Source organism: Pontibacter mangrovi (assembly GCF_006385705.1).
Lineage (GTDB): Bacteria > Bacteroidota > Bacteroidia > Cytophagales > Hymenobacteraceae > Pontibacter > Pontibacter mangrovi.
The window spans coordinates 115,344-156,288 of the sequence record NZ_VFRQ01000009.1 but is presented as its reverse complement, the minus strand read 5'-3'; the positions used below and the strand labels follow the sequence as shown (position 1 = coordinate 156,288).

Here is a 40,945-nt window from a genome sequence, read left to right as displayed (position 1 = left end):
GACGCTTTCACCAGCAGATGAACGTGGTCGGGCATCACTTCCATTTTCTCGATACGCAAACCCAACTCGCCGGCTTTCTCCATCAGCAGTTCTTTCAGACGAACCTCTATATGACCTGACAGCACCTTTCGTCTGAACTTGGGGCACCATATCAGATGGTAGCCGATGTTGTGGACGGAGGTGGAAGATGTTTTCCAGCGTTTCGGCTTGACTTCCTTCATCGCACAAATATACGAGAAAAGTTATAAGAATGCCAACTGTATACTGTTGTTTCTTTTTTACCACATCGAGTGGTTCAAAACAAAGTCAAATTCATCCCACGGCTAAAGCCCCAAGGTACTGTTCAGGTTTTCAAGATGAAGAGAAAGGGAAGGGCTTCCTTGGGAGCGACATCTTCAAAGTGTCTAGTGCTAGGGCTTTCTCCTTCCCTTCTCTTAGCTTACGGAAAATAGCTTGGTCAAATTGTACTGGCGGCTATGTTCCCAAAGATAGGAGTGATAGGGCTTTCTTTGACGTTTTGCGTAAAGTATAGAAATGAAGGGAGAGAAGAAGCTGCAGCGGTGCCTTCTGCTTTAAAAGCTTCAGGCTGATTCTGGTGCCACCCGGCTCATACCTGCTTTCTGAAAACAAGCCGGCCCTTTTCCGGAGCGTCGGCAGTTACGGTGCGGCACTCAATCCATACCTGGCCGTTACTGTAGTAGTTGAGTATAAAAAAGCCGCGCTCCTCTAACGTAAAGGTGGCCTTGCCGCCCTTTTTCACGAAAGCCAGTTTGCTGCCCGAGCCGCTTACCAGGTAGTGGTTGCCCTGCACCTCAAAGTGCTGCAGGTTATGGTCGTGGCCGCCCACGTAGATCAGGTTATTGTAGCGGTGCAGGATGCGGAGCAGGCGCTTGCGCATCTTTTTATACTTGCGGTGCGACATGTCCTCGTAGGCACCAAAAAGCTTGCGGTAAAACGGGTACAGCGACCCAAAGACCGGCAGGGGTACCAGGAAACGCCTGTGCAGGGCCGTCAGCGGGAAAAGGTGCTGCTTGATGGTAAACTTGCCGCCGTGCATGGCATTGCTGTAGAGGGGGTGGTGGCCTGCAATAAGAATGCGCTGGTGCGTGTTACGCTTGAGCAGCTTGTTCAGGCGCACAAAAAACTCCTCAATGTTGCCGTAGGGGCACCCGTACTGGCTGCCAATGGGTTTAAAGCCGCGCTGCACAAACCACTGCGTGTTGATCACGACCAAAAGCAGCCCTTCTGTCAGTTGCAAGGAGTAGGGGCCCGGGCAGCCTTTCGGGGGCAGGTAGCAGTCGGGTTGGGGCAGGTGCTCCTGCACATAGCATTCCTGCCGCTGCATTTGCTTGTAGCCGCCCTCGCGCCCTTTCAGCCAGTCGTGGTTGCCGCTCAGGAAAATGCCTTTGCCCGGATAGCTTTTTATAGAGTGCAGCAGCGTGTTGAGGCGGATTTCGGCGGCATCCCGGTGGCGGTTGCCCGGTTCGGGCAGCCCGATAGGGTAGAGGTTGTCGCCCAGGAAAATCATGCAGCCCTTGTCCTGCACCTCTTCCTGCCACTGGCTCACCAGCTTTAACACCGGGTCGCTACCGTCTGTGGCTACGGCGCCCACATCGCCCAGCAGGGCCACCGAGTGCAGCAGCTGAGCCTCAGTAGCCGGGCTGTGCCGCTGCCACCCCACATCCGATAACCTGTAAAAAGGCTTGCGACGGTACCTGCGCTCCTGCCAGTAGCTAAAGACCAGGAACGATAAAATCAGCACCGGAACAATGATCAGAAAGTATAGCAGCATAACGTATAAACAGCCCGGAGCCTAAAAGTTTGGGGGAGTCAGGTTTTTAAAGTGGCCGTTCAGCCTCACGCGCTCCTTCAGCCGCTCTGTCTCCTGCAGCACGGGCATTACCTGCTGCAGGTGCTGCAGAATGGCCTCCTGGCGCTCCTGCTCGCTTAGTAGCTGGAGCAGCGTGTACTCCTGCTCGGTGTTCAGGCCAAGTTGATGCCCGATCGTGTAGCTGTTAAAGTCCTCGGGCAGTTCCTCATACAAATTGCCCAGGCCAAGCGTCTCGTAGAGTTTCTCCAGCTTCTCCCGTATCTTCATTTTGGTGATGATGTCCTCGTCAAACTTGTTCTCCACAAACTCCACCTCGCCGCCGGCGTAGAGCCTGCCGGGCGCCATTTTGTCGAACTTGAGGATCTTGAAGATGCGCAGCCCCTTGGTGCGGATGTCCATTTCGCCGTTGTCATACTTCTTCTCGATGCGCAGGATCTCCATCTCCGTGCCGAACAGGCCCACCCCGTTTTTGATAAAGGTCGGGATTCCGAAGGTTTTGCCTTCTTCCACACATTCCAGCACCAGCTGCTTGTAGCGTGGCTCAAATACGTGCAGGTTTAGTTTCTCCTCCGGAAAAACTACAATGCTCAGCGGGAAAAGCGGCAGGTACTTGCTCATAGGATCAGCTAAATGGGTGATGGCTGCCACACGGGCGGCAGCAAACTGCTCCCATTACCTACGCTTTTGCTTAGCGCAGCGTTTTGTGCGGGCAAGGCAGCGTTAGGAAAATATCCTAAACTGCTTACCTTTGCGGCCTGATGAGAAAGGGCGTAAATGGCTAAGAAACAACTGGGGCTGCGGCAGCTGAAGCTGCTTTTCGTGAAGCTGGCGCTCAGCCTTTTTCTGATGAGCATCGTATGGGTGCTGCTGTACCGCTGGGTGGCACCGCCTGCTACGCTGCACATGCTCAAGCGTCGCGCCGAGGCGGGCGCCGCAGCGAAAGAACATCCCGAAATAAAGTATGATTTTGTGCCGCTGGAGGAAATGTCGCCGCAACTGCCGCTGGCGGTGGTGGCCTCAGAAGACCAGAAATTTCTGCAGCACCACGGCTTCGACTTCGATGCCATATCAGACGCCTTTGCGCGTAACCAAGAGGGTGGGAAGATCCGGGGCGGGAGCACCATCAGCCAGCAGGTGGCTAAAAACGTATTTCTGTGGCACGGGCGCAGCTACCTGCGCAAAGCGGTAGAGGCCTACTTTACAGTGCTGATCGAAGTGCTGTGGGGCAAGCAGCGCATTCTGGAAGTATACCTGAACATTGCCGAAATGGGGGATGGCGTGTTCGGCGTGGAGGCGGCCTCGCAGGCATACTTTAACAAACCGGCCAAAGACGTAGGCCGCATGCAGGCCGCGCTTTTGGCGGCAGTGCTGCCTAACCCCATCAAATACTCGGCCCGCCGGCCATCGGGTTATATCTTTACGCGCAGGGTACGCATAGCGCGGGCGATGGGCAGGTTGGGCGGCACTAATTATATCAAAGAAATTTTACCTCCGGAAGATGAAAAATAAGCTATACCTCCTGTTGGCCTTGTGCCTGTTTGGTTTTGCCGGCTGCCGAAGCGCCAAAAGCCCATCTGGTGCGGCCAGTGACCGGGCAGCGGTGAGCCAGGTGCTGGCAGATCAGGCTGCCTGCTGGAGCCGCGGCGACCTGGAGTGCTACATGCAGGGTTACTGGCAGTCCGACTCGCTGTTATTTGTGGGCTCCCGTGGCCTGACCTATGGTTGGCAGCAGACATTGGCAAACTATAAAAAAGGTTACCCGGATGCCTCGGCTATGGGCAAACTTAATTTTAAGCTGAAAGAGCTGCGGCAGCTGTCCCCGGAAACGATGCTGGTGGTGGGCAAGTGGCACCTGGCCCGTGAGGCTGCCAAAGGCGACCTGGAGGGCTACTTCTCTGTTATCTTCCGGAAATTTCCGGAGGGATGGAAGATCATTGCCGACCACTCCAGCTAAAGTGTTGGTTATAAGCTGATTTTACCCTTTTTAGTAAAACCACCCCAAGGCGATTGCGTATAATAAAGTACATACTACATACTGGTTTTTAACGGACAGGCGACATGCCTGACTCAAGCTTGCTGAAGCTTGCCGGACTTTTGTCCGCATGTTTGTTTAAAACAGGGAAGCCTGCTATAGTTTCGTCTATAGCAGGCTTTCTTTTTGGTATTCCTACCGGGCTATTAAACCTTCGGGCCAATCCACATTCTAATCAACCGGAAGCGGGTAAGCCCTTTTTGTACTAACTGTCGAAGGGTTTGCAGCAACATCGCTATACTTATACGTCTGAATTTTTTAGCGCCTACTTTTGTTGGTGTAACATCAAGGAGGGTAAAATATAGCTATTTTCCATTTTTTAGCAGTATTTTAGAGCCGGGACTGTTACTTCGGTACCACCTCCATTTTAATCTATACTTTACAACCTTTTAACAAATTGATGAAAAGCATGTCGAATTGGAAGAATCACCTCCGACTATTACTTTTCGGGGCTGCTGTGCTGTATGGCGCAGACGCTTCCGCGCAGCAGCAGGCTGACACCAAAACGCCCTTTATTGACAAAGCCAACATGGACCTTTCGGTAAAGCCAGGCGATGACTTTTATACTTATGCCAGTGGCGTATGGGTGAAAAACAACCCGGTGCCGGCCAAAGAAACCCGTTGGGGCAGCTTTAACCTGCTGCGCGAGTTCAACATCCAGGCCGTGAAGGATATCCTCAACGAGGCAGCTGCCGATAAGAACGCCGCGACAGGCTCTGTAACAAAGCGCGTAGGCGACTTCTACGCCGCCGCCATGGACAGCGCCGCCATTGATAAACTGGGCTACAAGCCGATCAAGAAAGACCTGAAAAGAGCCGGCAAAGTGAAAAACGTGCAGGGCGTTCTCAATGAGGTGGCTTACCAGCGTACTTCCGGCGTGGGCTCTCCTATGTTCGGCTTCTATGTAGGGCAGGACCGCAAGAACGTGGATGTTATGATCCCGCAGTTTAGCCAGGGCGGCACCACGCTGCCAGACCGCGACTACTACCTGAAGGACGACGCCCGCAGCCAGAAAATTCAGGAGGCCTACAAAACCTACATCACCCAGCTGTTTAGCCTGACCGGTTCTTCTGAGAAGGAGGCAAAGCAAAACGCCGAGACTATCTTTAACCTAGAGAAAAAGCTGGCTGCAGCGCAGATGGCGCGTGTGGAAATGCGCGACCCGTATAAAACATACAACAAGTTTGCCGTTGCCGACTTCAGCAAGACCACCCCGAACGTGGACTGGCAGCCGCTGATGGCCAACATGAAAGTAACCGGAGAAGATACCGTGCTGGTGAACAACCCGAAGTTCTTTACCGAACTGAACGGCCTGCTTACCTCCACGCCCATAGAAGACTGGCAAACCTACCTGCAGTGGAACGTGCTGAAATCTGCGGCGCCATACCTGAGCAAGCCGTTTGTGGATGCTAACTTTGCTTACTCGCAGGCATTGACGGGCCAGAAAGTGCAGACGCCGCGCTGGCAAACCATGTCTCAGATGACAGACCGGACCATTGGCGAGCTGCTGGGCCAACTGTATGTGCAGAAGCACTTCAAGCCGGAGGCAAAAGCCAGAATGAACGAGCTGATCGGTAACCTGATCAAAGCCTACGAGATCCGCATCAACAACTTGGACTGGATGAGTGCCGAGACCAAGGAGAAAGCGCTGGCCAAGCTGCATGCTTTCCGTCCGAAGGTAGGCTACCCGGATAAGTGGAAAGATTACGAAGGTCTGGAAATCAGCCGCAAATCATTCTTCCAGAACGTGCGCAACGCGGGCGTTTGGGGCTACAACGACATGGTCAGTCAGCTGGGCAAGCCGGTGGACAGAACCAAGTGGGGCATGACACCTCCGACGGTGAATGCCTATTATAGCCCGGTGATGAACGAGATCGTTTTTCCGGCAGGTATCCTGCAGTTCCCGTTCTTCGACCCGAACGCGGATGACGCGGTGAACTACGGCGGTATCGGTGCTGTGATCGGCCATGAGATCTCGCACGGGTTTGACGACTCCGGTAGCCAGTACGACAAAGACGGTACGCTGCGCAACTGGTGGACAGAGCAGGACCGCATCCGGTTTGAGGAGAAAGCCAAAACGCTGCAGGAGCAGTACGACGCCTATACCGTGCTGGACACAGTGCATGTGAACGGCAAGCTGACGCTGGGCGAGAACATCGGTGACCTGGGTGGCCTGAACGCCGCTTACGAAGCCTTTAAAATGACCGAGCAGGGCCAGTCAGATGAGAAGATCGATGGCTTTACGCCGGATCAGCGCTTCTTCCTGTCGTGGGCGCAAGTATGGCGTGGCAACATTCTGCCAGAGGCCGCTGCCCAGCAGATTGTGACCGACCCGCACTCACCTGGCCAGTACAGGACCGTTGGCCCGGTAGTGAACATGGATGCCTGGTACGAGGCCTTTAACGTGCAGCCTGGCGATAAGCTGTACAAATCGCCTGAGGAAAGAATCAGACTCTGGTAACCCGGACCTGACGCAAGTATAAAGTATGAAAAGCCGCTCTGGAAGTATAACCGGAGCGGCTTTTTCGGTTTTTGTAAGAAGTTTATGCTTTGGAGCGGCCATCATCAGATGCCGCAAGTTTAGCAACAGCGTATATATGGCAAAGCATGAAGCCTGCTTGCAATTGGCTTTCTGGGTGAGCAGAAAAAAATCGGTAGGTAAAATAGCCCTCTCGGGAGGGGAAGGGGTGGGTTTGTACTTTGTAGGGACAGGTTGAGACTTGGCCGCGCGAGGGCAGCAGCTATGAAACTTATACATGAGTAACAGCAATGAACAAACTCCCCTTAGACAAGGCTACGATCAGGAGACAAAGTACACATTCAGCTAACCTACTGCGAGTTTTCAACTCGTGGTTTCCCACGGGCCAAGCTTTCAGCTTGCGTGGATTGTACGGTTTATACTTTCACTAATAGCCATAAATTACGCTCCGCTAATCTTGCGGCAGGAAGGGGCTTGCCAAAGTATAAAATACAGCCTCAGCCATTGCTTCTCCAGCAAATCACCCGCTGCGTTGGCACCAAAGTATGAAAAGCCGTATTTTTACAAAAAAATTGAAGATATGAGTCAAGCAAACTGGATTACAGTTAAAGAATACGAAGATATCACCTATAAAAAGTCGGGTGGGGTGGCCCGTATTGCCTTCAACAGGCCGAATGTGCGCAACGCCTTCCGCCCGAAAACCGTGGCAGAGCTTTTCGAGGCTTTCCTGGACGCCCGCGAGGATACCGACATCGGCGTCGTGTTGCTTTCCGCCGAAGGCCCTTCTACCAAAGACGGGGTGTACTCATTCTGCAGCGGCGGGGATCAGAACGCGCGCGGTTTCCAAGGGTATGTGGATGAGAGTGGAATGCCGCGCCTGAACATCCTGGAGGTGCAGCGCCTGATCCGCTTTATGCCGAAAGTGGTGATGGCCGTGGTGCCGGGCTGGGCAGTTGGTGGCGGTCACTCGCTGCACGTCGTTTGCGACCTGACGCTGGCCAGCAAAGAGCACGCGATCTTTAAGCAGACAGATGCCGACGTAACCAGTTTCGACGGGGGCTATGGCTCTGCTTACCTGGCGAAGATGGTAGGGCAGAAGCGTGCCCGCGAGATCTTCTTCCTGGGCAGAAACTACTCTGCACAGGAGGCTTATGACATGGGTATGGTAAACGCCGTGGTGCCGCACGAGGAATTGGAAGCCACTGCTTTCCAGTGGGCGCAGGAGATACTGGCCAAATCGCCAACCTCCATCAAGATGCTGAAATTTGCCTTTAACCTGACCGATGACGGCATGGTGGGGCAGCAGGTGTTTGCCGGTGAGGCCACCCGCCTGGCGTACATGACCGAAGAAGCGAAAGAAGGCAGAAACGCATTCCTGGAGAAGCGCAAACCTGATTTCTCCAACATCAAATGGATTCCGTAACAGGGAGTACAAGTAAAAAACTAAAACAGGCGAGCCAACCAGCTCGCCTGTTTTAGTTTACGTTCATCTTCACAAGTTCAATAGCATATTTTTCTCATCCTGAAAGGATCTTGTGGGCGAACTCAATAAAGTCTGGTCATGCACCACTACAGCTTTTACCGGGATTCTTTCAGAATGACAGAATAATATTACTCGGCAATTCCTGATTATTTTCTTCCTAAAACCTAGCCAGGTCGATGTCATCTGTCGGGGTCATCGGCACGCGCTTGCCCATCTTTTTCTGGATCACCTTAAAGTGATGCTCTTCGTCTGGAGAGATAAGGGAGAGCGCTTCGCCGGAGGTTTCGGCACGACCCGTGCGGCCTATGCGGTGCACGTAGTCTTTGGGGGAGCGGGGCAGTTCATAATTGATCACGTGGGGCAGGAATTTGATGTCGATGCCGCGTGCGGCCAGGTCGGTGGCGACCAGTACGCGCACGTTGCCAGCCTTAAACCGGCGCAGCGCCTCGGTGCGGGCGCCCTGGCTCTTGTCCCCGTGAAAGGCGGCCGCCTCTATGCCGTTCTTTACAAGCTTACCCACCACGTTATTAGCCGTCCGGATAGACGAGGCAAACACCAGCACCTGTTGCATGTCATGCTGCTTGATAAGGTAGCGCAGCAAGGGCCCTTTGCGCTCGGCGGCCACCTGGTAGGCCATCTGGTTGATCAGCTCCGGTACAACGGCTTCTTCCTCAATTTTGATCTTTATCGGGTTGTGCAGCATATCAGCCACCAGAAAAGCCACTTCCTCATGCAGGGTAGCGGAAAAGAGCACGTTCTGACGCCTGGCTGGCAGCAGCGCAAAGATCTTCTCCATCTCTTCCTTAAAGCCAAGGTGCAGCATTTTATCTGCCTCATCCAGCACCAGCACTTCCACCTCCGATAGCTGTAGGGCTTTGCGGTCCACCAGGTCCAGCAGGCGGCCAGGGGTGGCAATCAGTACGTCGGTGCCGTGCAGCTTCATCATCTGCGGGTTAACCGATACACCTCCAAACACCGCCATCGACTTTACCTGGCGCGGCAGGTCGGCAGCAAAGGATTGCAGCACTTGGGCTACCTGCATGGCCAGTTCGCGTGTCGGCACCAGTACCAGTATAGGCACTGCCCTGTTTTGAGTGGGAGCCTTGCGCTGCAGTACCTCCAGGATGGGCAGCACGTAGCTGGCCGTTTTGCCGGAGCCGGTTTGCGCCAAACCAAGTATGTCTTTTCCCTGCAGCATGGCAGGAATGGCTTGCTGTTGAATGGGATAGGGCGAAGTATAGTGCTGCGTCTCTACTGCGCGTACCAGGGGAGCCGACAAGCCAAGGGAGGAAAAAGACATGAGGTTGCTGTTTATAGTGTCTAAAAGGCCTGCAAAGATAAGGCTTATACTTTAGAACGACCGATACCTATACTTTATACTTTGTTCAGGATGCCCTTCTAGTTGGTGTGCAGGTATAAACCCAGCCCTTAGAGCTACGCTCGCTACCTTCTAACTCCCGTTCTCGGTAGTCCAGAGGAGGGGAATTCTCATATTTGTAACATGATTTCCCTCTCCGATGGGGTAGGGTGTTCATCGCAACTTGTAATTCATACTTTTTGATAGGTAATTCATGCCTACAGCGCCTCCAAGGGCGGCACCGTTAATTCCTCCACGGGCCACTTGGCCAGCCGGGCGCCTGCCTGGTAGGCGCTTTCCAGGAAGTTGAGCAGGGCCTGCCGCGGGTTGCTCAGTTGGCGCAGTTCCTCGTAGTTAAGCACAGCCATGGGGCTTCCGTTGCTGTCTACCCAGCTGGCCTGCGCCGGCTGCAGCGGCTCTTTGTCCAGTCCCTCCGGTGAGGGGAAAGTATACGAGTAAAAAGCCGGAAACCGCACCTGGTCGTCGCCGGGCCAAAAACCGAAGCTAACTACTTCATGCGAGTAGGCATCTTTTTCCACCTGGCTGGCGTCGGGGTTTACGGGCACCCGCTTGCCGGAAAAGCGCGTTACCGTCAGGTCGAGGTGGTGCCAGTAGAGCTGCACCGGGCAGGTTTTGCCGTAGAAGCGGCCGCTGAACTCTTTTAAGACCTGGTCTACGGTAACCAGCACGCGCCAGTAGCGGTGCACCTGCTCGGGGTGATAGGTGGCATGGGTATGGTCCTGCGCAAACGGGATGGTGCTTTTATTGTCGTAGGGTGTGGCCTGAAGCGTCACGTGAATGCCGAGCACCTCCAGCGCCTTCATCACCTGTTCATAGAACGCAGCCACGCTCAGGCCATCCTGCAAGGGGATGCTTTCTGTAGCGCCGGTGCTGGTGCAAATGGTTAGCTGGTGGTCAATGAAATCGAACGCACACTCAAACGTATAAAACTTATAGGGGATGGGGCCTGTAGCCAAACCGCGGCTGCTTACGTACAGCGTCACGTTCCACCAGTGGTTGCGGCGCGGCATCAGCTTGAGCCGGATTTTGCCGATGACCTGCAAGTATAAATGAAGCGTATCTTTGGTGCTCTCCCACTCCTCCAGGGGCAGTGGCGGAAACTCATCCAGAACAGGTGGTATGGCGGTAGCTGATGACATGGCAGTTTTGGTTGATGCTACTGCTTGTACGCGGCTATTTGCCCAGGGGTGCGGCCGGAAACCCGGTACGAAAGAAATTTTCAGCAATATGAGGCATAAGCTATACTTTATCCTTATATTTTGGGTTTAGGAAATACAGCGGGGCCAGGCACCGAAAACAAGGGGGCGGGCGCCTAAAAATATAGAAGACATGCTTATCAGTAAGGTTTCTGACCAGATAAAGAAAAGTAAGTACATTAGCCGCGACCTGAGCTGGCTGCGCTTTAACTACCGCGTGCTGGACCAGGCCCGCGATGCCGGCAAAAGCCTTTTCGACAGGCTGAAGTTTCTGGCCATTACCTCGTCTAACCTCGACGAGTTTTTTATGATCCGGGTGGGTAGCTTGTACAATTACCTCGACTACGGAAAAGAGCGTACCGACTACTCCGGCCTGCGCGAGCTGCCCTTCCGAAAGAAGCTGCTCGATTACGCCCACCGCTTTGTAAACGACCAGTACCTGACCTTCAACAACGAGCTGAAGCCGCTATTCGCCAAGAACGGCTTTGACATACTGAAGGTAAACGAACTGACGGAGATCGAGCAGAAAAAAGTAGACTCCTACTTTAAGAACACGCTGTACCCGCTGCTCACGCCCATGGTTTTTGATAACTACCACGGCTTTCCGCTGCTCATGAACCAGCTGCTAACCTTTGGCGTGGTAACCCGGGTAACCGACGAGGGCAAGCCGCAGGACAGGGTAACTTTTGTGCAGATACCGCAGAACCTGGCCCGTTTTTACGAGATCAACCGCAAAGACAAGATCATTTTTGTGGCTATTGAGGAGATTGTGCGCTGGAAGATCAAGAAGCTGTTCCGCAACGTGGAGATCGTTTCTGTAAACCTGTTCCGGATTACCCGCAACGGCGACTTCACCCTGGAAGAGTCGGATGACCTGGAGGCGGACTTTGTGCAGGAGATCAAAGCTAAGCTGAAAACGCGCAAAAAAGGCCGCGTGGTGCGCCTGGAGGTAGAGCGGAATCCCTCGCAGTTTATGATGAAGATCCTGAAGGAGCGCTGGGTGATCGACAATGCCAACGTGTTTACCATCAACAGCCAGCTGGATTTGCGCGGCCTGTGGCAGATCGTGAACCACCGCCAGTTTAAGGACCGCGGCTTTAGGCAACCAGCCTCGGTGCTTCCGGTTAGCCTGCCTAGCGATGGCGTGGACATGTTTGAGTACCTGAAAGAGCACGATGTGCTGCTGCACCACCCTTACAACAGCATGGAGCCGGTGGTAAACCTGCTGGAGCGCGCCGCCGAGGACCCCTCGGTGCTGGGGATAAAGCAGACGATTTACCGCCTGGCAGACCAAAGCCGTGTCACGGCAGCCCTCCTGAAAGCGGCTGAGAACGGGAAGCACGTATCGGTGCTGTTCGAGGTGAAGGCGCGCTTTGATGAGGAGCGCAACATCAAAGAGGGAGAGCGTCTGGAGAAAGCCGGGTGTTTTGTGATCTACGGCATCAGCAAGTATAAAACGCACACCAAAATGATGATGATCATCCGCAAGGAAGGGGAGAAGGTGACGCGCTACGTGCACATTGGCAGCGGCAACTACAACGAGCAGACGGCCCGCCTGTACTCCGACGTGAGCCTGCTGACGACAAATGAGATCTATGCCCACGACGTGTCGGAGTTCTTTAACGTTATCACCGGCCACTCCCGGCCTAACGAGTATAAATACCTGATCACGTCTCCAAAGGGCATGCGCAGCCACCTGATCGAGCTGATCCGGCACGAGGCCCGCAACGCCAAAAAAGGGTTGAAAAGCGGCATCGTGATCAAAATAAACTCGCTGGAGGACAAAGAGGTGATTGATGAACTGTACAAGGCTTCCAGGGCGGGTGCGCCGGTAAAGCTCATTGTGCGGGGCATCTGCTGCCTGCGCCCGGGCCGCGAAGACCTGAGTGAGAACATCACCGTGAAAAGCATCGTGGGGGAGTACCTGGAGCACTCGCGCCTGTACTACTTCCACAACAACGGCGACCCGAAAGTGTACAGCGGCAGCGCCGATATGATGGTGCGCAGCTTCGACCGCCGTATCGAGGCGCTCTTCCTCATCACTAACGCAGAGCTGAAGCGGGAGGCCATCAACATCCTGTACTATAACCTGCTGGATAACCAGAACTCTTATAGTATGCGGGAGGACGGCACGTACGTAAGGCGCCGCGCCGGTGCCAACGAGGAACTGGTGGACATCCACAAGCTCTTTTTCAACAAGGCCTACGCTACCGAAGAACTGGACCTGGTGTAAGTATGGGTTGTCCGGTATCCGTTGCGGGTTTGTAGCAAGTATGATGTTTTAAAACATGTACTACCTGCACAAACAACGAATACCGGACAATTACTATTAGCTGATCTTGGTAATTACAAACCGCTCGGGGTGGTAGCGCTCGTAGAGGGAGTGCAGCATACCGTCTTTGAGGCCCACGGCTGGCACGATCATACTTTCCAGCTTAGCCCATTTCATGGCCGAAAGGTATATTTCGGAGGCAGGCACAATCACATCGGCGCGGTCCGGGTTTAAGAGGAGGTCTGTGATGCGCTGCTCCATACTTAGGCTGGCAATGTAGCTGGCCACTTCCTCGATCTGCTTCCGGAAAATAGGCTTGCCAGAAGATTTACCGGCAATTTCATAGATCTTGTTGATGTTGCCGCCCGTGCCGATGGCGCGCGAAAGGTGATACTTCTTCGCGTTGGTCTCGATCCAGGTGCGCATGCTGTTCCACATTTCCTCAGAGTCGCGGCCATGCATGTGGCGGATAGAGCCCTGCTCAAACGACTGCGACGCCATTTTCTCCCGGTTCACATAGATGTTGAACTCGGTGCTGCCGCCGCCCACGTCGATGTGCAGGTAGTTGCGCTCATCCAGGAAATTATAGATAACCTTGTTGATCAGGTCAGCTTCGGTCTCCCCGTCGATAACCTGTATCTCCATGCCCACTTCTTCGCGCACCCGCTCAATTATCTCCGGGGCATTTAGCGAGCTGCGCATGGCCGAGGTGGCGCAGATCATATAGTGGTCTACGTCGTGCACATCCAGCAGCAGCTGCAGGGCTTTCAGTAGCTTTACAAACTTCTCAATTTTCAGGTCGCTGATGTAGCCGGTATTAAACACATCCTCGCCAAAACGGATGGCGTAGCGGATGTATTCTACTTTTTTAAAGAAAACTCTCCCGTGCTGATTCAGTACGCTGGAGATCTGGCATCTCACCGCATTAGACCCTATATCTATGGCAGCTAACTTCAAAGGCAAATGGTTTTTGGTTGTGTATCCCTGTAAATATAAGCAATATCGGCCACTGTGGCTGTAACCTTGGGCAGAAAGAACACGCTTTTCCCAGGCAATTAAGGGCAAACCAAGGATGAAGGTGCCTTTTTACCAGCTAACTTGGTGTTCACGAAACGCACAGGCAGCCAGCGCTGCCAGAGGCAAGCACGGCTGGCCGCAAAGCTTCAGGGCAGGCGGCGAGCATCGTGCAACAGGTGGGTGGGAAGAACTGTAAGCACCGTTGTTTTTAAACCGTAGTGGCGCATGGCCGTAAAATCTGTAAGTATAATATTCTGAAGAGATGAGAAAGCCAAGATGGAGATATATGCGGCGGAAGCTGAAGCGAAACCTGTTGCCCCTGTTTGCGCCGCTTGTGCTCGCACCGGTGGCCACGCCTGTGCAAACAGGAAATGCCACGCCGGGTACCAAACCAGAAATGCTGAAGCGCCGCATGGCCAACGTGAAACTGATGCGTTTTAACCAGGTTGCCTACAACCTCTACAGCCACATGCAACTGCAGGAAACGGGGCTGCGCTTTGAAGTGTTTAACAAAGCCTTAACGGGCTACTACAACATGCGCCACAACAACGAAGTGTCAGGCAAGCCCTACATCACTATTGTGGATTTTACGAAGTCCTCTAACGAGAAGCGGCTTTGGGTAGTGGATGTGGAGAAGAAGGTGCTTTTGTTTAATACGTATGTGTCGCATGGCCGAAACTCGGGCAATGAGTTTGCCGAGAGCTTCTCGAACGATAGCGGCTCGTACATGAGCAGCATTGGCTTTTACGTCACATCCGACACCTATTACGGCAAGCACGGCCTCTCGCTTCGCCTGGATGGGCTGGACGAGGGCTTTAACACCAATGCCCGCGACCGCTGCATTGTGGTTCACGGCGCTGACTATGCCACGGAGGATTTTATTGATCAGGCAGGCCGCCTGGGCCGCAGCCTGGGATGCCCGGCCATACCCATGGAGGAGCACGAAGACGTGATCAATGCAGTAAAGGGAGGCACGACCATGTACGTGCACGCGGCAAACGACAAGTATACCTCGCAGTACCTGGACCACGTAACAGCCATGAAAGAACTCGTGAGCGAGCACAAAGCAGACCTGCCCTCACCGGAGCAGGCTTAAGCTACCCGCCACTTGATGCTGCAGCCTATGCCGGGGCGCTGTTGCGCCGGCACTGGCCTGCCAGCCAAGAGGGCATCCAAGGCATGGCGTAGGTCCTCCCCGGTGACAGCGATGTCATTCTTTGGTCTGGAACTGTCGAACTGGCCATGGTAACAGAGGCGGAGGCCACCGTCATACACAAAAAACTCGGGGGTACACGCAGCCTGATAGGTGCGGGCTACCTGCTGTGTCTGGTCGTAGAGGTAAGGGAACGGGAACTGCATTTGTTTGGCAAGTTCCTTCATGTGGTCCGGCCCGTCCTGTGGGTACTGGCTGGCGTCGTTGGCGTTGATGGCGATAAAACTTACCCCTCGTGCCTGGTAGGTTCGGGCTATTTCTACAAGGGCTGGCAGAATGTGTTCCACATAGGGGCAGTGGTTGCAGATAAACATGATCACGGTGGCCTTAGGGGAGGCGGCCTCTTCCAGCGACACCAGGTTGCCGGTTATCATATCTAAAAGGGCAAAGTTCTGGGCCTTTGCCCCCAAGGTAAGCTGCCTGCTTTGCTGTGCCATCGTTTTGTTCGGTTGAGGTTTGGGTGAAACATGCTGCGATGCCTCTAAGATAAACCTTTGACTCTAAATAACAAACAAAACGCAACGTAAGCATCAGCTGATAGGCAAGCCTATGCGCTTAGGCGGCAGGACACTTGTGAACCAACTTCTCCCGGTAATATTTTGCGAGACAAATGCCAGCAGCCTTCACCCTTTTTACAATATCCATCCATACTATAGGTTGCCTGCAAACTACAAGTATAGCCTGGCCTAACACCAGCTTATTCTGCTTCAGGCTCCTGATACCTGCCGTAGCGAATGGCCATTTCTTTTAGCTCCTGGATGTGCTCTTTTGTAAACTGGTGCGGCAGCAGGCGGTACTCCCAGTTCCCGGAGCTGGTGGAGGGCTTGTTCATGATGTGGCGCTGCCCCAGCCCAAGTATATCCTGCATGGGCAACACCGCCAGTTGCGCCACCGAGCTGTAAGCCAGCCAGTCCAGGATGCGGTGCACGTTGTTCTGGTGTATATGATGGGTGCTGTAGGCGCGCAGCCGGTGCCTGTCGGCTTTGGAGGCATCGTGCTTGTACCAGCCGCGCACGGTATTGTTATCGTGGGTGCCGGTATACACAATGCTGTTCTGGATGTGGTTGTGCGGGGCGTACAGGCTCTGCGGCAGGTCCTCGCCAAAGGCGAACAGCAGCACGCGCATGCCCGGCAGCTTAAACCTCTCCATCAGGGTGCGCACCGGCTGGTCAATCTCGCCCAAGTCCTCAGCCACAATCGGCAGCTCCTGAAACTCCTGCTGCACAAGCTTTAAAAGAGCCGCTCCAGGCGATTTTACCCATTTGCCGTTGATGGCGGTCTTTTCGCCGGCGGGCACTTCCCAATAAGCCGAGAAAGCCCGGAAGTGGTCCAGGCGCAGCAGGCTGAATAGCTGCAGGTTGTGCTCAACGCGGTGCAGCCACCAATCAAAGTCCCGCTCTTTTAGCACCTTCCAATCAAATACCGGCGTACCCCAGAGCTGCCCTGTTTCGCTAAAGTAATCCGGCGGCACACCCGATACGGCGGTCGGTTTTCCCTCGCTATCGAGCTTAAAGATGTCAGGGTGGCTCCAAACGTCGGCGCTGTCGTGGCTCACGTAAAAGGGCATGTCCCCGAAAAAGAGGATGCCTCTGCTGTGGCAATAGTCCTTTAGCCGCTGCCACTGGCGGTAAAACAGGAACTGCAGGAACATCTCATACTCCACCTGCTCACTCAGCTCCTCTGCCAGTTGCCCCACCGCCTGCTTGTCGCGCCACTTTAGCTCTTGTGGCCACTCAGTCCAGCTTTTATGGTTGAAGTGCTGGTTGAAGGCCACAAAGTGGGCATAGTCCTGCAGCCACAGCTTGTGCTCTTTCTGAAACCGGGCAAAGTCTTTCCAGAGCACATCGGGCAGCTCCTCGCTAAAGTTTTTGTAGGCCTTGCGCAGCAGCTTGTGCTTATACCGAGTTACCTGCCGAAAGTCCACCCGCTCCTCGTCGAACTTCTCGTTGTGCTGCAGGTCCTTGCTGTGCAACAGGCCATCGCGCACCAGTTCCTCCGGGCTGATGAGCAGCGGGTTGCCGGCAAAGGCCGAGTGGCTGCTGTAGGGCGAGTTTCCGTAGCTGGTCTCGGTAGGGTTGAGCGGAAGGATTTGCCAGTACCGCTGCCCCGCCTGCTGCAGCTGGTCTGCAAAAGTATACGCCTCCGGCCCCAGATCTCCGATGCCGAAGCGGGAGGGAAGGGAGGTGATGTGGAGCAGAATGCCCGCGCTGCGTTCAGGTACGATCATAGTAGAAATTAAGAGTTTAGGAGTTCAGGAGTTAGAGAGTTGTAGTAGTTAGAAAATTAAAAAGTTAGAAGGTTATAAAGTTGTAGAAGCGCCAAACGTTGCGCCTTCGTCTGAAGCAATCACCTAAAAGCCATTAATAAATAACTAACAACCTATAACGATCAACGAATAACGATCAACTAACTGCCGGCAGTTAACAATGCTGCCGGAAACGTTGCAAACACTTCTGCTACGGGCAGGGCCGGTGCTGCGTTTAACGTGCCTTCACCTAATACCTGCTGCCATTGCTGCGGCGCGTTTTCAGGCAAAAGTATACGGGTATCCTGCCATACCGCGCGGCCCAGCGGCTGGTCGTGGCTGCCGGCCAACTCTGCCACCAGCAGCGGCACGGCCACCAGCGCCCATTGCCCCTGGTGGTGGCGTGCAAAAGCCAGCACGTGCGCCTGCTTTGGTCCCTGCACCTGCAACGGCACATACTCTCCTTTATCGAAAAGCGTTTGCAGGGCGCGGCGGGTGCTGAGGGCTTTGTGCAGCAAGTATAGCTTTACCTTCCCGTTCTCGGGATGGTGCAAGAGGGCCTCATGCAGCTTGTTTGTACTTTGCTCCCCGGCCTGCTGTAGCTCCTGCAGATACCGGCGGCGCAGCTCATAGTCTACGGGGCGGCGGTTGTCGGGGTCCACCAGGCTCAGGTCCCACAGCTCAGTGCCCTGGTAAATGTCCGGCACGCCGGGGCAGGTAACTTTAAGCAGCGTTTGGCCAAGCGAGTAAAGGCAGCCATAGTGTGCCACTTTCAGAAAGAAGGGCTGGAAGGTATGCATGAAATCCTCGTCCTGCACCAGCAGCTGCTGCACCAGGGCCTTCATCGCCTGCTCATATTGCTCGTTCGGTGCCGACCAGTCAGACTTGTTTTTGGCCTCGCGCAGAGCTTTCTCCAGGTATTCCTGCACCCGCGCCACCAGCGTGTCGTCCACTTCCCCGCCCATCGGCATCACCCCCAGCAGCGTCTGTAGCAGAAAGTATACATCGTTCTCCGTAGGCTCGGAAGTATACTTCTTGCTGATCTTTATCCATTGTTTGGCTTTCTGCTCCCATTCCTCAGCCAGTTCTGTCAGTACGTTCAGCCGCAGGCGGGCATCTTCGCCGCGCTTGGTATCGTGGGTGGCGGTGGCGTTCATGGAGTGCGGGTAGGTGCGCTGGCGGTGCAGCATGCGCTCATGAAAGCTCTCGGGCGACAGATGGAAGATGGCGGGGCTGTTGCCTACTTCGTTCAGCGAAATTAAGCGGTTATAGTTATAAAAGGTGGTATCCTCCACACCCTTGGCTGCCAACGGACCGGTAAACTGCTGGCTGCGCATCATAAAGTATCCTTTATGGTGCCGCGTTTCCTCGGTATCGGCAGGGGTAAGGGTGAAGAGCGTACGCAGGTGCTGCAGCTGGCTTGCCAGTTCGGGGGCTTGCCTGTGCGCCTCCTCAAAAGCCTCTTCCACAATTTCCATATCCTCTTTCGAGACAGGCAAAGCGTTGCTGTAGATGCGGTACACCGGCCAGGCAGCCAGCATTGTGGCCAGCGCCTTCCGCCACTGCTCCTCCTGTTCCAGGGGCAGCAGGTGCCGCTCCTGTAGCAGGCGCAGCAAATTCTCCAGCTCCCCCTGCATGTAATTGGTCAGGATAAAGGTTTTTTTATCGAACACCAGCTGCTCATAGTCCGAGGCGGCATCGGGCACCAGCTGGCTGTAGGTTTGGGTGATGTTGTCGCGGGCCTTGGCGGACGTATACAGGTTGCTCACCCAGGCCAGAAAATCGTAGCCGCTGTTGCCTTGTAGGGGCCAGGTGGCAGGCAGCTGCTCTTCGCCCTCCAGGATTTTCTCCACCACCACATACTGCTCCGGGCCCGCCAGCTGGCGCAGGCGCCTGAGGTACGTGGCCGGGTCATAAAGGCCGTCCACGTGGTCTACGCGCAGGCCCTGCACCAGCCCCTTGTCGCAGAGCTGCTTTATAAACTGATGGTACTGCTCAAACACCTCAGGGTGCTCCATGCGCAGGCAGATCAGGTCATTTACCGTAAAGAAGCGGCGGTAATTGATCTGCCGCTCCGTCTCCTGCCAGTGGCAAAGTATAAAATGCTGTTGCTGCAGCAGCTTCTGCAGTTTTTTCTCTTTGCTGTTTATACGTTGCAGCACCTGCTCCAGCGCCTGCCGCAGCGCCTCCTGCTGGTATAGCTTTTTCTTAAAGTTGCCCCAGGCGGCCGGGTTTATGCTTTCCTCAGCCTCTAAAAGCGCCAGCTCCTTCAGGCTCTGCTCGGCCTGCGGCGTTACCGCCGGGTTGCCCGATGCCTGCAGCGCCTCCTGCAGCAGAAACCGGTAGCTGGCCACGCTTAGCGGCAGCCGGTTATCGTAGTAGTTCAGGCTGATGCCCCCCTCGCTCAGTTGCAGGGCCAGTTGATTCTGCGCCAGCACTTTTTCCAGCGGATCTCCTAAAAAAGGCACCATCACCTGCCCGTTAAAGTCGGGGTGGTGAAAGTCGATGTCGAAGAAGGTATAAAAGTGCGACTGCGGCCCCTTTTCCAGCACATCCATCAGCCATACATTGTCCTGGTGAAATGCCATGTGGTTGGGCACGATGTCCTGCAGCCAGCCCATGTGCCGCTTTTTGAGCTCCTGCGCCACCTCCTGCAGCTCCTTCTGCGTCCCTACCTCAGGGTTTATGTCGTAGGGGGCGGTCACGTCGTAGCCGTGCTCGCTGCCGGGGCGGGCACAAAAAAAGGGAGCCGAGTAAACCGTGCTGATCCCCAGCTCGTGCAGGTACGGAATAAGTTCTTTAATGTCGCTCAGCCTGAATTTGGGTGAGGTCTGCACCCGGTAGGTGGCCGATGGAATATAGGTCATGTTTATAGTTTGAGGTTGAGGTTTTCGTAAAGCGTCTCAAATTTCTTGCACCAGGCTGCTGCTGCAGGGTTGCCTTGCTCGCTTTGCGCTTTTTGTTCTTTGTACGTGTTCTGCTGCATCCTAAAAGCGATGTTCTGGGCCTGCCAATAGTCTGTCTGTAGTTTGGAGCCCTGCATTACCTGCAGCAAGGAAATGAGTAAGTCAATGGTTTTAATGTCTTGTGGATTATCCTGGATCTTTTTCATCAGGATGTCCACGCGCTGGGTCAGGGCAAACTCCAGGTTGTCGTAGTTGAGCGTCACGCTCATGCGCTGCACCTCCTGCAGCAGGCGCTTGATTTCGTCCGGCGAAGGCTCCTCCGACTCAAATTCGCGCAAGAGATGGGTGTTCACGATATATTCTACAGTAGTTTGCAGGGGGCGCGGCATCTGCATGCCGATCGTCTGGATGGCCGAGATCAGGGCGTAGTTGTTGTCGTACAGCTGCTGGAAATCGTTCTCCAGGCTCTCCATGGTTTGGGACAGCACCTGGTCCAGTATTTTTTTCTGATCATCCTTAAACAGGTGCCAGAAAGAGTAGTTGTGGGAGCTGAAGTGCTTGTCGAGCAGCATGATGCCCTCGCTTACATAGCCCCGCTCGAAGGCGGTTTTCAGTTCCAGCCCCAGGCGCTCATACTCCTCGTCGCTCATAAACTCGCGCACGCCTCCAAAAAGCTGGTGGTCACCCAGGTGCAGCACGCTGTAGGTGACAGTAACCTGTTCCCAGGTAATCTTGCTTTTGATGACGGCCCGCCCGATGGCCAGCTTCTGCTTGCCTGCCTGCATGTAGTCGTTCGCCTCTGACGTGGCCGTGTAGCTGTAAAGGTCCATGACTTCGGAAAACTCCTGGAACAGCGAGGCTACCGCGTAATGGGCGCCCACGCGCAGCAGGTCGATCATGGTGGGTTTTACGGTGCGGATATAGGCCTGGGCGGCGTCACCGCGTTTCTTGTAGTTGCTCTTGGCCTGGCTCAGCCGCTGCAGCAGCTCGGGCTCCAGGTCAGCACTGCCCAGGTCGTGGGCCAGTTGCATGGCGCGCGCAGCGTACAGGATGTCCTGCAGTGTCTCGATGCCGGTCACCTCGTCAAAAAACCAGCCGCAGCTGGTGTAGAGCAGCAAGGTATGATACTGCATCTCCATCAGCTTCAGGAAGCGCACCTGCTCCTCTTTGGTCAGCTCCCGCGGTACATGGCTTTTGATAAAGTTGGTCACGTTTTCCTCGGAGCGGTCCATGATGACCTGGATGTAATCGTTGCGGGCAGCCCAGGGGTCTGCAGCGCCCAGCTTTTTCATCTCCTGCTCATAGAGCGGAATCAGCTGGTCGCGCAGCCAGTCAAACGTTTCGCGGATTGGCTTGCGCCACTCCTGGTTCCAGGAGGGGTGACCGCCGGTGTTGCAGCCGCAGTTGCTGCGCCAGCGCTCCACGCCGTGGGCGCAGCTCCACGAGCTGGGCTCTATGATCTGCGCCTCATACTTTGGCGGATACTTCTCCAGGAACTCCCCATACACCGTGATCTGGGCCAGCTGCTCTTCCTCAATATGATGGATGGCATAAGATAGGGCCATTTCGCCGAAACGGTGATGGTGGCCATAGGTCTCGCCATCGGTGGCAATGTGCATGAGCTGCGGCTCCTTGGTCGAGTCAAACGTGCCGCTGAGCCGATGGGCAAAATCCTCGCCCCGCTCCAGCAAGCCCTCAAAAGCAATGCCCTGCGACACCGGGCCATCATAGAAAAAGAGCACGATCTGCTTGCCTGAAGGCAGCTGGCACACGTATGGCCGGCGCGGATTTATGCTGCCGCCCTCTGCCTCTGTCCATTGCTTGTCGCCGATCTTACGAAAGGCTTTGGCCTGAAAAGGCGAGAGGATGGTGAACTTGATGCCATGCGCAGCCAGCACCTCCAGCGTAGGCACGTCGGCGGCGGTTTCGGCCAGCCACATGCCCTCCGGCTCGCGGCTAAAGCGCTTTTTAAAATCGTACATGCCCCAGATCACCTGCGTGTGCTTGTCGCGCTCGTTGGCCAGCGGCATGATGATGTGGTTGTATACCTGCGCCAGGGCGGAGCCGTGGCCGGAGAAGCGCTCTATACTTTGCTTGTCGGCATCCAGTATGGCCTGGTAGGTGGCAGGGTCTTTTTTCTGCATCCACTCCAGCAGGGTGGGACCAAAGTTAAAGCTGATGTAGCTGTAGTTGTTGATGATGTCGACGATGTTGCCGTTGCCGTTGAGGATGCGCGAGGCAGAGTTACGGGCATAGCACTCATCCGAGATGCGCTCGTTCCAGTCGTGGTAGGGCGCTGCGGACTCTTGCAGCTCCACCTCGTTCAGCCAGGGGTTCTCGCGGGGGGGCTGGTAAAAGTGGCCGTGTATGCAAATGTACTTGTTCATCGGCTAAGCTGTTGTTGAAGTATAAGTACTGATTTGGGAGGCAGCGTCAGATGGGCTTTCTGCTCCAGCGTGTCCGGCTGGGTTTCGCCAGGCCCGCCCCATGCCGTTGCCCCGGACTGCAGAAGCACCCGCCAGCTGCCGGCTGTCTCCTGGGTGCGCAGCAGCTGTGCGTCCTGCTGGGTATCGCTCAGGTTAAAAAGGCAGTACAGGTGCGGCTCTTTGGTCTGGTGCACCAGGTGCAGCACCCTGTCGTGAGCCTCCATACGGGCGTGTACGGTGGCTTTGTTCGGTTTAGAGAGGGCCGGGGCGCTTTTGCGCAGCTGTATCAATTGCTTGTAGTACGCACGGAGCTGGTTTTGCCGCGCGTTGGAAGTATAGCTGCGACTGAGCTTGGAGCGGTTAAAGGTCTTCTCGCTCTGCGGGTCGGGTGCCTCGCCTTGCCAGGCAAAAGCCTTAAACTCTTCGCGGCGGCCTTTGCGCACCGCTTCAATCAATTCCTCGTCGCCGTGGCTCACAAAGTATAAAAACGGGTTCTGCTCCCCGTACTCCTCCCCCATAAACAGCATGGGCAGGTACGGCGAAAGTATAACTAGGCCGGCCACCACTTTCAGGGTTTCAAAGTCCACCAGGTCCGAGAGGCGCTCGCCCAGCATGCGGTTGCCCACCTGGTCGTGGTTTTGGGAGCAGACCACGAACTGCTCGGCGCGGTTGTTTTCGGTGCTGCTGCCAAAAGTGCGGTGGCGGTGCTCAGAGTACAGGCCGTCGTAGACAAATGCCTGCGTCATGACCTTGGCCAGCTGCTCGGGTTTGCCGAAGCCCTTGTAGTAGCCGTCCTGCTCACCGGTCACCATGGCGTGGATCACGTGGTGGAAATCATCGCTCCACTGGGCATCCAGGCCGTAGCCGCCGCGCTCCATTGGGTTTATCAGCCTCACATCGTTCAAATCGCTCTCGGCAATCAGTATAAAATCGCGGCCCACCTGTTCTTCCAGTTCCTGCACGTGCTCCTGCAGCTCCTGCAAAAAATGCTTCGCGCCCATGTCGTAAATGGCATGCACGGCATCCAGCCGCAGGGCATCGATGTGGCAGTCGCGCAGCCACATCAGCGCGTTCTGGATAAAATAATTGCGCACCGCATCCGAGTGGTTGTCGTCAAAGTTCAGGGCCGAGCCCCAGGGCGTTTTATACTTGTCGGTGAAGTAGGGGCCGAAGTCGTGGAGGTAGTTGCCCTCCGGGCCCATGTGGTTGTACACGACGTCCAGCACCACGGCCAGCCCCTGCTCGTGGCAGGCGTTCACCAGTTTCTTCAGCCCTTCAGGTCCGCCGTAGGAGTTCTGCACGGCAAAGGGCAGTACCCCGTCGTAGCCCCAGTTGCGGCTGCCGGGGAACTGCGCCACCGGCATGAGCTCAATAGCAGTGATGCCCAGCTCCTTCAGCTCCGGCAGGCGCTCGATGATACTTTCAAAAGTACCCTCCGGGGTAAAGGTGCCCACGTGCAGCTCGTAAATAATGTACTGGTGCAGCGGCAGGTTTTTCCATTTCTTATCCGTCCAGGCATAGGAAGTATGGTCTACCACGGCAGAGGCCTCGTGCACAGTGGTGGGCTGGTAAAAAGAGGCAGGGTCGGGGCGCTCGGTCTCCCCATCCAACAGGATGGTATAGCGGGTGCCGGGGTTGGCAAACTCGCTCAGGGCGGTCCAGTAGCCCATGGCTTCGCGCTGCAACGGCACTTCTATTGGCTCGGGCTTGTGCAGCAGTACGTCCACCTTCTTGGCAAAAGGTGCCCAAACAGTAAAAACAGTCCCTTTTTTTTCAGGGGAATAATGTGCTCCTATCTCTCTAAGTATGGCCATATAAACGGGAATTTCCTCAGCACGTATTAACTGACTTTAATGGCTTTAGGTTGTACGTTTTTGGCTTGCAGCGCTGTGTTTGTGGGGGGCGCGTTTAGCGGGGCTTGACATAACAGACTCGGTCGCTGACGCATGCTGAGCGCCCGCCTGTAATATTCAACGAAACATATTTATCCAGGATTAGTACGTACAACGGGTATAGTATAAACAAAGCTTAATGGAACAGCTCGAAGGAACAAAACGAATTGTCATAGAAAATGTAAAGCCCCAGATAAACTGCGGCAGGTTTCCGGCCAAGCGCGTGGTGGGGGAGGAGATGGTGGTCACCGCCGATGTGTTTGCCGATGGGCATGATGAAGTGAAGGCGCGGTTACTGTACCGCCACTCCCGCCGCAAAAAATGGGAATCCGTCCCCATGGAGTTTCTGGGCAACGACCGCTGGCAAGCTGCCTTTACGCCAGATGCCATGGGACGCTACGAGTATACCATTGAGGGCTGGGTAGATCATTTTTATACGTGGCAGAAAGGGCTGAAAAAGAAATTTGAGGCCAACCAGGACGTGACAGTGGAACTGCAGATCGGGGCCCAGCAGATGGAGGCCGCCGCCGAGAAGTCGAAGCCGGGACAGCAGAAGCGCCTGCGCAAATGGGCTGAGCAGCTGCGCAATAGCCAGTCGCACGCCGGGGATGTGGCCTTTGCCACCGGGCCGGAAGTGAGCGAGCTGATGCATGCCTGCTGCGAGAATGAGAACGTGACGACCTACGATAAAGTGCTTCCGTTGGACGTGGAGCGGCAGAAGGCCCTGTTCAGCGCCTGGTACGAGTTCTTCCCACGCTCTGCGGCGCAGGAGGCCGGCCGCCACGGCACGTTTAAAGACGGTATCCGCCTGCTGCCCCGCATTGCCGAGATGGGTTTTGATACGATCTATTTGCCGCCGATTCACCCGATTGGCCGCGCCTTTCGCAAGGGCAAGAACAACGCGGTTACCTCGGAGCCGGGCGAGCCGGGCTCGCCCTGGGCCATTGGCGCGGCCGAGGGCGGCCACGATGCCATCCTGCCGGAACTGGGCACGCTGGACGAGTTCAGGGAGTTTGTGCACGAGGCACGGGAGCATGGCATTGAAGTGGCGCTGGACTTTGCCATCCAGTGCTCCCCGGATCATCCCTATGTGAAAGAACACCCGCAGTGGTTTAAGTGGCGCCCCGACGGCACGGTGCAATATGCCGAGAACCCACCCAAAAAGTACCAGGACGTGCTGCCCGTAAACTTCGAGACCGAGGACTGGCCTAACCTGTGGCGCGAACTCAAGCGCGTGCTGCTGCACTGGATAGACCAGGGCGTGTTCATCTTCCGGGTGGATAACCCGCACACCAAAGCCTTCAGTTTCTGGGAATGGGTGATTGCCGATATTCATAAGCAGTACCCGCAGGTCATCTTCCTGAGTGAGGCCTTTACGCGTCCGCGCGTGATGGAGCGTCTGGCCAAGATCGGCTTCACGCAGTCTTATACTTACTTCACCTGGCGCAATTCGGCCGAGGAGATCAAGCAGTACATGACCGAGCTCACGCAGTCGGAGCTGCGCGAGTATTTCCGCCCGAACTTCTGGCCCAACACCCCCGATATCCTGCCTTACGCGCTGCAGGAGGGCGGCGAGCCCGCGCATATCACCCGTGTGGTGATGGCGGCCACGCTTTCCTCTAACTACGGCCTCTACGGGCCGGTGTATGAGTTCGGCATCAACCAACCGGTGCCGGGCAAAGAGGAATATTATGACTCCGAAAAGTATGAGGTAAAGCACTGGGACTGGGGGAAGCTGACGAAAATACGCGAGGTGATCACGCTCATCAACAAGATACGAAAGGTGAACCCGGCCCTGCAGACTACCTGGAACATTGCCTTCGGTGACTGCGATAACCAGGCCATCCTGAGCTACGCCAAGTGGAGCAGCGACTACAAGAACAAGATGTTTATCGTCGTGAACATGGACCCGCACCACACGCAAAGCGGCTGGGTAAAAGTGCCGCTCTGGAAGCTGAAGATGAAACCAGACCAGCAGTACCTGGTGCACGACCTTCTGACCGAGCGCAAGTATACCTGGACTGGCGAGCATAATTACGTGGAGCTGCGCCCGCATGAGATGCCGGTGCATGTTTTCCGTATAGAAGAGGCCAGCCCTGGCATGGGGCACGATAATTTAGATGATACCTGGCTGCCATCCGAGCACCACTCCAACGAATAAAAAAGAACCCTTTTGACCACAACTATGGCTGACGAAAAAATCGAGCTTGACGACAACATCCACTGGTACAAAGACGCCATCATCTATGAGCTGCACATAAAGGCTTTCAAGGATGGCAACGGCGACGGCATCGGCGACTTTAAGGGCCTGATGCAGAAGCTCGACTACCTCGAAGACTTAGGTGTAACGGCTATCTGGCTGCTGCCCTTTTACCCCTCGCCCCTGCGCGACGACGGCTACGACATTGCCGACTATTTGAGCATCAACCCAAGCTACGGGGTGATGCAGGACTTCAAGGTGTTTGTGCGCGAGGCGCACAAGCGCGGGCTTAAGGTTATCACCGAGCTGGTGATCAACCATACTTCCGACCAGCACCCCTGGTTCCAGCGCGCGCGCCGTGCCAAGAAGGGCTCCAAGTACAGGGACTGGTATGTATGGAGCGACGACCCGAACAAATACAAGGATGTGCGCATCATCTTTACCGACTACGAGCCGAGCAACTGGAGCTGGGACCCGGTGGCCGGGCAGTACTACTGGCACCGCTTCTTTTCGCACCAGCCCGACCTGAACTATGACAACCCGGCCGTGCAGAAAGAGGTGTTCAAGGTGCTCGATTACTGGTTTGATCTGGGTGTGGACGGTTTCCGTTTGGATGCCGTGCCCTACTTGTTTGAGCGCGAAGGGACCAACGGTGAGAACCTGCCCGAGACGCACGACTTCCTCAAGAAGCTACGCGCCCACGTAGACAAGAAGTATACCGGCAGGCTGCTGCTGGCCGAGGCCAACATGTGGCCCGAGGATTCTGCCTCGTACTTCGGTAACGGCGATGAGTGCCATATGAACTACCACTTCCCCATCATGCCGCGCCTGTTCATGTCGCTGAAGATGGAGGACCGCTACCCGATCATCGACATCTTTAACCAGACGCCGGCCATACCCGAAAGCTGCCAGTGGGCCATGTTCCTCAGAAACCACGACGAGCTGACGCTGGAGATGGTAACAGACGAGGAGCGCGACTACATGTATAAAGTATACACCAAGGACCCGCAGGCGCGCATTAACCTGGGGATTCGCCACCGCCTGGCCCCGCTGCTGGGCAACGACCGCGCTAAAATTGAGCTGATGAATATTCTGCTGTTCTCGATGCGCGGCACACCGGTGGTCTACTATGGCGATGAGATTGGCATGGGCGACAACTACTACCTCGGCGACCGCGACGGGGTGCGCACGCCCATGCAGTGGAACGATAACCGCAACGCCGGTTTCTCTGAGGCTAACCCGCAGAAACTATACTTGCCCATCATCATCGATCCGGAGTATAAGTATGAGTCGGTGAACGTGGAGACGCAGAACCACAACAGCAACTCGCTGCTCTGGTGGATGCGCCGCACCATTAACATGCGTAAGCGCTACAAAGCCTTTGGGCGCGGCAGCATCAAGTTCCTGAACCCGAGTAATTCCAAAGTGCTGGCCTTCGTGCGGGAGTATGAAGACGAGACGATCCTGGTGATTGCTAACCTGTCCCGCTTCCCGGAAGCTGTGGAGCTGGATTTGCAGGAGTACCGCGGCCATGTGCCGATGGAGGTGTTCAGCAAGAACAAGTTTCCAGGCATCAAGGATGAATCCTATTTGTTTACCGTGGGCGGGCATGGCTACTATTGGATGGAGCTGCGCCCGCAGGAGGCGCCGCAGGACGCAGCCCAGGAGCAGAGCAAACGGCTCCTGAAGCTGAAAGGCCTGAAAGAGCCACTGGACGCCCAGACGCTGCGGGAGCTGGAAAACCGCGTGTTGCCGGCCTATATCTGGCAGCGCCGCTGGTTTGGGGGCAAGGCCCGCACCATGCAGCGCATGCAGGTAGTGCAGCACATCCCGATGCCGCTGAGCAAAGGGGGGGCGGCGCTGCTGTTTGTGGAGGTGAGCTACAACGAGGGACTTCCGGAGTTGTACCAGTTGCCGGTTGCCTTCGCCACCGGCGAGCAGGAGCAGGAGCTGCGCGACCATTTCCCGAATGCGGTTATCACCAAAGCAAGTATAGACAGCAAAGAAGGCGTGCTGTATGATGCGCTGTACAGCGAGGACTACAGGCTGATGCTGCTGCAACTGATAGCAAAACGCAAAAAGGTGCGGCAAAACGGGGCAGAGCTGGTTGGTTACAGCGACCGTGGCGTGGCCGCAGAGCTTCGAAACATGGATAGCCCGGTGACCTCCAAGATCCTGTCGGCCGAGCAGAGCAATACCTCTGTGATCTACAACAACGCTTTCTTTTTGAAAGTATACCGCAAACTGGACCGCACCATGAACCCAGATGTGGAAGTGGTGCAGATGCTGACTGAGCGAATCGGCTACGACCATGTGCCGCGCTTCCTGGGGGCCATCGATCAGCTGGAGGGCAACAAGCCGCCGATGGTGCTGGTGATGCTGCAGGAGCTGGTGCCCAACCAGGGCGACGCCTGGAGTTATTTCGGTGACTCGCTGAAGCGCCTGTACGAGCGCCTGAAAACAGACAACGAGCGCCTGAAGCTGGCGCCTGTGTCTGGCTCTCTGTCGCGGCCAATGCCTTTCTCCGACATTCCGGAGGAGGTGCAAATGCAGATTGGAGGCGCCCACGTGGACAGGCTGGAGCTGCTGGGACTGCGCACCGCAGAAATGCACCTGGCGCTGGGCTCCGTGACCAATAACAAAGACTTTACGCCGGAAAACTTCTCTCTGCACTACCAGCGTTCGCTTTACTCTTCGCTTACCTCGCTGGTGCGCAGCAATTTCGACAGCCTGCAGAAGCACCTGCCTAACCTGCCTGACCATGTGCGCGGCGAGGCCGAGGAGGTGCTGCAGATGCGGGGCGAGATTCTGGAGCGCCTGAAGATGATTTTCGCGCACAAGATCGATACGCAGAAGATCCGGACGCACGGCGACTACCACCTGGGCCAGGTGCTGTTTACCGGCAAAGACTTCTACATCATCGATTTTGAAGGCGAGCCTGCCCGTTCTTTCAGTGAGCGGCGCCTGAAGCGCTCTGCCCTGCGCGATGTGGCCGGTATGATCCGTTCGTTGCACTATGCTGCCTACAGCGCCCTGTTTCAGGAGGAGGGGCTGCGGAAGGAGGACATGGACTACCTGGAGGGCTGGGCAGAGCAGTGGTACCACTATGCCAGCGGCTTTTACATGCACGCGTACCTGGGCAAAACCATGGGCACGGGCGTTGTGCCTGCCAAGGAAGAAGACTTTGAAACCCTCATTCATACGTTTCTGCTGGAGAAAGCGATCTATGAACTGGGCTATGAACTGAATAACCGTCCGGATTGGGTGCTCATCCCTATCAGAGGCATCAAGTACATCATGAAAAAGTATAAGAATGGCTAAGAGAAAAGAAAGCACAAACCCCGAGACTACCGACCAGAACAAGGCAGCCAAGGCAAGTACAGGCAGCGCGACGCGCGGCAGAAAAAAGAAGGAGGAGCCGATGGCCGCCGAGGAGGCCAAAGCGGCAGCAAAGACCACGCGCACGCGTAAGAAGGCGACTGATGCCCCTGCCACAGAAAAACCAGCCCCGGCTAAAAAGCGCGGCAGGCCCAAGAAGCAGGAGCAGGAGGTGCCGGTGGAGGTAGCCGCCAAAGAGGGGGTGATGGAAGTGGTAAAAGCCAAGGTGCAGGGGAGTGGCAAAAAAGCGACGGCCACCAAAGTGGTGGAAGCCGGGGATGTGCTGGTGCCGGCGGGCAGCCAGTCCGACCAACCCGTATGGCAGGCCAGCCTCTTCACGGATTTTGATATTTACCTGTTTAAAGAAGGAAAGCACTTTAACCTGTACCTGAAGTTGGGCTCACACCCGATGGAGCTGCACGATCGCCCCGGCACTTACTTCGCTGTCTGGGCGCCTAACGCCGAGCAGGTGTCGGTGATGGGGGAGTTTAACGGCTGGAGCCGCGAGAACCATCAACTGCATGCGCGCCACGATGATTCGGGCATTTGGGAGGGATTTATACCGGATGTGCGGACCGGCATGATGTACAAGTATCACATTAAATCCAAGTACCACCTGTTCCATGTAGAGAAGAGCGACCCGTTTGCCTTCTGCCGCGAAGTGCCGCCTCAAACCGCTTCCATCGTGTCGGAGCTGAAGTATGCCTGGCAGGACCAGGACTGGATAGATACCCGCAAAGAAAAGCTGGGCAAGCCGCAGCCTTACAGCGTGTATGAGGTGCACTTGGGCTCCTGGCGCCGCAAGCCAGAGGACAACAACCGCCCGCTCACCTACCGCGAGCTGGCTGAGGAACTGCCTGCCTACGTAAAGGAGCTGGGCTTTACTCACGTGGAACTCATGCCGGTGATGCACCATCCGTTTAGTGGGTCTTGGGGCTACCAGATTACCGGCTATTTTGCCGCCCACAGTTTGCTGGGCTCCCCAACTGACCTGATGCACCTGATCGATGTGCTGCACCAGCACGGCATCGGCGTAATTATGGACTGGGTGCCGTCGCATTTTCCGTCGGATGAGCACGGGCTGGCCTACTTTGACGGTACGCACCTGTTTGAGCACGCCGACCCGCGCAAGGGCTTCCACCCTGACTGGAACAGCTACATCTTTAACTATGGCCGCAACGAGGTGCGTTCTTTCCTTATCAGCAACGCCCTGTTCTGGCTGGACAAGTATCATGTAGACGGCCTGCGCGTGGATGCGGTGGCCTCGATGCTGTACCTGGACTACAGCCGCAAGGCAGGCGAGTGGATACCCAACGAGCACGGCGGGCGCGAGAACCTGGAGGCGATCTCCTTCCTGAAAGATTTTAACCACGCGGTGCACGATAACTTTCCGGAGGTGCTGACGATTGCCGAAGAGTCTACCGCCTGGCCTGCCGTGACGGGCCCGCTAGAGCATGGCGGCCTGGGCTTTAACCTCAAGTGGATGATGGGCTGGATGCACGACACGCTGCATTACTTTGAGAAAGACCCGATCTACCGCCGCTACCACCAGGGCGATATTACCTTCAGCATGGTCTATGCCTTCTCCGAAAGGTTTATGCTACCGCTCTCGCACGATGAGGTGGTGCACGGCAAAGGCTCTTTGTTAAGCAAAATGCCGGGCGATGAGTGGCAGCGGTTTGCCAACCTGCGCACCTTATATGCCTACATGTATGCGCACCCTGGCGCCAAGCTTTTGTTTATGGGGGCCGATATTGCGCAAAGCAGCGAATGGAACCACGACAGCAGCCTGGACTGGCACCTGATGCAGTACCACCCGCACCAGGGCATACAGCAGCTGCTCCGCGAGCTGAACGCCATCTACAAAGCAGAGCCAGCCATGTATGTGCACAGCTTCAGTCCCGAAGGATTCCAGTGGATAGATTTGAACGATGCGCATAACTCGGTGATGAGCTTCTTGCGCAAGAGCGACAATCCGCAGGACGATGTGCTGGTCGTATGCAACTTTACGCCGGCGCTGCACGAGCACTACAGGCTAGGGGCACCGCATGCCGGCAAGTGGGTGCAGATCTTTAACTCCGACGACAGCCGTTACGGCGGCAGCGACGTGCACAACGCAAACCCGATCCAGACCGACCCGGAGCCGTTCCATGGCCAGGATCAGTCCATCACGGTGAAGTTACCGCCGCTGGCGGTGGTCTACTTTAAGCTGGCCAGAGATTAAGGTTATGAAGATCCATATTCTTGATTTTGCCTGGGATGTAGCTAAAGAATAGCTCTCCAGAAAAGTATCATAGTATAAGTACAAAAAGCGTCCGGCAAAGTATAAACGCAACTTTGCCGGACGCTTTTCTTTTTCCTTTGCAATTAAGCTATCTAGCTTTTACCCCAGCGTCCGCCTCTATAGTTTAGAGACTTACTGACTGCTTATACCATTATCACTTAATTAGTGCGCAATCCTTTTTACAAATCTACAGGCAGATTCCCCTCCTCTGGACTAGCCAAAACGAAAGTTTTGAGCTAGCGAGCAGCTCATAGGGGTGGGTTTTAGGCTGTTATTAAACTGTGGAACCAATCCAAGCGCATTATTTAATCTATATAGGCATTATTTGCCCTTTCGCAGCGGAAAGAAGCGCCGCAGACTTACCTGGCGCTCCTGCTCGGCCTGCGGCAAATCCACGTCTGCCACCGAGCGTACATCCTCCACCGAGTAAAATGCCTGCGGGTTATAGCTTCGAATGATGTCGAGCACGTGCTGCAGCTTTTTGCGCTTCACAATGAGGAAGAGCAGGTTTACTTTGCCGCGCGCGCCGCGGGCATCGATGCAGGTGAGGCGGTAGCCGTGCTCTGTCAGAATGCGGATGAGTTCATCGGCAGGCTCAACGGTGATGACGCGCACGACCATTTGCCCAAGCGCCAGCTTCTGCTCCACGCGCAGGCCCAGAAAGTTACCCATGGCAAAGCCCCCGGCCCAGGCCAGGTAGGAGGCCACGTTGCTCAGGTTCTCCATCACCTGCGTAATGGCAACCAGCCAAATAAGCACCTCCAGAAAACCAAGTATGGGCGCCACCGTTTTGTTGCCCTTCGATACAAAAACAATGCGCAGCGTGCCCAGCGTTACGTCGCAGATGCGGGCAAAAAAGATAAGGGCGGGTATGAGCACCCAATCTACCAGGGTAGGGTCGAGGCCTTCAAAGTAGTTCATGCGGTTACAGGTTTTAGTGGCAGCGCTTAAGTTACGACAAGTCTGCCAGCGGTGGTAGCTTTTCGCCGGTAAACTCGCTTCGCGTCTTAGGCAGCGCGTCCGGGTAATTTTTCTGGATAAAGTAGATCAGCCCCTCCCGGATGTAGCAGCGCAGGTCCCAGGCCAGGGCCGAGTTTTGAGCGCTCATCAGGGCGCGCAACTCCAGGGTGCGCTCTTTGGAGTCGGTTACCTGCAGTACCGAGGCCTGACCGTTCCACAGGTCTGTGGCTGCCAGCAGCCGGTCAAACTCCTGGCGCAGCGGCTCGATGGGCATGGTATAATCTGTGTAGAAATGCACCGTGGCCAGTATGTCGGAGCCGGTGCGGGTCCAGTTCTGAAAAGGCTTCTGTATAAAGTAGTTTAGCGGCAGGATCAGGCGGCGGTGGTCCCAGAGGCGCAGCACCACATAGGTCAGGGTAATCTCCTCCACGCGCCCGAACTCCCCCTCCACCACCAGCACATCATCCAACCTGATGGGTTGGGTAAAGGCGATCTGCATGCCTGCCAATAGGTTAGCAATAGAGGTTTGGGCAGCAAAGCCCACCACCACGCCCGCCACGCCTGCCGAGGTAAGCAGGCCGGTTCCCAACTTGCGAACGGGGTCAAAGCTCAGCAGTATGAGGGCAGTAGCGATAAAGATGATGGTGACCACGGTGACCTTGCGCAGAAACTGCAGCTGCGTAATCAGGCGGCGCTCGCGCATGTTGTCGGGCTTCTGCTCTATGTTATACTTGTGCCGCACCAGGTCGCGGGCCACGTTGGTGCAGGCCACCAAAATCCAGGCAAAGGCAATAATGTCAAGAATCTCGACCAGGCGGCGCAGGTTTTCCACCAGCGTGGTGCCGTAGGGCAAGGCAGGCAGTACAATCGACACGAAGAGCAGGGGGATAAAAAAGCCAAACGGACGACTCAGGTGCACGGTCAGCGACTTGAAGAAAACCGGGTTCTGGCGACGGTTGTATGCTTCCAGTGATTTAAAAATTAGGAACTTAACAATTATGCCCGCTGCTACTGCCACCGCCAGTATGGCCAAGCCTCCCATCAGGTAATCCAAGCGGTCATGTATCGCTTCCAGGTATCTCATAGGCATCTGTACAATCAGTAGGTTGAAACCAAATACTATGGATGTGCCCGAATGGTTATAAACGCCGTTTGTGCCGTATCCTGTGTTAAGGTTTATTTATTAATAGATATTTTGCTATATTAGAGAACGTGGCATCCGTTTTTTACGTATGTGAGGAAGGTTGATGTGTGTCAACTACTAAAATAAATCTTTACCTGGCAATAAGAAGCGGCGGCGCATGCGGCGCCAAAACCAAGCGGCTGTATTGGTTGCCGGGCCAAAACCACTGAGCATGGCAAAACTGATTATCGTTTCTAACAGATTACCTGTAAAGCTGCAAGAAAATGATGGAGAACTGAGTTATAAAACAAGCGAAGGGGGGCTTGCTACGGGCCTGGGATCTATTTACAAGCAGGGGGATAATCTCTGGATAGGGTGGCCCGGACTGGTGGTGACAAACCAGGAAAAGCAGGAGCGGATAGCCGAAGACATCAAAGCAGAGAGTATGAGCCCTGTTTTCCTGACCGACACGGAGATCAAGGAATTCTATGAAGGCTTCAGCAACGAGACCCTTTGGCCCACTTTCCACTACTTCAGCCAGTACGCCATTTACGACCAGCAGCTGTGGGAGACCTATGTGCGGGTAAACCAGAAATACTGCGATGCCGTGGTGGCCAAGGCCGGCCCGGAAGATACGATCTGGGTACACGATTACCAGTTGCTGCTCCTGCCAAGCATGCTCCGCGAAAAGCTTCCTGATGCCACCATCGGTTTTTTCCAGCACATCCCGTTTCCAAGCTACGAGGTGTTCCGCCTGCTGCCCTGGCGCAAGGAACTGCTGGAAGGCATGCTGGGATCGGACCTGGTCGGCTTTCATACCTATGACGACATGCGCCACTTCCTGAGCTCAGTGAACCGCCTTGTGGGCTATGGCAGTACGCACGGCTGGATCAGCACCCCTAACCGATCTTTGCTCGTAGACTCTTTCCCGATGGGCATCGATTATGAAAAGTATGCCGGCACAGCCGCGCTGGAGGAGGTGAAGAAACGCGAGCGCCTTTACCGCAGCAACCTCAACGCAAACAAGATCATCCTCTCCATCGACCGGCTCGATTACTCTAAAGGCATTGCCCAGCGCCTGAAGGCATTTGAGCTTTTCCTGGAGCGCCACCCCGAGTTTCATGAGAAGGTAACGCTGCTGATGCTGGTGGTGCCGAGCCGCGACGCGGTGGAGAAGTATAAAGAGCTGAAAGAGGAAGTGGACGAACTGGTGGGCCGCATCAACGGCAAGTATAGCCACATCAGCTGGAACCCGATCCAGTACTTCTACCGCTCTTATCCGCTGGAAACGCTTTCCGCATTCTACCGCATGGCCGACGTGGCCCTGGTAACACCGATGCGCGACGGCATGAACCTGGTGTGTAAAGAGTACGTGGCCAGCAAACTGGACCAGAAGGGCGTGCTGATTCTAAGCGAGATGGCCGGGGCCTCCAAAGAGCTTTCCGATGCCATCCTGATCAACCCGAACGATATCAACCAGATGGTAGACGCGCTTTACCAGGCGCTGGTAATGCCGGAGGAGGAGCAGATACAGCACATGCGCAACATGCAGGAGTCGCTGCGGCGCTACAACATACACCACTGGGTAAGCATGTTTATGGACCGGCTGTCTTACGTGAAGATAAAGCAGCTGTCGTTGGCTACCACTTACCTCGACGAGTCAACTTTCCTAGAGATGAGCAACGCTTACGAGTCGTCCAGCTCGCGCCTGTTTTTCCTGGAGTATGACGGCGGCCTGGTAGATTACCGCCACCGCCCGCTGATGGCACGCCCTGACAATGAACTGATGGACCTGCTGGAGCGCCTGAGCAGCAACCCCAAAAACAGGGTAGTGGTGATGAGCAGCCGCGAAAAAGCCACCATGCAGGACTGGCTGGGCCACCTCAACATCGATATTATTGCCGAACACGGCGTTTGGATAAAGCAGCGCGGCACCGGCTGGCAAACCATGCTGAGCCTGATGGACGACTGGAAAAAAGACATCCGCCTGATACTGGACCTGTACGTGGACCGTACGCCGGGCTCTTTTATCGAAGAGAAGGAGTACTCGCTGGTGTGGCACTACCGCCGCGTTGAAACGGGTTTAGGCGAGCTGCGTGCCCGTGAGTTGGTAAGCCACCTCAACTTCCTGGCCTCAAACAGTAACCTGCAGGTGCTGGATGGGCAGATGGCCGTGGAGGTAAAGGCGCAGGAAATAAACAAAGGCAAAGCCTCCAGCTACTGGCTCAGCAAGTTCCCGCACAAGTTCGTGATGGCTGTGGGGGATGACTGGGGCGACGAGGACATTTTTAAGGCCATGCCGCGCAACTCCTATACGATAAAAGTGGGCAACGCCTCCTCGGTAGCCAGATACCACGTGGACACCTGCCAGGAAGCCCGCGAGATGCTGGACCGCCTGCTGCAGGCTGGCCGGCAGGAGCAGGCCTCCAGTGCACTGATGACAGGTTGATAAAGTATAAAAGTAATATAAGAAGCCCCATTCGGAATATGAAAGCGAATGGGGCTTCTGCCTTTCTGATATGGCGAGAACGCGAAATAGTATCTAAATAGGATGTTATTCTTATAAAACAATACTTTGTGGGAAATGTATAGTATAAGAGCAAGATGGGAGGAAAAATAAAGTGCTAACTTTTTTGTAAAGTTCCGAATACATAGTAATATGATAATATAAACAACAACAATCAGCAAAAATGAAAAAAATACTATGTCCCACGGACTTCTCTGCTACCTCAGGGAAGGCGGTGGAGTATGCCGTGCATGTGGCACAGCATGCGGCGGGACACTTGACACTGCTGCATGTGGTACACCTGCCTATTGTAGACACATCGGAAACAGCTTTGGTGGCTAGCGAACTGCTGGGGGAGCAGGTGCGCACGGCCACTGAAAAGCTGAAAGCAACGGTGCTGCAGCTAGAGGAGAAGTATGGTGCTAACCGAGATGGCGGGTTTACATGCGATTATCTTTTAAAAGAGGCTTTGCTAACCGATGTGGCCGAGCAGCTGAGCAGCCAGCAGGGGTATGACCTCATCGTGATGGGGACCACCGGCTGCGACAGTACCATGGAGGAGCTTTTGATCGGAAGCAATACCGAAGCGGTTATCGAGGAAGTGCCTTGCCCGGTTTTATCAGTGCCTAAAAGTGCCCCTGCGCCTAAAGTAGAGCATATTATCTATGCATCAGACTATAGCCCGGAAGACCTGCAGGCCATGAGGGGCGTGGTAGACTTCGGGAGCTGCTTTGGAGCGCATATAGATGTGGTGCATGTGGTAAAGCAGCAAGAGGAGCAGGACGGCGAGGACGCCGCGGCCTTCAGGCTGGAGTTGCAGGGCCTTTTCCCGAACGTGCCGCTTTCTTTCCATGAAGTGATGAACAAGCACCGGGATGAAGGGTTAATGGCGTATTATCAGCAGTCGGCGGGGGATGTGCTGGCGATCGTACGCAGAGAGAAGGGATTCCTGAAAAGCCTTTTCTCGCAGAGTTTGGCCGAACGCATGACCTACCAGGCCAAAGTGCCGCTTCTGGTGCTGCACGGCAAAAAATAACGATGAGACCGAATCAAAAAGCCCCGCTGCAGCGGGGCTTTTTGATTTAAGTTACTGTACGATGTCGCGCACGGCATCTTCATCAAAGATATGGTCCAGGTCTTTGCTGCACTCCTGGCAGTTGTAGCGGCCAAACGTTTCGATGGCCCGGGGCAGCACCAGGTTGCGGAACGTGCCTTTGCCTTTGCACTGCAGCAGCACCGGGCAATCGTGTTGCACGTGGAAAAGGTCTGAGCCAGTGCCCTCGCAAATCCACACACGCTTGCTTGCCAGCTCAGGCGGAACAATATAAAAATCCGGGGCAGGGCGTGCCGGCTGGCTTACGGCAGTGGCAGTCGCCTCAACGGGTGCTTCTGCGGCGGTAGCCTCCTCCTCCGTGCCTTGGGATTGGCAGGCAACGCTTGTGCATACAATAAGGGCAAGTGCAGCTGTTTTAAGAAGCTGCACGGCGTGTTTCAGTAGGTTCGGTTTCATGGTTGCAATGGCTTGGGCAAACCCAAAGGTATAAATTTAAAGCCATACTTGCTGCAGTTTTAGGGCTCGGCAAGTATAGAACAGTTGCCCCATAGTACCTTGCCTCTACAGCCGTTCCTGCTAGATAGGCTCGTCTGCGCTAGGACCGTAAATGGAAGGCACCGGTACGTCGAGCAGGCGCAGATAAACGGAGAGCTGCCCGCGGTGGTGTATCACGTGATTATAGACCAGTGTACGCAGCAGGGCTCTGCGCGGCAGGGTGGTGATCAGGTGCTCCCCGTTCCGCAGTGCCACCATGGTTGTGAAGTCATCGTCCGCAGCATTTTTCAGTGCGGCCAAGCCTTGCTCCAAATACGTATCCAGTCGGCTTACTAGTTCCTCCGGATTAGGCTCTACTTTATCTGCAGACTTGCCTGCGGCTAGATCAATGTCATCAGAAATAAGCGCCGTGTTCAGCAGGGAAAACAGGTCGGTGATGTGCGTGGCCAGTGTGCCCAACGTGAAAGATTTTGGGTGGGGTTTCCAGCCAAGCGAGTCCTTGGGGAGCCGCTGCAGCATTTTGCGCGTAGAGATAACCTCATGCTGTAGCTCTGACGCCAATCCGTCTTTTAGTGCCATAGTTTTATCGTTTGATGTTAGTGAAAGGTATGTATAGCAATAGTAGCAACTATGGCTGACCAAAGCAAGAGGCTAGCTTAAAAGATCAAACCGTTGACGTTAAAGCAGATAGTGTAAAGAAAGTAGCCAGCTATACTTGCAGGAAACGATCAAGAGTGCGGATTACTTGCTGCAGGTTTTATCCGCTCTGCGCCCATAGGTTCGTATCGCCTCGGCCTCTGTTGTTTTAATAACCTCTTCTTTGCAGCGCTTTAGCACGTAGCAGGTGCTGTCCAGGTGATACACGGCGGAATTACTGCTGCTGCAGAGGTATACAATGCGTTTGGTGGCTCCTGCCGGGATGGGCGCATCGGGGTTGCCCGTGGATGATGTGCCGCCGTTGCGCTTTTCCTTCCGGAAATCCCAGGGGGCAACAGGATTAGGGTCCTGCCACAAACCGCGCTTAAAACGGCGGGCATCGGCCTCGGCATTGGCCAGGTTTTGATCTTTGGAGTAAGCTTTGTAGTGCCAGGCGTAGCCGTTGCGTACCATCTCCTCGTTCAGGTTGCGGCCATCCGGAAGCATAATGGTGCCTACGGTGCGGCCATAGCGGTCGGTGTTGTGCACGATCAGCCGCACCTTTTTACCATAAGACAGGTCGGAGGCGTATTGCTTTGCCTTTTGGCCATAGGCTTGGTTCTTTTCAGGAGTATCAATGCCGTACAGCCGCACGGTCACTTCCTGGCCGTTGCGCAGCAGCACCATGGTGTCTCCGTCTTTTATCGCCACTACTTTGTCGCCGGGTACGGTGGCAGATTTTTGAGGCTGGGCCTCCTGCGCAGGTTGCTGGTCGGCCTCTTTATCCTCCGGTTCAGCAGGCGTTGCCCCGGACCGCTCCAGAATGGCCTGCTGTCGCTCCCGGAACTGCTGCTGTGCATCCTTGCCGTCTTGCTTGCAGGCGAAGGGCAGGAGGGAGAGGAGCGTGAACAGGAGTGGCGCGAGCTTTTTCATGTATGCAAGGGTTTAAGGCAAAGGTACGGCCCTGGCCGGCAAAGTATAAAATTACGCATCCTTTTTAACTTCACTGCAAAAGCAGAACGCTATAAACTGTCTCTGCTTTGCTCCCGTTCCTGCAGCGAGTCTTCCAAGTCGGCGCCTATTTTGGTAGTGGGTTCCTCCGGGGCAGTGGTAGGGGCTTTGGGGTCACTGGCAGACACAGGGACTTTTCCCTCTTCAGCGGTATCTGTGTTGCCGCCGCAGGCCACGGCCGTGCAAAGTATAAAGCCTACAAATAATTTGTGCAAGAGATTTCTCATACTAAAGCGCTATGTTGATGATACAAGTTCAGGGTTTTGTACGGAGCTTGCCTGCTTTGGTAGCTGCTTAGCGCTTAAAAAGCTAGAAACCTACCACTTCTACCTTGCTTACGCCTCCAGCCTGCCGCTGCACTTTTATCTGGGTGCTGATGCGCTCCTTCAGCGCCTCCACATGCGAGATAATGCCGATCATCTTGCCGCTGGCCTGTAGGTTCTCTAGCGTAGAGATGGCCGAGTCCAGCGTTTCGGCGTCCAGCGTACCGAAGCCCTCGTCTATAAACAGCGAGTTGATCTGCGTGCGGCGGCCGGCCAGGTCCGACAGGCCCAGCGCCAGCGACAGGCTCACCAAAAAGCTCTCGCCCCCGGAAAGCGTATTCATTGGCCGCACGGCTTCAGCCTGGTACATATCCACGATCAGCAGCTCCAGGTCTTCGGCAGCGGATTTAAGGATGCGGTAGCGGTCGTTGAGCTTTTGCAGGTGGCGGTTGGCCAGCTCCACCAGCCTGGCCAGCGTGAGCCCCTGCGCAAAGCGGCTGAACTTGTTGCCGTCGGCAGAGCCAATCAGGTCGGCTAGCTGCGACCAGCGGTGGCAAACCTGCTGCTGTGTTTTTAGTTGTTCGGCCAGTTCTTTATTCTTCTCCCGCTGCTGTGCGTCCTGCTCCAGTAGCTGCTGGTGGCGGGCCCGCTGCGAGATCAGCTCC

The 40,945-nt window shown here is 55.3% G+C and carries 29 protein-coding genes (1 of these 29 running past the window's edge); 11 read left to right on the top strand and 18 right to left on the bottom strand.

Annotated features, from left to right (window positions below; genetic code table 11):
- The 3 genes from tnpA to FJM65_RS16465 form a co-directional block, all read right to left on the bottom strand.
- Positions 1–221, bottom strand: a 221-nt coding sequence (gene tnpA / locus FJM65_RS16475; protein WP_140622652.1) for an IS200/IS605 family transposase, incomplete at its 3' end; no start/stop codon positions are given.
- Positions 222–607: 386 nt separating this feature from the next.
- On the bottom strand, positions 608–1,792 hold the full coding sequence (locus FJM65_RS16470; RefSeq protein WP_140622651.1) for a metallophosphoesterase: 1,185 nt from the start codon (positions 1,790–1,792) through the stop codon (positions 608–610).
- Positions 1,793–1,813: 21 nt separating this feature from the next.
- A complete protein-coding gene (locus FJM65_RS16465; protein ID WP_140622650.1) occupies positions 1,814–2,449 on the bottom strand; it encodes an LON peptidase substrate-binding domain-containing protein in 636 nt (211 codons plus the stop codon).
- A gap of 156 nt (positions 2,450–2,605) precedes the next feature.
- Between FJM65_RS16465 and mtgA the strand changes: the two genes are divergently transcribed.
- The 4 genes from mtgA (at position 2,606) to FJM65_RS16445 (ending at position 7,765) form a co-directional block, all read left to right on the top strand.
- Positions 2,606–3,340 (top strand): monofunctional biosynthetic peptidoglycan transglycosylase, encoded by a 735-nt coding sequence (mtgA, locus tag FJM65_RS16460; RefSeq protein WP_140622649.1) that lies wholly within the window; start codon positions 2,606–2,608, stop codon positions 3,338–3,340.
- The gene (locus tag FJM65_RS16455) at positions 3,330–3,785 is read left to right on the top strand and encodes a YybH family protein (RefSeq protein WP_140622648.1); all 456 of its coding nucleotides are present in this window, start codon (positions 3,330–3,332) and stop codon (positions 3,783–3,785) included. Before mtgA ends, FJM65_RS16455 begins: the two co-directional genes overlap by 11 nt.
- Before the next feature lie 607 nt (positions 3,786–4,392).
- Positions 4,393–6,324, top strand: coding sequence for a M13 family metallopeptidase (locus tag FJM65_RS16450; RefSeq protein WP_239022991.1), 1,932 nt, complete (start codon positions 4,393–4,395; stop codon positions 6,322–6,324).
- Positions 6,325–6,922: 598 nt separating this feature from the next.
- Positions 6,923–7,765: a 1,4-dihydroxy-2-naphthoyl-CoA synthase gene (locus tag FJM65_RS16445; protein WP_140622646.1), complete on the top strand. Its 843-nt coding sequence runs from the start codon at positions 6,923–6,925 to the stop codon at positions 7,763–7,765.
- A gap of 217 nt (positions 7,766–7,982) precedes the next feature.
- Here the strand turns inward: FJM65_RS16445 and FJM65_RS16440 are convergent, their stop codons facing one another.
- Positions 7,983–9,125, bottom strand: coding sequence for a DEAD/DEAH box helicase (locus FJM65_RS16440; protein ID WP_140622645.1), 1,143 nt, complete (start codon positions 9,123–9,125; stop codon positions 7,983–7,985).
- Between the two features lie 275 nt (positions 9,126–9,400).
- A complete protein-coding gene (locus FJM65_RS16435) occupies positions 9,401–10,342 on the bottom strand; it encodes a DUF5996 family protein (RefSeq protein ID WP_140622644.1) in 942 nt (313 codons plus the stop codon).
- 190 nt (positions 10,343–10,532) lie between these two features.
- Between FJM65_RS16435 and ppk1 the strand changes: the two genes are divergently transcribed.
- Positions 10,533–12,632 (top strand): polyphosphate kinase 1, encoded by a 2,100-nt coding sequence (gene ppk1 / locus FJM65_RS16430; protein WP_140622643.1) that lies wholly within the window; start codon positions 10,533–10,535, stop codon positions 12,630–12,632.
- A gap of 96 nt (positions 12,633–12,728) precedes the next feature.
- Here ppk1 and FJM65_RS16425 read toward each other — a convergent pair whose 3' ends face one another.
- Positions 12,729–13,628, bottom strand: a complete 900-nt coding sequence (locus FJM65_RS16425; RefSeq protein WP_140622642.1) for a Ppx/GppA phosphatase family protein — start codon at positions 13,626–13,628, stop codon at positions 12,729–12,731.
- Between the two features lie 346 nt (positions 13,629–13,974).
- On the opposite strand from FJM65_RS16425, the gene FJM65_RS16420 reads away from it, so the two are divergent.
- Positions 13,975–14,784 (top strand): murein L,D-transpeptidase catalytic domain family protein, encoded by an 810-nt coding sequence (locus tag FJM65_RS16420; protein ID WP_239022989.1) that lies wholly within the window; start codon positions 13,975–13,977, stop codon positions 14,782–14,784.
- On the opposite strand, the gene FJM65_RS16415 is transcribed toward FJM65_RS16420, so the two are convergent.
- The 5 genes from FJM65_RS16415 to treZ form a co-directional block, all read right to left on the bottom strand.
- Complete coding sequence (locus tag FJM65_RS16415) at positions 14,781–15,338, bottom strand: thioredoxin family protein (RefSeq protein ID WP_140622641.1); 558 nt, start codon at positions 15,336–15,338, stop codon at positions 14,781–14,783. The genes FJM65_RS16420 and FJM65_RS16415 overlap by 4 nt on opposite strands.
- Positions 15,339–15,598: 260 nt before the next feature.
- Positions 15,599–17,128: a 4-alpha-glucanotransferase gene (malQ, locus tag FJM65_RS16410; RefSeq protein ID WP_140622640.1), complete on the bottom strand. Its 1,530-nt coding sequence runs from the start codon at positions 17,126–17,128 to the stop codon at positions 15,599–15,601.
- A 179-nt stretch (positions 17,129–17,307) separates the two neighbouring features.
- Positions 17,308–20,013 carry a malto-oligosyltrehalose synthase gene (gene treY, locus FJM65_RS16405; protein ID WP_140622639.1) on the bottom strand — a complete coding sequence of 902 codons (2,706 nt, stop codon included), beginning with the start codon at positions 20,011–20,013 and terminating at the stop codon, positions 17,308–17,310.
- Positions 20,014–20,015: 2 nt separating this feature from the next.
- Entirely contained in the window at positions 20,016–22,439 is a 2,424-nt protein-coding gene (locus FJM65_RS16400) for a DUF3536 domain-containing protein (RefSeq protein WP_140622638.1), read from the bottom strand.
- Positions 22,436–24,292, bottom strand: a complete 1,857-nt coding sequence (gene treZ, locus FJM65_RS16395; protein ID WP_140622637.1) for a malto-oligosyltrehalose trehalohydrolase — start codon at positions 24,290–24,292, stop codon at positions 22,436–22,438. Before treZ ends, FJM65_RS16400 begins: the two co-directional genes overlap by 4 nt.
- A 217-nt stretch (positions 24,293–24,509) precedes the next feature.
- On the opposite strand from treZ, the gene FJM65_RS16390 reads away from it, so the two are divergent.
- Genes FJM65_RS16390 through glgB form a run of 3 tightly spaced genes read left to right on the top strand, consistent with a single transcriptional unit; the run spans position 24,510 to position 32,172 of the window.
- Positions 24,510–26,531, top strand: coding sequence for an alpha-1,4-glucan--maltose-1-phosphate maltosyltransferase (locus FJM65_RS16390; RefSeq protein ID WP_140622636.1), 2,022 nt, complete (start codon positions 24,510–24,512; stop codon positions 26,529–26,531).
- Positions 26,532–26,555: 24 nt separating this feature from the next.
- Positions 26,556–29,891 carry a maltose alpha-D-glucosyltransferase gene (treS, locus tag FJM65_RS16385; RefSeq protein ID WP_140622635.1) on the top strand — a complete coding sequence of 1,112 codons (3,336 nt, stop codon included), beginning with the start codon at positions 26,556–26,558 and terminating at the stop codon, positions 29,889–29,891.
- The gene (gene glgB / locus FJM65_RS16380; protein WP_239022988.1) at positions 29,884–32,172 is read left to right on the top strand and encodes a 1,4-alpha-glucan branching protein GlgB; all 2,289 of its coding nucleotides are present in this window, start codon (positions 29,884–29,886) and stop codon (positions 32,170–32,172) included. The genes treS and glgB overlap by 8 nt, the downstream gene beginning before the upstream one ends.
- A gap of 381 nt (positions 32,173–32,553) precedes the next feature.
- Here the strand turns inward: glgB and FJM65_RS16375 are convergent, their stop codons facing one another.
- Together FJM65_RS16375 and FJM65_RS16370 are read right to left on the bottom strand one after the other, a co-directional pair.
- Complete coding sequence (locus FJM65_RS16375) at positions 32,554–33,153, bottom strand: DUF2179 domain-containing protein (RefSeq protein ID WP_140622634.1); 600 nt, start codon at positions 33,151–33,153, stop codon at positions 32,554–32,556.
- Between the two features lie 31 nt (positions 33,154–33,184).
- Positions 33,185–34,282 (bottom strand): mechanosensitive ion channel family protein, encoded by a 1,098-nt coding sequence (locus FJM65_RS16370; protein ID WP_239022987.1) that lies wholly within the window; start codon positions 34,280–34,282, stop codon positions 33,185–33,187.
- A gap of 265 nt (positions 34,283–34,547) precedes the next feature.
- Here FJM65_RS16370 and FJM65_RS16365 point away from each other — a divergent pair, with 265 nt between their 5' ends.
- Positions 34,548–36,764 carry a bifunctional alpha,alpha-trehalose-phosphate synthase (UDP-forming)/trehalose-phosphatase gene (locus tag FJM65_RS16365; RefSeq protein WP_140622633.1) on the top strand — a complete coding sequence of 739 codons (2,217 nt, stop codon included), beginning with the start codon at positions 34,548–34,550 and terminating at the stop codon, positions 36,762–36,764.
- 241 nt (positions 36,765–37,005) lie between these two features.
- Entirely contained in the window at positions 37,006–37,857 is an 852-nt protein-coding gene (locus tag FJM65_RS16360) for a universal stress protein (protein WP_140622632.1), read from the top strand.
- Positions 37,858–37,908: 51 nt separating this feature from the next.
- On the opposite strand, the gene FJM65_RS16355 is transcribed toward FJM65_RS16360, so the two are convergent.
- From FJM65_RS16355 to FJM65_RS16335, 5 genes are all read right to left on the bottom strand, one after another.
- Positions 37,909–38,331, bottom strand: coding sequence for a hypothetical protein (locus tag FJM65_RS16355; RefSeq protein WP_140622631.1), 423 nt, complete (start codon positions 38,329–38,331; stop codon positions 37,909–37,911).
- Positions 38,332–38,451: 120 nt separating this feature from the next.
- Positions 38,452–38,949, bottom strand: a complete 498-nt coding sequence (locus tag FJM65_RS16350; protein ID WP_140622630.1) for a DinB family protein — start codon at positions 38,947–38,949, stop codon at positions 38,452–38,454.
- A 162-nt stretch (positions 38,950–39,111) separates the two neighbouring features.
- Positions 39,112–39,939, bottom strand: coding sequence for a thermonuclease family protein (locus FJM65_RS16345; protein WP_140622629.1), 828 nt, complete (start codon positions 39,937–39,939; stop codon positions 39,112–39,114).
- Between the two features lie 89 nt (positions 39,940–40,028).
- On the bottom strand, positions 40,029–40,244 hold the full coding sequence (locus FJM65_RS16340; RefSeq protein ID WP_140622628.1) for a hypothetical protein: 216 nt from the start codon (positions 40,242–40,244) through the stop codon (positions 40,029–40,031).
- 82 nt (positions 40,245–40,326) lie between these two features.
- On the bottom strand, positions 40,327–40,945 hold the 3' portion of the coding sequence (locus FJM65_RS16335; RefSeq protein WP_140622627.1) for an AAA family ATPase. It continues 3,035 nt past the right edge of the window; 619 of the gene's 3,654 nt are visible here — the last part of the coding sequence; its start codon lies off the right edge, out of view; the stop codon is at positions 40,327–40,329.

Bases quoted from the DNA above. Each gene is read 5' to 3' on its own strand.
- FJM65_RS16470 (WP_140622651.1), bottom strand. From the start codon at position 1,792: ATGCTGCTATACTTTCTGATCATTGTTCCGGTGCTGATTTTATCGTTC.
- FJM65_RS16465 (WP_140622650.1), bottom strand. From the start codon at position 2,449: ATGAGCAAGTACCTGCCGCTTTTCCCGCTGAGCATTGTAGTTTTTCCG.
- mtgA (WP_140622649.1), top strand. From the start codon at position 2,606: ATGGCTAAGAAACAACTGGGGCTGCGGCAGCTGAAGCTGCTTTTCGTG.
- FJM65_RS16455 (WP_140622648.1), top strand. From the start codon at position 3,330: ATGAAAAATAAGCTATACCTCCTGTTGGCCTTGTGCCTGTTTGGTTTT.
- FJM65_RS16450 (WP_239022991.1), top strand. From the start codon at position 4,393: ATGGACCTTTCGGTAAAGCCAGGCGATGACTTTTATACTTATGCCAGT.
- FJM65_RS16445 (WP_140622646.1), top strand. From the start codon at position 6,923: ATGAGTCAAGCAAACTGGATTACAGTTAAAGAATACGAAGATATCACC.
- FJM65_RS16440 (WP_140622645.1), bottom strand. From the start codon at position 9,125: ATGTCTTTTTCCTCCCTTGGCTTGTCGGCTCCCCTGGTACGCGCAGTA.
- FJM65_RS16435 (WP_140622644.1), bottom strand. From the start codon at position 10,342: ATGTCATCAGCTACCGCCATACCACCTGTTCTGGATGAGTTTCCGCCA.
- ppk1 (WP_140622643.1), top strand. From the start codon at position 10,533: ATGCTTATCAGTAAGGTTTCTGACCAGATAAAGAAAAGTAAGTACATT.
- FJM65_RS16420 (WP_239022989.1), top strand. From the start codon at position 13,975: ATGCGGCGGAAGCTGAAGCGAAACCTGTTGCCCCTGTTTGCGCCGCTT.
- FJM65_RS16415 (WP_140622641.1), bottom strand. From the start codon at position 15,338: ATGGCACAGCAAAGCAGGCAGCTTACCTTGGGGGCAAAGGCCCAGAAC.
- malQ (WP_140622640.1), bottom strand. From the start codon at position 17,128: ATGATCGTACCTGAACGCAGCGCGGGCATTCTGCTCCACATCACCTCC.
- treY (WP_140622639.1), bottom strand. From the start codon at position 20,013: ATGACCTATATTCCATCGGCCACCTACCGGGTGCAGACCTCACCCAAA.
- FJM65_RS16400 (WP_140622638.1), bottom strand. From the start codon at position 22,439: ATGAACAAGTACATTTGCATACACGGCCACTTTTACCAGCCCCCCCGC.
- treZ (WP_140622637.1), bottom strand. From the start codon at position 24,292: ATGGCCATACTTAGAGAGATAGGAGCACATTATTCCCCTGAAAAAAAA.
- FJM65_RS16390 (WP_140622636.1), top strand. From the start codon at position 24,510: ATGGAACAGCTCGAAGGAACAAAACGAATTGTCATAGAAAATGTAAAG.
- treS (WP_140622635.1), top strand. From the start codon at position 26,556: ATGGCTGACGAAAAAATCGAGCTTGACGACAACATCCACTGGTACAAA.
- glgB (WP_239022988.1), top strand. From the start codon at position 29,884: ATGGCTAAGAGAAAAGAAAGCACAAACCCCGAGACTACCGACCAGAAC.
- FJM65_RS16375 (WP_140622634.1), bottom strand. From the start codon at position 33,153: ATGAACTACTTTGAAGGCCTCGACCCTACCCTGGTAGATTGGGTGCTC.
- FJM65_RS16370 (WP_239022987.1), bottom strand. From the start codon at position 34,282: ATGCCTATGAGATACCTGGAAGCGATACATGACCGCTTGGATTACCTG.
- FJM65_RS16365 (WP_140622633.1), top strand. From the start codon at position 34,548: ATGGCAAAACTGATTATCGTTTCTAACAGATTACCTGTAAAGCTGCAA.
- FJM65_RS16360 (WP_140622632.1), top strand. From the start codon at position 37,006: ATGAAAAAAATACTATGTCCCACGGACTTCTCTGCTACCTCAGGGAAG.
- FJM65_RS16355 (WP_140622631.1), bottom strand. From the start codon at position 38,331: ATGAAACCGAACCTACTGAAACACGCCGTGCAGCTTCTTAAAACAGCT.
- FJM65_RS16350 (WP_140622630.1), bottom strand. From the start codon at position 38,949: ATGGCACTAAAAGACGGATTGGCGTCAGAGCTACAGCATGAGGTTATC.
- FJM65_RS16345 (WP_140622629.1), bottom strand. From the start codon at position 39,939: ATGAAAAAGCTCGCGCCACTCCTGTTCACGCTCCTCTCCCTCCTGCCC.
- FJM65_RS16340 (WP_140622628.1), bottom strand. From the start codon at position 40,244: ATGAGAAATCTCTTGCACAAATTATTTGTAGGCTTTATACTTTGCACG.